Source organism: Methylobacterium fujisawaense (genome assembly GCF_014138435.1).
Classification (GTDB): Bacteria; Pseudomonadota; Alphaproteobacteria; order Rhizobiales; family Beijerinckiaceae; genus Methylobacterium; species Methylobacterium fujisawaense.
Genome location: NZ_JACJIM010000002.1, coordinates 848147 through 905369, shown reverse-complemented (window position 1 = coordinate 905369; position 57223 = coordinate 848147). Strand labels below are relative to the sequence as shown.

Below are 57223 nucleotides of genomic sequence, written 5' to 3'. Positions count from 1 at the left end.
GGCTCGCTGCGCACCGGGCGCGCTACGCCGTCGCTTCTGGATCCGATCCAGGTGGATGCCTACGGATCGATGATGCCGATGGCGCAGGTCGCCACCGTCAGCGTGCCGGAGCCTCGGCTCCTGTCGATCTCGGTCTGGGACCGCAGCATGGTCACCGCCGTCGAGAAGGCGATCCGCGAATCCGATCTCGGACTCAACCCGCAGACCGAGGGGCAGACTATCCGGCTCCGCATCCCCGAGATGAACGAGCAGCGCCGCAAGGAGATGGTCAAGGTCGCCCACAAGTACACCGAGGAGGCCCGCGTCGCCGTGCGCCACGTCCGCCGGGACGGCCTCGACCATCTGAAGAAGCTCTTGAAGGACAGCGCCATCTCGGAGGACGACGAGAAGCGCCAGGCCGCCGACGTGCAGAAGGCGACCGACCAGTTCATCGCCGAGATCGACGGCGTGCTGGCCTCCAAGGAGAAGGAGATCATGCAGGTCTGAGGCGAAGGGACGGGACGCGCGTGACCGCCGCCGCCGCACCGGCCGCGCGTCCCTCGGGACGGCGCGAGCTGTGGCTGCGCGTCGCCTCGGGCCTCGTGCTCGGGGCCGGCGTGCTGGCCGCACTCGTCTATGGGGGCTGGCCCTTCGCGGGGATCTGGCTCGCCGCCGGCATCATCGGATTCGGCGAGTGGATGGTGATGAGCCGCACCGAGCCCCGCGAGGTTCTGATCGCATTGGGCGCTGCGACGCTGGGCGCCCTGCTGCTCTGCCAGCGCGGCGGTGCCCCGACACCGGCCTGCATCGCTGTCCTTGTACTCGGCGCCGCGGCTTGCGCCACGGTGGCGCGGACGCCTGGGGGCCGGTTCCGCGCGTTCGCCGGTGTGCTCGGCGCGGCGGCGATCGCGGCGGTGCCCGTGGCCCTGCGCGACGATCCCGCCATCGGTCTCGTCGGTCCGGCCTGGATGTTTGCGGTGGTCTGGTCCACCGACATTGCTGCCTATTTTGCCGGCCGGAAGATCGGCGGCCCGAAGCTGATGCCCCGGGTCTCGCCCAACAAGACGTGGTCGGGGGCCCTCGGCGGCCTAGTCGGCGCGGTCGCGGCCGGGACGCTGGTCCCGGTGGTCGCCGACCTTGCCGGGATGCCTCTGCCCAGCGCCGCCTCCCTGCCGGTTGTGGCAGGCGTCAGCGCGCTCGCCTCCGTCCTGAGTCAGGCGGGGGACCTGATCGAATCCGGTCTCAAGCGCCATTACGGCGTGAAGGATTCCGGAAAGATCATCCCGGGCCATGGTGGCGTCATGGACCGGCTCGACGGATTCTTCGCGGTCGCCGTGCTGGCGGCCCTCTATCTCGCCCTGCGCGGGGGCGGTCTGATCGCGTGACGATGAGGGAGTTGAACCCGTGACCCAGGTCGTCACCGTCTTCGGCGCCACCGGCTCGATCGGCCGTTCCACCGCCGACCTCCTCGCCCAGCATGCCGACCGGTTCCGGGCCGGCGCCCTGGTGGGGGGCAAGGATCCCGTCGCCCTGGCCAAGGTCGCGCGGGAGCTGAATGCGTCCTTCGCGGCACTGGCCGATGAATCCGCCGGCCCGGCCCTCGCCGAGGCCCTGTCGGGCTCCGGCATCCCGAGCGGGGCGGGGGAGGCCGCCGTCATGGAGGCGGCCGCCCGCGACGCCGACATCGTCGTGGCGGCGGTGAGCGGGGCGGCGGGGCTGAAATCGACCCACGCCGCCCTTCGGCTGGGCCGCAAGGTCGCGCTCGCCAACAAGGAAAGCCTCGTCTGCGCCGGCGACGCCTTCATGCGCGACGCTGCCCGCTACGGCGCCACGATCCTGCCGATGGATTCCGAGCACGACGCCCTGAGCCAGGCGCTGGCCGGCCGGCCGCTCGCCGACGTCCGCACCATGATGATCACGGCCTCGGGCGGCCCGTTCCGGACCTGGACCCGCGAGCGCATCGCCGCCGCCTCCGCGGCCGAGGCGGCCGCTCATCCGACCTGGTCGATGGGCATGAAGATCAACATCGATTCGGCGAGCCTGATGAACAAGGGCCTCGAACTGATCGAGGCGCACCATCTGTTCGGGATCGAGCCCGAGCGCCTGGACGTCGTGGTGCATCCGCAATCGGTGATCCACGGCCTGGTCTACTGGCTCGACGGGGCGGTGACCGCCGAGCTGGCGCTGCCCGACATGCGCGTGCCGATCTCGCACTGCCTCGGGCTCGGGGACCGGCTCACCATCGAGCGCGGTCGGCCCCTCGACCTCGTGACGCTGGGTTCGCTCACCTTCGAGGCGGCGGACGAGGCGCGTTTCCCCTGCCTGCGGATCGCCCGGGCGGCGCTGGCCGCCGGCGGCGCGGCGCCGACCGTGATGAACGCGGCCAACGAGATCGCGGTGGCGGCCTTCATTGCCGGCCGGATCGGCTTCTACGGGATCAGCGATCTGGTCGAGCGCGCCTGCACGCACTTCGCCGGCTCATACCGCACCGCACCGGCCGACGTGGACGAGGCGCTCGCCATCGACGCCCACGTCCGGATCTGGAGCGCCGAGGCCCTGCCGGAGCTGCGCGCCGCCGGCTGAACCCCCGCCTCAGCGCGCCTGGCCGTAGCCGGCCAGGAACACCCGCACCGCCTCGTCGATCTGATGGCGCATCTCGGCCTCGCCGGCGATGCCGCCTGCCGCGAACAGCAGGCGCGTCAGCAGACCGGCCTGGCAGAGGTGCAGGAAGTGTCGGGCCGCGAGTTCGGTGTCGGCGATGGTCAGGCGTCCCGCCTGGACCTGCGCGTCGAGATAGCGGGAGAGGCGGTCGACGCCGCAGGCCGGACCGGCTTGATAGTAGACCTGCCCGAAGCGGGGAAACTTCTCGCTCGCACCGATCACCATGCGGACCAGCGAGACATGTTCCGGCCGACACATCTCGGTCAGGAAGCTTACCCCCAGCCGCGTGAGCACGCCCGGCACGTCGGGATCATCCGCATCGAGTGTGAACAGGGCTTCGGCGAGGCTGGCCTTCTCCTGCGTCGTCAGCGCCTCGAACAGCGCCTCCTTGCTCTCGAAATAGACGTAGAGCGTGCCCTTCGAGACGCCGGCCGCGCGGGCGATCTCGCCCATGCTGGCACCGTCGAATCCCGCCGACAGGAAAACAATCCGCGCACCCTCGAGGATCTGCTGCCGCTTGTCGCCCTCGTGCTGGGCCTGACCCCGCTCCAGAACCGCACCCTGAGCCATCATCCCGCTCCGCGCCCGTGGCGCCGCCACGCTTGACCGAACCGTTCGGTCAACATAATCTGCGGCTTCTGCGGAGGCACGTCAAGCCGTGCCTTGTTATTGACCGAACCGTTCGGTCATTGAGGTCGAGGCGCTGATATGTCCCTTCGCGAGGACGCGGATCGGCTCAATTCCGGTCTCGAGGCCGGAATCGAGGCCAGAGACGAGGAGCGCGCGGAGCATCCTGCGCAGGCCTCAGTCACGGCACCTCTGCCGAAGCCCGTGCCGGACGAGGCGGTCCCGGCGCGCAAGCGCCCCGTCAAACGGCTCCTCCTGCTCGGCCTCCTGACGGCCGCCCTGGGCGGCGGCGCCTATGAAGGGTGGCAGTGGTGGACCGTCGGGCGGTTCTTCGTCTCGACCGACGATGCCTACGTCCAGGCCGACATCTCCGTCCTCGCGGCCAAGATCCCGGGCTACCTCCAGTCGGTCCCGGTGGTGAACGGCCTCGCGGTGAAGAAGGGCGACGTCATCGCCCAGCTCGACGACGGCGACTATCGCCTCGCGCTCCAGGCCGCGCAGGACAAGCTCGCCACGCAGGAGAGCACCATCGCGCGGATCGCCCGGCAAGCCGAGGCGGCCCAGGCGCAGGTCGCCCAGGCCGCCGCGCAGCTCGACGCGAGCCGCGCCGACGCCGTTCGCGCCCAGGCCGATTTCACCCGGTCGATGCAGATGCAGGCGGATTACGTCGCCAAGTCGCGCATCGACCAGACCCGCGCCGACCGCGACCGCACCGAGGCCTCCGTCAAGGCCATGGAGGCCGGCCTCGTCGCGGCCCGCGCCAATGTCGACGTCCTCCACGCGCAGAAGCGCGAGGCGGAGAGCCTCGCGGCTGAACTCCGCACCGCCGTCGACCGGGCCCGCCGCGACCTCGACTTCACGGTGATCCGCGCGCCCTTCGACGGGGTCGTCGGCAACAAGGCCGTCGAGGCCGGCGCCTATGTCGGGCCCGGCACGCGGATCGCCGCGCTCGTCCCGCTCCAGAGCGTCCGGATCGACGCAAACTTCAAGGAGACCCAGGTCGAGCGCATGCGTCCCGGCCAGCCCGTGACCGTCACGGTCGACGCCTATCCGGACCGCGAGATCCACGCCGTGGTGGAATCGTTCTCGCCGGCCTCCGGCTCGGTGTTCAGCCTGCTGCCGCCCGACAACGCCACGGGCAACTTCACCAAGATCGTTCAGCGCCTGCCTGTCCGGGTGCGCGTGCCCGAGGAGGTCGCCCGCGAGGGCCTGCTGCGGCCGGGCCTGTCGGCGGTGGTGCGGGTCGATACCCGCACCGGCGCGGACCGCTCCGTCCTCGACCGCGCCTCCGCGCCGCGGCCGGTCAACACCGCGAGCCGCTGAGACCCGCGATGGCCGCCAGTGCCGCCACCTCCGCGGGCGATGCCGCCGCCCCGACGCGCGGTGCGACGGCCCGCGCCGCCGAGCCGCCCCTCGACCGCCGCCGCATGGTGGCGTTCGTCTGCATGGTCTTCGGGATGTTCATGGCGATCCTGGACATCCAGATCGTCTCGGCCTCCCTGAACGAGATCCAGGCCGGCCTCTCGGCCTCCGGCGACGAGATCCCCTGGGTCCAGACCAGCTACCTGATCGCCGAGGTCATCTCGATCCCGCTCTCCGGCACCCTGTCGCGGGTGCTCTCGACGCGCTGGATGTTCGCCATCTCGGCGGGCGGCTTCACCCTGATGAGCCTGATGTGCGCCACCTCCTCGTCGATCGGCGAGATGATCGTCTGGCGGGCGCTCCAGGGCTTCATCGGCGGCGGCATGATCCCCACCGTGTTCGCGGCGGCCTTCACGATCTTCCCGCCCTCGAAGCGGACCATCGTGTCGCCGATGATCGGGCTCGTGGCGACGCTGGCGCCGACGATCGGCCCGACGGTGGGCGGCTATCTCACCGATCTCATGTCGTGGCACTGGCTGTTCCTGATCAACGTCGTGCCGGGCATCTTCGTGACCGTCTCGACCTGGATCCTGGTCGATTTCGACGAGCCCAATTACGGCCTGATCAAATCGTTCGACTGGGCCGGTCTCGCCTTCATGGCCGGCTTCCTCGGCTGCCTGGAATACGTGCTGGAGGAGGGACCGAACCACGATTGGCTGCAGGACGAGGCGGTGTTCGCCTGCGCGGTCATCTGCGGGACGTCGGCGCTGCTGTTCTTCTGGCGGGTCTTCACGGCGAAGCAGCCGATCGTCGATCTGAGGGCCTTCTCGGACCGGAACTTCGCCAGCGGGTGCGTGGCGAGCTTCGTCCTGGGCATCGGGCTCTACGGGCTGACCTACATCTATCCGGTCTATCTGGCCCGGGTGCGCGGCTACTCGGCGCTGATGATCGGCGAGACGATGTTCGTCTCAGGCCTGTGCATGTTCGCCACCGCCCCCATCGCCGGCCGGCTTTCGGGCAAGGTCGATCCCCGCATCATGATGGGCATCGGCTTCGTCGGCTTCGCCTGCGGCACGTGGATCGTCACCGGCCTCACCAAGGACTGGGACTTCTACGAGCTGCTCCTGCCCCAGATCCTGCGCGGCTGCTCGCTGATGCTGTGCATGATCCCGATCAACAACATCGCGCTCGGAACGCTGCCGCCGGCGCGGATGAAGAACGCGTCGGGGCTGTTCAACCTGACCCGTAACCTCGGTGGCGCGGTCGGCCTCGCGCTGATCAACACGATCCTCAACGACCGGTGGGACCTCCATCTCGCGCGGCTGCACGAGCGCTTCACCTGGGCGAACACGGCCGCCCTGGAGCGCCTCGACACGATGCAGCGCGGCTTCGAGGCCTATGGAAGTGCCGCGTCGGGCATGGCGCTGAAGGCGATGACCAACACCGTGCGGATCCAGGGCCTGGTCATGGCCTTCGAGGATGTATTCCTGGCGCTGACGGTCCTGTTCCTGGCGATGGCCTGCGCCGTTCCCATGATCCGGCGGCCCCAGGCCGGTGCGGGCGGCGGGGCCGGCCACTGACGGGCTGCCCCGATCCCGGGCGGTCGGCGGGTGCGGAATCGGACCGCGCGTGCGACGTTCCGCAGCCGCCCCGCAGGATTGCGTTGGCGGTCGGACCCGCCGATCTGCTAGACAGGGCGGATGGCCGGCCCGAGAAGCCGGCGCCGAGACGGCCAGGATACGGCGTATGGACTTCCTCAACGCGATGGGCGGAACCGCCGGCGGCTTCTTCGGCGCAGTGATTCCGTTCCTATTCGTGCTCACCGTCGTGGTGTTCGTGCACGAGATGGGCCACTTCCTGGTCGGGCGCTGGTGCGGGGTCGGGGTTCACGCCTTCTCGCTCGGCTTCGGCCCCGAGCTGTTCGGCTTCAACGACCGCCGCGGCACCCGCTGGAAGCTCTGCGCCATCCCCCTCGGCGGCTACGTGAAGTTCCACGGCGACGTGAACGGCGCCAGCATGCCCGATCCCGAGGCCGTCGCCCGGATGAGCCCGCAGGAGCGGGCGATCAGCTTCCCGACCCAGCCCGTGTCCAAGCGCGCGGCGATCGTCGCCGCCGGCCCTGTGGCGAACTTCATCCTGGCGATCCTGCTCTTCGCCGGCGCGATCTGGCTGGGCGGCCGCTACGAGCTGCCCGCCCGGGTCTCGTCGGTGGAGCCGAACAGCGTCGCCGCCCAGGCCGGCTTCCAGCCCGGCGACGTGATCACCGCCATCGACGGCGAGAAGATCGGTGACTTCAACGCCATGTACCGCACGGTGACCGGCAGCGCCGGGACGCCGCTGACCTTCACGGTGGAGCGCAACGACCAGCCCATCACGATCCAGGCGACGCCCGCCACCTTCGAGGAGAAGACGCCGTTCGGCCGCCACCGGATCGGCCGGCTCGGCATCCGGTCGCCCGCGGGCTCGGAGGCCCGCCTCGTGACTTACGGGGCGCTCGATTCGCTCAATCTCGGCGTGAAGGAGACCTACTTCGTCGTCGAGCGCACCTTCTCGTATCTCGGCAAGCTCGTCACCGGCCGGGAATCCGCCGACCAGCTCTCGGGTCCGATCGGCATCGCCCGCGTCTCCGGCGAGGTCGCCAAGACCGGCGGCGTCGGCGGTCTGGTCGGGCTCATCGCGCTGCTCTCCGTCTCGATCGGCCTGCTCAACCTGTTCCCCGTGCCGTTGCTCGATGGCGGACACCTGCTGTTCTACGCCTTCGAGGTGGTGCGCGGCCGTCCGCTCAGCGAGCGGGCCCAGGAGATCGGATTCCGTATCGGTCTCGCCCTGGTGCTGATGCTGATGCTGTTCGCCGCCTGGAACGACATCCTCAATCTCGGCGCCTCCTGGCGGAACACCTGATTGGGGGCCGGCGGGATCCTGTGATTCCGCCGGATCTCCACCGGAAAGGCTGCCCCAATCCCGCCGCGGTCTCGCCCGGACGCCGCCCGGATGGCACCGCTCCGACGGGGTGAAACCGGGTTAAGATCGTGTTCACGGGATCGCGATCGGGTCTGAAAACCTCCGACAGTCCAGACATTTACGTGGCGTTCACCACGATCTTCGGTTTGTCTTCATGCTGACCGCACCGTTAAGTGGCGCGAAGGCCACGACCCCCCAAAATCCCCTGACGATGGCCTCCCGCGCGTTTGCTTGGCTGGGGAATCCCGGTAAGAGCTACGCTTGGACCGAAGCCACGCTTGGACCAGGTGACGGGACGGCCGATCAACGGTCGCCTGTGACGGGCTAACCCCCGCGACCAGAACAGAAACGGGCGATTGCATGATGTCGTTGACGGGGAAGCCCCGACGTAAGTCGGTGCGGAAAACCATCGTCCTAGTCACTGCGGGTCTTGGCGTTGTCCTGAGCGGGGCCGCCCAGGCGCAGCAGATCGTCGTCCAGGGCAACCAGCGCGTCGATGCCGACACGATCCGGTCCTACGTGACCGGGACGGCGTCCGGCTCCGCCGAGGAGGCCCGCCGCAACCTGCTCGCGAGCGGGATGTTCTCCGACGTGAAGGTCGCCCAGTCGGGTGGCCGCACGGTGGTGACGGTCCGCGAGAACAACCTGATCAACCGCGTTGTCTTCGAGGGCAACAAGAAGGTCGAGAAGGCGACCCTTGAGGGGATCGTCGAGGCCAAGGCCCGCGGCCCGTACAGCGAGGCGATCATCAACGCCGACCTCGCCCGCATCCGCGACGTCTACAAGCGCTTCGGGCGCGGCACCGCCAAGGTGACCTACCGGACGGTCGACCTGCCCAACGGCCGCGTCGACGTGATCTACCAGATCGACGAGGGCGATAAGACCGGCATCCTCTCGATCAACTTCGTCGGCAACAACGCCTACTCGGAGCGGACGCTGAAGGGGCTGATGAGCTCCTCGGAGATGAACTTCCTGTCGTTCATCAAGACCTCCGACGTCTACGATCCCGACCGCATCACCAACGACCTCGACCAAGTCCGCCGCTACTACCTGAAGAACGGCTACGCCGACTTCCAGGTGGTCAGCGCCGACGCGCGCTACGTCGAGGGCGACAAGTCCGGCTACGTCATCACCATCACGGTGAACGAGGGCGAGCAGTACAAGGTCGGCGCGGTCCAGGTGGATTCGCGCCTGCCGGGCCTCGACACCACGAAGCTCGACACCGACATCGCCACCTCCGTGGGCGACATCTACAACGCCGACGACGTCGAGAAGACGCTCAACAACGTCACCCGCGAGGTCAACCGCGCCGGCTACCCCTTCGCGCAGGTCCGCCCGACCGGGCAGCGCGATCCGGCCAGCCATCAGGTCTCCCTGGGCTTCGTGGTCGAGGACGGCCCGCACGTCTACGTCGAGCGCATCAACATCCGCGGCAACACCCGGACCCGCGACTACGTCATCCGTCGCGAGCTCGATATCGCCGAGGGCGACGCCTACAACCGCGTGCTGACCGACCGCGCCGAGCGGCGCCTGAACGGTCTCGGCTTCTTCAAGAAGGTCCGCTTCTCCAACGAGCCGGGCTCGGCCCCGGACCGCGTGGTCATCAACATCGACGTTGAGGATCAGCCCACGGGTTCGTTCTCGGTGGCGGGCGGCTACTCCACCCAGGACGGCATCATCGGCGAGGTCTCGGTCTCCGAGTCGAACTTCCTCGGCCGCGGCCAGTACGTCCGCTTGGCCGGTACGGGTGGCCAGTACTCGCGCGGCGTCGACTTCTCGTTTACCGAGCCGTACTTCCTCGGCTACCGGCTGGCAGCGGGCTTCGACGCCTTCTACAAGTACTCCGACCTGACCCGGTACTCGCGCTACGAGACCACGGTGTATGGCGGCCAGCTCCGCCTCGGCCTGCCGATCACCGAGGAGTTCGGCATCACGCTGCGCTACTCGCTGTACAATACCGAGCTGAAGGTCCCGAACACCCTCAAGCGGCCGTACAACGACTGCTCGATCCCGATCCCGGGCTACACCGCCACCTACGCGGCGGGCACGATCGACCCGAATACGGGCCGGAACATCGGCGGCCAGGCGATCTACCCGAACTGCGCGTATGACGGCGAAGCCTCGATCGCCATCAAGGGTTCGCAGGGCAACACGCTGACCTCGCTGGCCGGCCTGACGCTCGCCTACTCGACCCTCGACGTGATTGGCGCGCCCCGCAACGGCCTCTACGCCGAGCTGAAGCCCGACGTCGCCGGCCTGGGTGGCGACTCCAAGTTCTTCCGCGTGACGGCCGATGCGCGGTACTACAAGGAGATCTTCGAGGACGTCGTCGGCTTCATCCGCTTCCAGGGCGGCCACATCTCGTCGCTCAACAACGACCCGCTGCGGGTGACCGACCAGTTCTTCCTCGGCCCGTCGCTGGTCCGCGGCTTCGCACCGAACGGCATCGGTCCGCGCGACGTCGGCATCGCCGATGCCCGCTCGAACGCGATCGGCGGTTCGACCTACGTCGGCGGTACCCTCGAAGTTCAATTCCCGCTGCCCCTCATTCCGCGGGATCTGGGCCTGAAGGGCGCGCTCTTCGCCGATGCCGGCACGCTGTTCGGCTATCACGGCCAGCGGAACTTCAACGTGAACGGCGACGCCTTCATCAACGGCATCTCGCCGACGACCGGGAAGTGCAACTTCAACGCCTTCACGATCGGCGTGGAGCCGGAATGCGTGAACGTTCGCGACACGGCGGCGATCCGTTCCTCGATCGGCGCGTCCATCCTGTGGAACTCGCCGCTCGGCCCGATCCGGTTCGACTACGCCTACGCTCTGTCGAAGGATGAGGGTCAGAAGGTGTTCGTCCCGATCCTCGGCAAGTTCGGCCATATCGGCGCGGATCAGGTCCAGGCGTTCCGCTTCTCCGGCGGCTCGCGCTTCTGATAAAAATTGCGCGCGCCGGCCGGATTGTCCCGGCCGGCGCGTTATTGAGCATGTCAGATCCCATCTTCTTCACCGCCGCCGCCGATGGCCTCACCCTGGCCGAGATCGCGGCAGCCGCCGGCGCCAGCCTCCCCGACGGAGCGGATCCGGAACGCCGGTTCAGCGGCGCGGCCTCCCTGGAGAGTGCCGGTCCGGAGCACCTCGCCTACATGGACAATGCCCGCTACGGCGACGCGCTCGCCGCGACGCGGGCGGGGGTGTGTCTGGTCTCCCCCCGGTTCGCGGCACGTTGTCCCGCGACCACCGTCGCCCTCATCAGCCGCGATCCCTACCGCGCCTATGCGGCCCTGCTCGGCCGTCTGCATCCCGATGCCCTGCGTCCCGGCTCCCAGTTCGCCGTCCGCGGCGTCGCGTCCGGCGCCCATGTCCATCCGGAAGCCCGGCTCGAGGACGGCGTCACGGTCGATCCCGGCGCGGTCGTCGGGCCGGGTGCCGAGATCGGCGCAGGAACGGTGATCGGGCCGAATGCCGTGATCGGTCCCGGCGTCCGCATCGGGCGGGACTGTGCGATCGGCGCCGGCACCACGCTCAGCCACGCCCTGCTCGGGAACCGGGTGATCATCCACCCGGGTGCGCGCCTCGGCCAGGACGGATTCGGCTTCGCCATGGGCGCCAGCCACCTCAAGGTTCCGCAAGTCGGGCGGGTGATCGTTCAGGACGATGTCGAGATCGGCGCCAACACCACGATCGACCGGGGCGCCTCGCGCGACACGGTGATCGGGGAGGGGACCAAGATCGATAATCTCGTGCAGATTGCCCACAACGTCGTGATCGGGCGGCACTGCGTCATCGTGTCGGGCGTCGGCATCTCGGGCTCGACCACCCTGGAGGATTACGTCGTCCTCGGCGGGCAGGTCGGCGTCGTCGGCCACCTGCGCATCGGCCGCGGTGCGCAGATCGCCGGCTCGTCCAACGTCAACCGCGACGTGCCGCCGGGCAGCCGCTGGGGCGGAACGCCCGCCAAGCCGGTCCGGGCCTGGTTCCGGGAGTTGACGACGCTGGCCCGCCTCGCCGAGCGCGGCGGCAAGGACCTGAGCGGCGAGGACACCTGACCGGGAAGGCCTTGCGCTTCCGGCGATTTCTTCCGAAGAGGGCGTTCGGCCCGCCAAGAGCGGCCGGATTGCAAGCCGCCCCGGGCGGCAAGTCGAGGTGCGGATTTCGATGAGTGAGGCGGCGCGCGAGACCGGCACCGAGCTGGGCATAGCCGATATCCAGACGTTGCTGGAATTGCTGCCACACCGTTACCCGTTCCTGATGGTGGATCGCATCGTCGAGATCGACCGGGACGAGTCCTGTGTCGGGATCAAGAACGTCACGGCGAACGAGCCGCAGTTCATGGGACACTTCCCGGACATGCCGGTCTTCCCGGGCGTGCTCCTGATCGAGGGCATGGCGCAGACGGCAGGCGCGATCTGCTGCCGCCACATCCGGGCGGACGGACGGAACACCAAGCAGGTGTTCTTCATGACCATCGACAAGTGCAAGTTCCGCAAGCCCGTCACCCCCGGCGACCAGGTGCGCTTCCACATGACGAAGCTGAATCAGCGCCGGACCATGTGGTGGTTCCGCGGCGAGGCCCGGGTCGACGGCAACCTCGTCGCCGAGGCCGAGATCAGCGCCATGCTGGTGACGGAGTGACCGCGCCGTTCATCCATGCGAGCGCCGTGATCGAGTCCGGCGCCCGGATCGGCGACGGGGCCCGGATCGGCCCCTTCTGCCATGTCGGCCCCGAGGTCGTGCTCGGGCCGGATTGCGAACTCATCAGTCACGTCGTCCTGGCGGGCCGCACCACGATCGGCCCCCGCACCCGGATCTTCCCCTTCGCGTCGATCGGCCACCAGCCGCAGGACCTGAAGTACCGGGGCGAGGCCTCGACCCTGACGATCGGCGCCGATTGCCTGATCCGCGAGGGCGTGACGATGAACCCGGGCACCAGCGGCGGCGGCCTGGAGACCGTGGTCGGCGATCACTGCACCTTCCTGGCGAATTCGCATGTCGGCCACGACTGCCGGGTGGGCGCGCATGTGATCTTCTCCAACAACGTGATGCTGGCGGGCCATTGCAGCGTCGGCGACTACGCGATCCTGGGTGGCGGCGCCGCCGTGATCCAGTTCGCGCGCGTCGGTGCGCACGCCTTCGTGGGCGGCCTGTCGGGCCTGGAGAACGACTGCATCCCGTACGGTATGGTGCTCGGCAACCGGGCCTACCTGTCGGGACTCAACATCATCGGGCTGCAGCGCCGCGGCTTCGCCCGCGACGACATCCACGCCCTGCGGCGCGCCTACCGCCTGCTCTTCGCGCCCGAGGGCACGCTGATGGAGCGGGTGGAGGACGTGGCCGCGACCTTCGAATCCCACGCGGCGGTCCGCGAGATCCTCGACTTCATCCGCCTCGGCGGCAAGCGCTCGATCTGCACGCCGCGCGAGATCCCGACGCCCATCAGCGCCGCCTGAGCGGCCGGGCCGTGACCGAGGCCGATCCGCACCCCGAGGGGGCCCTGGTCCTGATCGCCGGGGCCGGCCGGCTGCCGGAACTCGTCGCCGAGTCGCTGCGCCGGGCGCGCCGCCCCTTCCGCGTGATCGCCCTGCGCGGTTTCACGGGGGCGACCCTGCGGGCCAGTGCCGACGCCACGGTCGACCTGCTCGACCTCGCCGCCACCCTGAAGCTTCTGCGGCGCTGGGGGCCGACGGTCGTGGTACCGGCCGGCGGCGTCTCACGGCCGAGCCCGGCCGCGATCCTCAATGCCGGAGCCGCCCTGCGCAACCGGGAGGCCCTGCGGGCGATCGCCGGCGGGGGCGACGACCGCCTCCTGCGCGCCGCCGTCACGCTGGTGGAAGAGGACGGCCACAGGGTCGTGGGCGTCCACGAGGCCGCGCCGGACCTGCTCTGCCCGGAGGGCCCCATCGGGCGCCGGATTCCGGATGCCGAGGCGGCCGCCTCGATCCGCGCCGGGCGCGGGGTCCTCGACGCCCTCTCGCCCTACGATCTGGGACAGGCTGTGGCCCTGGCCGGCGACCGGATCCTGGCCGTGGAGGGGCCGGAGGGCACCGATCGCATGCTGGCCCGGGCGCGGGCCCTGGGGCGCCGTCCGTTCGGGTTCGGGCGGGCGATGCCCGCCACCGTGCTGGTGAAGGCCCCCAAGGTCGGCCAGGACCGCCGCATCGATCTCCCGGCCATCGGACCGCGCACCGTGCGCAACGCGGCCCAGGCAGGCTGCGTCGGCCTGGCGCTGGAGGCCGGCGGGACCCTGGTCATCGACCGGGTGGCCACGGCCGCGGAAGCCGACCGCCTCGGTCTCTTCGTCGTCGGCTACGGAGGGACGCCGTGACCGGCCGGCCCCGGACCATCTGGCTCGTGGCCGGCGAGGATTCCGGCGATCAGCTCGGCGCCAAGCTGATGCGGGCCCTGCGCGAGGCGGCGCCCGACGTGGTCTTCGGCGGCGTCGGCGGCGAGGCCATGGCGGAGGCGGGGTTCGCATCCCTGTTCCCCCTCGATGACGTGGCGGTGATGGGCTATCTGCCGGTCCTCGCCCGGGCCCGGACCCTGCTCCGGCGCATCCGCGAAACCGTCTCGGCGGCGGTCGACGCCCGGCCGGACGTGCTGGTGATCATCGACAGTCCGGGTTTCACCCACGCGGTGGCGCGGCGGGTGCGCAAGGTGGCCCCCGGCATCCCGATCATCGATTACGTGTCGCCGAGCGTCTGGGCGTGGCGGCCCTGGCGGGCGAAGGGGATGCGACCGTTCATCGACCACGTCCTGGCCCTGCTGCCCTTCGAGCCGGACGCGCATCTGCGGCTCTGCGGGCCGCCCTGCACCTATGTCGGACACCCGCTGATCGAGCGCCTTCCGGAACTGCGGCCCACCGCATCCGAGCAGCGGCGGCGCGAGTCCGTTCCCTACAGCCTCGTGCTGCTGCCGGGGTCCCGCCGGTCCGAGATCGAGCGGCTGATGCCGGTCTTCGGTGCGGCGCTGGCGCGGGTGGCGGAAGGCCTCGCGGTCGAGGCGGTGCTGCCCGCCGTGACGCGTCACAGGGCGCTGATCGAGCGGCTTTCCGCGGAGTGGACGGTGCCCGTCCGCATCGTCACCGGCGAGGCGCCGAAATACGCCGCCTTCCGGGAGGCCCGGGCGGCGCTCGCCGCCTCCGGCACGGTCACGCTGGAACTCGCCCTCGCGGGCGTCCCGATGGTCGTCGCCTACAAGGTCTCGCGGGCGGAGGAATTCATCGCCCGCCGGCTGATCCAGGTCCCGAGCATCGTGCTGCCGAACCTGATCCTGGCCGAGAACGCCATGCCGGAATTCGTCCAGGCCGACTGCACGCCGGAGCGCCTGGCAGGCGCCGTGCGGTCGCTCCTGGCAGGCGGTGCGGGCCGCGACGCACAGCTCGCTGCCCTCGCCCGGATCGACGGGCTGATGCGGCTCGCCGCGAATGACACGCCGAGCCGGGCCGCCGCGCGCATCGTCCTGCGCGCCGCAGAGCGCCACGCGTCCGATCCGAGGGCGTGACGGGGCCGCTCAGCCGGCGCGGCGACTGCAGCGGGTGTAGGTCGATGTCCCGCGATTACTCGACCACGTCAGGTGCTCGCCATCCACCAGCAGGCGGACCTGCGACGACCAGCGCCGGCCACGGTCGCTGCACTCGGCGGCGGCGACCCAGGCGCTGCCGACCCGTCGCATGTCGTGGAAGAGGCAGATCGTGCGGCCGGCGCGGGCGCGATCCTGCGTGATCGTGGCCGGGATGTAGCCCCGGCGCCGGGATCGGGTCCCGCAGGCTTCGGGGGTCGGCCCCCAGACGCCGACATACTCGGCCGCCACGGGGGTCGGGGCGGGGGCCGGGGCGGGGTGCGGCGCCGGACGGGCATTCGCCGCGGCGCCCGGCATCGCGGTGGCCGCCTGGGGCGGCGGCGGCGCCGTGGGCGCCGCCATGGCGGTCTGGCCGGGCGGATCTTCCGCAGGGGCACCCGGGTCGGGCGCGTCGAGCATCACGACCCGCCGCGCCGTGGCGCGCGGACCGGCGGCGCCCCCCGCGGAGGGGCTGGCCTCCGGCGCCGTCGGGCGAAACGGCAGGTCCTCGGTCAGGTAGGCCGCGCTGTAGGCGAACAGGCCGACCCAGCCGAGGACGAGGAGCGCCGGCAGGGCGAAGCGACGCCAGGAGCCGGAACGCGCCCCGCCGCCCGGATCCGCCAGCACGACCGCACCCATGGTCCGCCCCCTTCTCGTTCGATCAGCGGCCGAAGATACCCTTCAGGAACTGCGCCGTACGGTTGCGCTTGCGCTTGCGCTCCAATTCCGATGCGTCCCTGAGCCACGCGACCTGCACGACCCGACGCTCGCCCTCGAAGGGCTCGTGGCCGTGCCAGGAATTCTCCGCCCGCAGGAAGGCGAACATCGTGCCCATGGTGGGCGGCACCTCGACCGCGAAGGGCTCGTAGTTGCGCCCGTCGTAGAGCACCCGCAGGCGCCCCGCGGCCGGGGCGTCCCAGGCGTCGTTCATGTAGACGAGCAGCGTCAGCACCTTCGACGGCCCGTCGGTGTGGATCGAGCCGTATTTGAGCTGGCTGCGCCGCATGATCGTGGTCAGACGCGGGCAGGAGACGAGGTCGATGCCGAACTTCTCCCCGAGGATCTTGGAGAAGGCGTCGCTCTCCAGCTCGTCGATCAGCGCCTTGAACCGGCCCTTCAGGGCGACCTCGTCGACCGTGAGGTAGCCGGGCTTGGCGATCTCGGGGAAGTCGCGGCGGATGTCGTCGATCGCGTCGGGCTTCAGGACGTTGCTGCCGAGCGTGTAGGCGTAGGGCTCGTGGGAAACGGGCGCGGCGCGCACGGCGGAGATGTCGAGGATCGAGAGAGCGGACATCGCTGGGTCCCTTGACTCCGGCGCCGGTCGGCCGGCACGCCGGGCGCCGGAGACGCGTGCCGGAGGGCCGGTCGAGCCATCGTGCCCGGGTCGCCGCGCAGGCGTCCACGATCACAAATCTAAAGCGGCTTTCGGCAATCCCGGAATCTCCTAATCCGCCGATTGCGGCGGTCCGACGGCGAAAGCGGCCCGGTGGCGCATTCCGGTGACAGTCTCGGGCGGTCCGCTTGTGCAGGATGGTGCCAGACCCGCGGGCTTTCTTCCCGGGTGCGTACCGGAACCCGTTCCCGATGAGGCCGTGGGCCCTCGCCTTGCTGTTCAGCCACCTCGCCGTCGTTGCGGTCGGGTTGGAGGCCCGTGCGCAGTCGCGGCCGCCCCGCGGCTCGATGACGGCCCGCATGACCTGCTCCGAGGCCATGGCCCTGGTGAGGAACGAGGGTGATGTCATCATCGCCGCCGGGTCGGCCCCGGAGCGTTTCGTGAGCAATCCCGGCCAATGCAGCGCCTCCGAGATCGCCGAGCTGCGCTTCGCTCCCACGCGCGACAACCCGCAATGCCCGATCGGCTATCATTGCCGCGAGCCGGGCTTCGAGGAGTGGAACTGGTAGCCGCGCCGACCGCGTAAATCGCCGCACCGTCGGAACGTGACCAAAGTTTCACGCGACAGCCCGGGGCAAGTGCCACTATCTGGCCATCAGCCGGGGTCAAGGCCGCCGGCGGCGTCCCCAGTGGGCGCGCACGGATGGGGGATCGACGCGTGGCAGCACTCAGGACCGGACTGGGAATCCAGGCCGTGCTCACGGCTCTGGCCGCGCTGATCCTGCTGGCATTTCCCGGTATTCCGAGCCCGCCGCTCTATGTCTCGCTCGCCGGCTTCGCCATGGCGGGCATCCTGATCGCCGCGAACGGCATCTCGGCCTACCTGAAGGTCTTCGTCTCGGTTTACGGCGTCGGCTACCTGCTGCTGGCCGGATCGAAGACGATCGCCGCCATGGGCCTGCTGCCGCCGGTGATCGCGGCGCTTCTGCCGCCCGCCTTCGCCGCCACCGGTGCGGTGGTCTTCGCCGCCATCGTGCTCGGCATCTCGCATCTCGAGCCGATCCGGGCGATCACCAACATCGCCGACCCGTATTTCGCCAACCGCGACAAGCCCACCAAGGAGATCGGCCTGTTCCGGTGGTTCGGCACCACGGAGGGCCGGATCGGCCGCAACCTCGTGGCCCTGTCGATCTTCGTGAACTTCGCCGACGTTGCGCTGACGTTGCGGTTCAACTTCTTCTACCGCGACATCTACAACTCGCTTCAGGAATACGACGCGAACGCCTTCTGGTATCAGCTGCTCTGGGTGTTCGTGCCGCTGGCCACGCTGAACATCGCCATCGGCATGTTCGACCTGTTCGTGGATTCCTCGCTGCTGATCCGCTGGCGCACGTGGCTGACGCACAGCCTGTACGAGCGCTGGCTCGGCAACGGCACCCATTACCGGATCCCGTTCACCGACGAGGAGGCCGACAACCCGGATCAGCGCATCCAGGCCGACGTCAACAGCTTCATCGTGCAGACCACGACGCTGTCGATCCGGTTGCTGAGCCAGGCCGCGCAGCTCGTCTCATTCATCGTGATCCTCTGGACCCTGTCGCGGGACTTCGTGGTGCCGTTCACCGACACGGTGATCCCGGGCTTCCTGGTCTGGCTGGTGATCGCCTACGCGGTGGTCGGCACGTGGCTCACCCACCTCATCGGCCGGCCGCTCATCGGGCTCGACTTCCGGCAGGAGCGGGTCGAGGCCGATTTCCGCTTCGCGCTGGCCCGCAACCGCATCTACTCCGAGCAGATCGCCCTGCTGCGCGGCGAGCGGGCGGAGGCCTCGCGGCTCTCGACGCTGTTCCACAGCGTCATCGACAACTACGTCGGGATCATCTTCCGCCGCATCAAGCTGATCGCCTTCACGTTCAGCTACCGGCAGGCGAGCGTGATCTTCCCGATGGTGCTGGCGGCCCCGTCCTTCTTCGCCAAGAAGATCACGCTGGGTGCCCTCCAGCAGACCTCGCAGGCCTTCAGCCAGGTGCAGAGTTCGCTGTCGTTCTTCGTGGATTCCTACACGACGCTGGCGGCCTACAAGGCCAACACCAACCGTCTCGGATCCTTCCGCCGGGCCATGACCAAGGCCGAGGCCCTCGAGGCCGCAGGCTACGGCTTGATCCAGGGCAACGAGAGCACGGGCGACGTCACCGCGCGCGGACTCGTCCTCGCCCTGCCGGACGGGCGCCCGATCGTGACCGCCGACACGCTGACCCTGCCGCGGGGCGGCGCGACCCTGGTCACGGGTCCCTCCGGCTCGGGCAAGTCGACCCTGTTCCGCGCGATCGCTGGGATCTGGCCGTTCGGCAAGGGCCGGGTCGACGTGCCCGCCGGGCAGTCGGCGCTGGTGCTGCCGCAGCGGCCTTACATCCCCCAGGGGACACTGCGTGGCGCCGTGGTCTACCCGAACACGACCGATCAGTTCTCGGACGCGGCGATCAAGGATGCGCTGACGGCCGCCCAGCTGCCGCACTTGGTCGACCACCTCGACCAGACCGACACCTGGGAGCGGCGGCTGTCGGGGGGCGAGCAGCAGCGGCTGGCCATCGCCCGTGCGCTTCTGTCCAAGCCGGAATGGCTGTTCCTCGACGAGGCGACGGCCTCGCTCGACGAACCCTCCGAGGCGGCCCTCTACCGGATGCTGCGCGAGCGCCTGCCCGGGACGACGATCGTGTCGATCGGCCACCGCTCGACGCTGGACGCGTTCCACGAGCGGCGCATCACGCTGGAGCCGGAGGGCGGTGTGTTCGTGCCGCGGGCGCGGCGGGAGGCGTTGCCGGCGGAGTAGCGGGCGGCGCCGCAGCGCGCCTTCGGCGGCAGAGGGCTGCGAGCCTAAACGTCGCCGCCGGACGCCAGCGTCTCCGGGACACGCACGATCTTCATCCGCCGCACCGGCTGGCGGCGACATCTATCGGGATCGGCAGGAGACGCCGGAGACGCCGCGGCTCTCCCTCCCCCGCGAGGGAGGAGGGTCGCCCTTCGGATGCGGCGATTTAGCGGTGAGCTCCTGTCCGCAGCCCCGCAGCGGCCCGGGCTGCCTGCTCGATCGCCGCCGGATCGGGCGTGCCGGGCTTCACCACCCAGCTGCCGCCGACGCAGAGCACGGACGGGAGCGCCAGCCAGTCGGGGGCGGTCGCCTCGGTGATCCCACCCGTCGGGCAGAACCGCACCGCGCCGAACACCGCCGCGTGCGCCTTCAGCGCCTTGATCCCGCCCGCGGCCTCGGCCGGGAAGAACTTGAACCGGTCGAGCCCGTGATCGAGCCCGCGCATGATGTCGGCCGCCGTGGCGACGCCCGGCAGATAGGGGACGCCGTTGGCCTTGGCGGCGTCGGTCAGCGGGTCGGTGAGCCCCGGCGAGACGATGAACTCCGCCCCCGCCCTCAGGGCGTTCTCCAGGCCGCGGGGGTTGAGCACCGTCCCGGCGCCCACAACCGCGCCCTCGACCCGGGTCATCTCCCGGATGATATCGAGGGCGGCCGGAGTGCGCAGGGTGACCTCCAGGGCGGTCAGGCCGCCCTTCACCAGGGCTTCGGCGATGGGCCGGGCCTGAGCCACGTCGTCGATCACCAGGACCGGAATGACGGGCACGGAGCGCATCAGCGCGTCGATGCTGGTCAGATCATTCATGGTCGGCACCTCCTCTATGAACTCAGAGACCGGCGGCGGCGAGCATCGCCGAGGCGCCCCGCTCCGCCGTATCGGCCCCCTGGCGCATGAACGCGAACAATTCCCGACCGGTGCCCTGCGCCGGCTCCGGAGCCTCGGCCTCCGGCCGGGCGGCCAGCTCTGCCTCGTCGACCAGCACCTCCAGCAGCCCGTCCGCCGCGCTCAGGCGGACGATGTCGCCGTCGCGGATCCGCCCGATCGGACCGCCGCCCAGCGCCTCGGGGCTCAGGTGGATCGCGGCCGGAACCTTGCCCGAAGCCCCCGACATGCGCCCGTCGGTCACCAGCGCGACCTTGTGGCCGCGGTCCTGCAGCACGCCCAGCGGCGGGGTGAGCTTGTGCAGCTCCGGCATGCCGTTGGCCTTCGGGCCCTGGAAGCGGACAACCACCACGACGTCCCGCTCCAGCTCGCCGGCCTTGAAGGCTTTGAGCACATCGTCCTGGTCCGAAAAGACCCGGGCCGGTGCCTCGATCGTCCGACGGTGCTCCTCCACGGCGCTGGTCTTGAAGGTCGCCCGGCCGAGATTGCCCTTCACCAGCCGCATGCCGCCATCCGGCTGGAACGGGTTCGCGGGCCGGCGGAGCATCGCGTCGTCGAGGCTCTCCGGCACGGCGTCCTCGAAGACCAACTCCTCGCCGGCGAGCTTCGGGTCGCGGGCGTGGTCGCGCAGCGACTGGCCCGCCACGGTGAGGATGTCGTCGTGCAGCAGGCCGGCATCCAGCAGCGCGGCCATGACGAAGCTCATGCCGCCGGCCGCGTGGAAGTGGTTCACGTCGCCGGAGCCGTTCGGATAGACGCGGGCGATCAGCGGAACCGCGCTGGAGAGGCGATCGATATCCGCCCAGTCGATCACGATGCCGGCGGCGCGGGCGATGGCCGGCAGATGGATCGCGTGGTTGGTCGAGCCGCCGGTGGCGAGCAGGCCGACCGCGGCGTTCACGATCGCCTTCTCGTCGACGCACAGGCCGAGCGGCCGGTAATCGTTGCCGGCGGCGCCGATCTCGGTGAGCCGGTGGATCGCCGCCCGGGTCACGGCCTGGCGCAGCTTGGTGCCGGGATTGATGAAGGACGCGCCGGGCATGTGCAGGCCCATCATGTCCATCATCATCTGGTTCGAGTTGGCGGTGCCGTAGAACGTGCAGGTTCCGGCGCCGTGGTAGGAGGCCGACTCGGATTCGAGCAGTTCCGCGCGGCCGACCTTGCCCTCGGCGTAGAGCTGGCGGATCCGCTGCTTCTCCTTGTTGGCGAGGCCGGAGGGCATGGGCCCGGCCGGGATCAGGATCGTCGGCAGGTGGCCGAAGCGCAGCGCGCCGATCAGCAGGCCCGGCACGATCTTGTCGCAGATGCCCAGCAGCGCCGCGCCGTCGAACATGCCGTGGCTCAGGGCCACCGCGGTGGACAGGGCGATCGTGTCCCGGGAGAACAGCGACAGCTCCATGCCGGTCTGCCCCTGGGTGACGCCATCGCACATGGCCGGCGTCCCGCCCGCCACCTGCGCGGTGGCCCCGCGCTCCCGGGCGAACAGCTTGATCTGGTCCGGATAGCGCCCGTAGGGCTGATGAGCCGAGAGCATGTCGTTGTAGGCGGTGACGATGCCGATATTCATCACCGTCCGTTCGTCGCGGATCGCAGCCTTGTCCTCGCCGGAGGCCGCGAAGCCGTGGGCGAGGTTGCCGCAGGCGAGCTTGCCGCGCCGGACCCCCGACTCGCGCTCACGGGCGATCAGGTCGAGATAGGCGCGCCGGGTCTCGCGGGAGCGCGCCACGACGCGCTCGGTGACCGCCGCGACCTCGGGATGAAGCTCGGTCATTCTCGTTCCTCCAGGCTCGGTGCCGACGGGCGCGGGGCTGAGGCCGTGATTCGGGCTCGGTCCGGCGGCCGCGTCGGTGGCTGGTATCTAAGGAGTGCACCGCGGGATGTAACCCGGGCGGCGCGCGGGCGCGCCCGGCCATTTCGCGAGCCGGCGTCCGATTCACGGCCTCATCCTGAGGCGCCGGGGCGCTCCAGGCATCGGGCGGCTCGCCGGAGCGCTCCTGCGAGGCGACGTCGCCGCACCTCAGAATGAGGCGCGGCTGATGGGACCGCCCGGGTTGCAGCGGCGCCGGAATCCGCGCCTGCGACCCGGGCGGCACGCGTCCGTCGCCGACCCTCAATACTCCCAGAAGATGCGCTGCAACTCCTTGGTGTCGGTCGTCTTGGTAAGCGCCACGGCCGCCAGGACCTTGGCCTTGGCGGGGTTCAGGTCGTGGGCGACCACCCAGTCGTACTTGTCGTCGGGCTGCTCGGCGTTGCGCAGGACGAATCCGTCCGGCACCCGTGAGGAACGGATCACGAGCGTCCCCTTGGAGCGGATGTCCTTGAGCTTGTCGACGAGGTAGCCGGGGACCGAGCCGTTGCCGGTGCCGGCGTTGATGATCGCCTTGGCGCCCGCCTGGACCTCGGCATCGTAAACGCCCGGGATCATGTTGCCCGAGCCGTAGACGATGCCGACCAGCGGCAGGCTGTCGATCTGGTCGATGTCGAATTCGGAGCTCATGTTGTGCCGCTTCGTGAGCGAGCGGAAGAAGTAGGTCTTGCCCTCGACGACCATGCCGAGCGGGCCCCATTGGCTGTAGAAGGCGCTGGGCACGATGTTGGTCCGCTTGTTCACGTCGCGGCCGGACTGGATGTAGTCGTTCATCGTCACGGTGACGCCCTGGCCGATCGCCTCCTTGCTGGCGGCGACCGTGACGGCGTCGAGCAGGTTGAGGGCACCGTCCGCCGAGATCGCCGTGCCCGGCCGCATCGAGCCGACCACCACGATCGGCTTGTCGCTCTTCACCACGAGATCGAGGAAGAACGCGGTCTCCTCCAGGGTGTCGGTCCCGTGGGTGACGACGACGCCGTCGACGTCATCCTGCTTCAGAAGCTGGGACACGCGCTTGCCGAGCTGGACGAGCTGGGCGTCGGTGAAGCTCTCGGAGGCGATCTGGAAGACCTGCTCGCCGCGGACATTGGCGATGGTGTTCACTTGAGGCACGGCCGCGATCAGCTTGTCGACCGGCACCTTCGCGGCCGTGTACGTGGCGCTGTTGGCGGCATCGGCGCCGGCGCCGGCGATCGTGCCGCCGGTGGCGAGGATCACGACGTTCGGCTTCTTCACCGCTGCGGCGGTGCCGGACTCGGGCATCTCGCGGGCGCCGAGGGGAGCCGCCCCAAATCCGCCGGCCAGGGCCAGGGCGAAGATCGCTCCGCGCAGGGGTAGGGCCGCACCGCTTCGGCAGGAGAACATCGGAAATCCTCGATGGTGGACGGGAGGACGAGTCGGACTCGACGCGGGGATGGTAGCCGCGCCTCGGTCCGAGGCAAGGATCATGCAGGGCCCGGACAGGCAGGGCGCGGCGGATCGTTACGCCCGCTCGGGCGTTAATTGAGGTTGTTGTCCGCTCGGAGGTAAGCCCCATGCTGAATCTCGCCGGCCTGCTCGAGGAACTCGAGCGGAGCGAGCCCGCACGGGCCGCGATGTCGATCCTTGAGGCGTCCCTCGCCCGCCGCTCTGTGGAGGAGCAGGGGGCCTTCTGGCGCGCCGTCGACATCTACTACGTCTCGCGGAAGGCCCCGCCGGAGGCGACCGACTTGGCTCCGGCTACGGCGACGGCTGCGCCGGAGCTGGCCGCGGTGTCGTAAGGCCCGGCCGACAGGAGCGGCGCCGCTTTCGGCTTCGCCTGCGGCGCCACGCATCGGCACGGACGGCAGAAGCCGTCATGGCTTTGGGGTCGAAGCGCCGTGTTCAGGCGCGCGCCGGCACAGCCGGCGTCCTGCCCCCGCCGCTCTCGGGCTCGCTGCCCGCGCGCACCGCGCCACGGGTCTCGGGCATCAGTGCGAAGTACAGGACGAAGCCGAGCGCCGCGATGGCCGCCAGCGCCAGGAAGGCGGTGGAATAGCCGGCGGACACGATGATGACGCCGGCGAGCGTTGCACTCAACGAGGCGCCAATTCCCTGCGCCGTGGCCACGGCGCCCTGGGCCGCGTTGAACCGGCCGCCGCCGCGGGTCAGGTCGGCCACCACGATCGGGAACAGCGCGCCGTAGACGCCGGCGCCGATCCCGTCGAGGAGCTGCACGCCCACCAGCCAGAACGGGTTGTCCGACAGGGTGTAGAGGACGCCGCGCAGCGCCAGGATCCCGAAAGCGGTCAGGAAGATCGGCTTGCGGCCGATCACGTCGGCCTTGGCGCCCACGAAGATCGCCACCGGCACCATCACGCATTGCGCCGCCACGATGCAGACCGCGATTAGCGAGGTCGCGTGGTCCTTGCCCGACAGGTGCGTCAGCAACTGGCCTACGGAGGTCAGCATCGCCGCGTTGGCGAGGTGGAAGATCGCGCAGAGCACCGCGAACAGGAGCAGCGCCCGGTTCTGCAGCAGGGCGGCGAGGCCCGAGGGCTTCTCCTGCGCCTGCTCCTCCTCCTCGGTCATGCCCCGGGCGAGGTCGTTGTCGATGGCGTCGGCCGGCACCATCAGCATGGCGCCGATCGAGAGCGCCGCCAGGATGCCCATCAGCCAGAACACGACCACGGGCCCGAAGAAATAGGCCAGTCCGCCCGCCAGCGCCGCGGAGACCGCGTTGCCGGCATGGTTGAAGCCTTCGTTGCGGCCGATCCGCTTGGCGAACATTTTCGGGCCGACGAGGCCGAGGGTGATCGCGGCGAGCGCCGGAGGGAAGATCGTGCCGGCGACGTGGGCGATCGATTGGGTGGCGGTGACGAGGTAGAAGTTGGTGATGAACGGCAGGACGAGGCAGCTCGCCGTCACCGCGATGGCACCGCCGATCACCACCGCGCGCTTGTGGTTGGTGGCGTCGATCAGCGCCCCGGCCGGCGTCTGCGCTACGAGGCCAAGGATCCCCGCAATGGTCATCACGAGGCCGGTGGTGGCCTCGTTCCAGCCCTGGTCGGGACCGCGCACGGCGATCAGGTAGATGGCGAGGTAGGGGCCGAGGCCGTCACGCACGTCCGCGAGGAAAAAGTTGAGCGCGTCGAGGCCGCGCAAAGCCTTCGCGGAGGTGGTCCGGCTGCCGCGCGCGCCCGCGCCTGTCTCGATCCTGTCCATCCCGCCGCGATCCCCCGATCGACGAATGGCCCGGTCCCGATCCGGGCCGCGCCGTCGCATGCGGGGCTCGACGCCCGCGCGTGCCAACGGTTCCCGGCCGCGGCAGTCCTCACGCCGGATGTGAACGCTTCTCCGGTCCCAGAGGCGTCAGCTCGGGTCGATGTCCCGCGCAGCGTCCGGATTCCCGACAGCTTCTGTCGTCTCTTCCGACAGATCAGCCCCTGGCGCAGCGAGGCCATAGCGCTCGATCTTGGCGTAGAGGAGCTGCCGCTGGATGCCGAGTCGGCGGGCGGCGCGGGCGCGGTTGCCGTCGGCCTCGCGGAGCGCGGCGGCGATCATGGTCCGCTCCAGGCGGGCGACGGCGCCGGGCAGATCCCCGGCCAGCCAGCTGTCCGCCGTATCGCCGCCACGCCGGTCGGTCCGCATCGCCGGCACGTCGATCGCCTCGGCCGCGATGGCGCCACCGCGCACCAGCATGGCCGCCCGCTCCACGACGTTGCGCAACTCCCGGACGTTGCCGGGCCATTCGTAGGCCAGCAGGCGCGAGGCGGCTCCGCCGCTGAGGCGCTTGCCCGAGGGCACGAGGAAATGCTCGGCCAGGGGCACGATGTCGGCGAGGCGCTCACGCAGGGGCGGCAGGGTGATCGGTACGACGTTCAGCCGGTAGAACAGGTCGGCCCGGAACCGACCCTCGGCGACCAGCTGCGGCAGGTCGCGATGCGTCGCCGCCACGAGGCGGACATCGACCCGGGTGGACCGGCCCCCCAGCGGGGTCACGACGCAATCCTGGATCACCCGCAGGATCTTGGCCTGCATCGCCGCCGGCATGTCGCCGATCTCGTCCAGGAACAGGGTGCCGCCCTCAGCCTCGTGGAAGGCGCCGGCGCGGTCCGCGATCGCGCCCGCGAAGGCCCCCCGGACATGGCCGAACAGCGCGCTCTCCAGGGCATCGGCCGGGATCGCCGCGCAGTTCACCGGGATGAACGGCCGCGCGCGGCGCCGCGAGAAGGCGTGCAGGGCCCGGGCGACCTCTTCCTTGCCGGTTCCGGTCTCGCCCTGGATCAGGATCGTCGACGCGCTGTCGGCGACGAGGCCGATGGTCTTCTGGATCTTCCGCATGCCCGCGCTCGATCCGATCAGAACCGGATGCTCCGGCGGCGGGGCGGCGCTGCCCGGATCGAACCGGGCCTCGCGCAGCATCGCGTCGAGCACCGCGGCGAGGTCCGCGCGGCCGATCGGCTTGGTGAGGTGGTCGTGCGCGCCGAGGCGCATCGCCTCGATGGTGTTGGCCGGGCTCGCGAAGGCGGTCAGCACCGTCACGGGTGGGGGCTCCGGCAGGGCACGGATCCGCTCCAGCGTGGCCATGCCGTCGAGGTCGCCGGGCATGCGCAGGTCGAGGAGCACCGCCGCCACCGGCCCCTCGTGCAGCCGCGCCAGCGCCTCCGAGCCGGACGCGACCGGGACCGGTGTATGTCCGAGATCGGTCACCGTCTCGGCGAGCCCGTCGCGCAGGGCTCTATCGTCGTCGACGATCAGGATGGTTGCCATGGCAGATCCAGGACAAAGGTGGTCTCGGGGGCGTCCGCGACCAGCCTGGCCTCGCCGCGATGCGCCAGGGCGATCTCGCGGACGATCGCGAGGCCGAGGCCGGTGCCGTCGGGCCGGCTGGTGACGAAGGGCTCGAACAGGCTGGCGCGAATCGCCGGATCGATGCCGGCGCCGGTATCGGCGACGCTGAGGCGCAGCTGCAAGGCGCCGTCGGCCGTGACGCGTTCGGCCCCGAGGCGGATCCGGCCGCCCGGCGGCGCGTGCTGCAGGGCGTTCAGCAGCAGGTTGTCGAGGGCCCGGGCGATCTGCGCCCGGTCGAGATGCGGATGGTCCGTGGCGGGCAGTCCGTCGGCGGCGATCGCGATCCGAACGGAGCGCGCGTGCGCCAGATCCTCGTGCAGATGCGCGCATTCCGCCAGGAGGGGCGCCACCGGCGTGGGAGTCCGGTTGAGCGCCCGCGCCTGCGTCAGGTTGAGGAGGTCGCGCAGCAAAGTGTCGACCCGGGCGATCTGGCCGAGCACCGTCTCGAGGGCGGAGGCGGCGCGGTGCGGATCGCCGCTGACCAGGGCGTTCTCGGCCTTCAGCCGCATCGCCGCGATGGGATTGCGGATCTCATGGGCGATGCTCGCCGCCAGCCGGCCGACCGCGGCCAAGCGCTCGGTCGCCACGATGCGGGACTGCGCCTCCCGCAGCCGACCGCCTGCGGCGTTGAGGGCGTCCACCAGCCGGTCGAGCTCCCGCTCGCCGGTGCGGTCGAGATGCGGCAGATCCTCGCCGTCCGGGCGCGGCGCTGCGAGTGCCGCTTCCAGGCGGGCGATCCGCCCGGAGAAGCCGTACAGGAACCAGCCCAGGAAAGCCGCCGATCCGAGCACGGTCGCGGCCAGGAAGCCGAGCCCGGCGAGGAAGCGCGTGTAGGTCGGGCCGTCGTTGACATGCGCCCGCGCCATCGCCCACGCCGTGAGGCCGGCCTCCGGCCCGTGAAGAGGGCAGGCCTGAAGCATCAGCACCTGGGTCCGGCTCGGCCGGCGGTCCGAGACCGCGTGGTCGACGCGCAGGGCCTGGGCGTTCAATGCCGCGATGGCGTCGTGCTCGGCCGCCGGAAGGTCGGTCTTCGGTCCGGTCCCCTCGTAGGTCGGATAGGCGTAGGCCACGGACTTGCCCGAGGCGCTCCAGATCCCGCCCTCGATGCCGGGGAAGCGCGCCAGCGCGGCGGACACGGTGCCGACGCGGTCGCCCTCTGTGATTCCGCGGCCGCGGGCGCGGACCAGGGCGGCGTAGCGGTCGATGATCTCGCGGCAGGCGCGCCCGACCGCGAGATCGGCCTGCGCCACCTGGACGCCGGTCGATTGATTGTACACGCCGAACATCAGGTAGGCGGTCGCAGCCGCGGAGGCGAGCAGCAGGACCCAGAGCGCGAGCAGCCGGGCGCGCAGGCTGTAGGCCGTCACGACGAAGTCCGACCGGGCATGGCGCTGGCTCCTGCGGCGGCGCCGTGCGCGCCCGGACCCATCCCTAAGCCAAGGCCCGGCCCGGTGACCACTCGAAGACCGCACGCGGGCCGCGATGCCGAGTGCCCCGCGCGCGAGCCGTCCCGAGCCAGGCCCGGGACCGCCGGGAGAGGAGCACCGCGTCCGGTGTTCCTCTCGGTAGCAAGACAGTCAGTCGTCGACGGGAACGCGACCGCTCACTTGCGGTTCGTGATCAGGCTGTCGACGTTCTTGTTGGCTTCCTTATTCTCCTTCCGCTGCATCGCCACCTCGTGCTTGGTGTCCTTCATCGACATCTCATCACGCTTGCCCTGGGGCATCTCCTTCGGGGCCGCTAGAGCGGGCGTGATGGACCAGACGCAAGCCAGGCAAAGAGCAGCGCGAGCCGTAGTCTTGAACATGATGCCTCCTCCATTCAATAGATAGTGCAGGACGTCTTGGAGATGTCGCTGGTTCCTCATGCGTGGATCACGGACGTGCGATCCGTTGCGGCGTCCGTAGCGGCGTCGACCTGGCGCGTGCAGGCGGGCGTCGCGCGGATGCCGTCGTCTCAGGGCGGACCCGACGGGTTGACCGGCAGCGCGTCGCTTCCGAGCTGCAGGCAGGTCAGCATCGCCACGTAGGATGGGGCGCCGCCGATCTGGCTCTCCGCCGCACAGGTCCGGCGCTCCGCCACGTCGAACGTGGCCCAGCGCCTGATCAGGGTGCGCCGCGCGGCAGCCTCGTCGGACAGGCAACCCCGGTAGCTTGCCCGATCGACGGCGCTGGATCCCGCCCGGTGCTCCGGCGCGCAGATCGCCCGGATATTGAAGTCCGGAACCCCCGACGCCCGCGCGTACGCCGTCAGGGTTCCGCCGAGGAGCAGTTCGAGTCCCAGGACGGCCGAGATCCAGAATCGCCGCACGCGACCCTCCCGTGTTCGTGCCGACCGGGCCGCGCCTGAGATCCATCGGGCGCGGCCGTCCTCAGCGGTCGGTCACTGGCCGGTCTTGGCACCCGCGGTCGTGCCGGTGGCCTGCGGCACGCCCTTGTCGGCCGCGGCGGCGGTCGCCTTCTGGGGCACCGCGACCGCATCGATGACGTCGAAGCGCATGTTGTCCTGGGCTGTCTTCAGAGCCGCATTCGCTTCGTAATACTTGCCCTGTCCGATCAGCGCCGCCGCCTGGTCGACATTTGCGATGGTCGTGTTCAGCGGCAGGACTGCCATCGTGAAATTGACGTCGACATGGGCGAGCTTGAGCTTCTCCAAGGCGCCTTTCTGGTCACCCTGTGCGAGGTTCTTGTTCGCCTCGGTCACCGCCGAGGCCTTGGTGGGCGTGGCCACGAAATCGTCGCCCAAGGTCAGCTGCGCGTCGACAGGCACCCAGGCGACCTGCTCCTTGGAAGCCGGCTTGGCTCCGGCCTTGTCCCCCGGCGCGGTCGCCTTGTGAGCGGCCATGTCGGCCGGCGACTTGAGCTCGGCCTCGGCCTTGGTGAACACCGCGTCGTCGGACTTGGCCTTCGCGAAGGCCGCCTGAGCCTTGGCGATCATGTCCTTGGCTTGGCCGGGATTGGCCTCGAAGATCGCGAGGCGGGTAAGCTGGAGATCCCTGAAGCCCTGCGCGCCGTCCTTCGAGAGCTTGCCGACATCCTTGTCGATCGCGGTCTGGCTCGCGCTGACCTGCGTGCCGTTGTGCTGGGCCGCCTGCTCCGCCGCGTAGGCCGTTCCGCCGACGATTGTGGTGAGCACGAGGGCCGCAACCATGGATTTATGGTAGGACATAATGAAATATCCCTCTATTACCGGAGACAAGGCCTTCATCTGCATTGGCCTTATTCATTCCGTGTTCAGATAATAGACCGGCGATGATTTGGTGGCATGTCCGCAAGATTAAAAAACGGCAATGCGGCTGCCGGCATCGGACATCGGACGGCGATGGCGATCCCTCGGCGGCGTCGCGGGTTCCTCCGCGGCGCGCGCTCAGCGCGGCAGGAAGCGGGCCGCGCGCGCTTCCAGCAGGCGGACCAACGCGGGCGCCATGAACGCGTAGGCGTCGGGGACATCGAGGCAGACGAGGCGGACCCCGCGCAGATGTGCCCCGAAGCGCCGCATCAGCTTGCGCCGGTGCGCGGGCTCCATGACGACGACGATCTCGGCCCAGGCAAGATGGTCGACGTCCACCGGCTCGTCGGCGTCGGGCGACACGCCGGCGCTGGCCGTCTCGATCCCAGGGACGCGCGCGAAGATCTGCTCTGCAGTCGGGCTGCGGGCGCGCGCCCGGCCGCAGACGAACAGGATCCTCACACGCCCTCCGCCAGAACGGATTGCCGCTCGAACGGGGCCCGATACGCCCCGTTCGGGCGACGCTTCAGGGTGGCGTGGGGGCCGTCCTCGACGATGCGGCCGCGGTCGAAGACGAGGATGCGGTCGAGGGCCCGCACCGTCGACAGCCGATGGGCGATGACGATGGCGGTGCGCCCGCGCATCAGTCGGATCATGGCCTCCTGCACCAGCGCCCCGGATTCCGAATCCAAACTCGAGGTCGCCTCGTCGAGGATCAGGATCGGCATATCAGCCAGGAAGGCGCGGGCGAGCGCCACGCGCTGGCGCTCGCCGACCGAGAGCTTGACCCCGCGCTCGCCGACCAGCGTGGCGTAGCCCTTGGGCAGCCGCCCGATGAAGGCGTGCGCGTTCGCGAGATGCGCCGCCCGCTCGATCTCCTGCGCCGAGGCGCCGGCGCGGGCATGGGCGATGTTCTCGGCCAGGGAGCGGTGGAACAGCACCGGTTCCTGGGGCACGATGGCGACCTGAGCCCGCAGGCTCGCTTGGCTCGCCGACGCCACGTCCTGTCCGTCGATCGCCCACATGCCGCGGGAGATCTTCCGGACCGTGGAGCCCGAGAAGGTGTTGGCGTGCCACTCCGGGGAGAAGCGCTGGACCCGGCCGAAGCCGTTGCGGACGATGTCGCTCATGGTGTGCAGCGAGAGCGGCACCACCAGGCTCCACGCGACGTGCCGCAGCACCGCGGTGGCGAGGCCGAGCCCGGTCATCGCCGGGAAGGCGGGCCACGCTGCCTCCAGCGCCGCGCGGCGCTCGCTGCCGGAAAGGGCGTCGACCATGCGGCCCGCGTAGAGCGGCAGCAACACTTCCGCCAGGGTGGCGAGCGTGATCGCGCCGGTGAGACCGGCGACGAGGGGCCAGCGCCTGTGCCAGCTGCGGACGACGAAGGCCAGGACGCGACGGACCGCGTCCGCCTGCCGGGGCGAGGACAGAGACATGCGTGTGCCCGACGCGGGCAGGCGTCGGCTCCGAGCGACGCGGGCGCACCATCGCGAAGGATGCGCGCCGGCGAAATGAGACGGGCGTGTATTCAGGAGCGCCGGGCAGCGGGGCCGGGCGAAAGCGGGAAGCGTTTAGCCGACCCGCACGGGGGCGCGGTCAAGTCCTGCGGGGAGGACGGCAAACAGAGCACTCATGCAGCTCCCTCCCGATGCCAGCGCGACAGTTCCCGAGGCTAGGAGAGCCCGAACTGATTCGCAACGCGCGGCGCACGGTCGTGCCAATGTGGGTTGCGCCGCGCCCGGAGCGCTTCTCAGTCGACTGGGCGGCCGCCTCGCGCCGACCGGCGCGCCGGGACCCGTCCCGATGAGGGCGCCAACCGGTCACGCTTTGTTGAAAAGCTGACGCAGGCCGGTGTAAACATGTCTGTGCAAGTCTGGCCTCTGGCCAACGACCTGGTTGCGCGCTTCTTGATTGCTGCGACGCATCCGCAATTGGAGACGGACGGTGTCGCACTCCCTGGTGGACCGGGACGCGCTCGATGAACTCACGGCCGTCATCGGCGCGGAGAAGCTCGTCGGCCTCCTCGACCGGTTCGTCGTCAGTCTCACCACCGCCTTCGAGGGGCCGGATCGCGCCAATGACGATTACGGCCGCGAGGCGCATACGCTGGTCTCGATGTCGGGCATGCTCGGCTGCGCCGAGCTGTCCCGGGCCTGCCGCGGCCTCGAGGAATCCGCCAAGGCCGGCGACGATCTGACGGGATCGCTGATCGACCTCAGAACCCTGCGCGACCGGACGATCGCGGCCCTCCGGGACCTGCGGGCGCAGACCCGGCTCAGCGCCTAGCGCCGGGCAGCAAAGTCCGGATCAGGCTGCCATCACGGCCTCGAGGGGCGCCTCGAAGGTCAGCACCGCGCCCTCGCGGGGATAGCTCAGGTGAGCGGTCCCGCCGAAGCTGTGGGCGAGGCTGCGGGCGATGAGCCGGGTGCCGAAGCCCGTCCGGGTCGGAGGCGTGACGGGCGGTCCGCCGCTCTCCTCCCACCGGAACCGGAGCGTCTGTCCGCCCGCCGCCTCCGCGACGTTCCAGGTGATGCGGACCCAGCCTGCGGCCACCGACAGCGCGCCGTACTTGGCCGCGTTGGTCCCGAGCTCGTGCAGCATCAGCGCCAGGGTCATGCCGTGCCGCGGGCCGAGCGTCAGATCGGGGCCGGCGATGCGGAAGCGGCCCGCCACGCCGTCCCCGTGGAGGGACACGGCCCCCTCGACCAGGCCCGTCAGTGAAGCCCGGGCGAAGGAGCCCTGCAGCAGGACGTCGTGGGCCTTGGCCAGGGCCAGAAGCCGCGCGGCCAAGGCCTCGCCGGCCGCCTCCAGCGAGGGCGCGTTGCGCATCGTCTGCGTGGCAACGGCCTGGACCATGGCCATCGTGTTCTTCATCCGATGGGCGAGTTCCTGCATCAGCAGCGTCTGGTTCGCCTCGGTCAGCTTCAACTCGGTGATATCGCGTGACACGGCCAGGATGCGCTCGGGCCGGTCCGGTGCCGCACCGATCGGCGTGACGGCCACGTCCCACCACCGGATCGTGCCGCCGGTCTCCGACTGGGCCTGAAACCGGCTCGGGCGTCCGATCCGCGCCCGGTCCAGGGCCGCGGCCACGGCCTCCCGATCCTCGGCGCGCGTCCAGGCCTCGATCCAGGGCCGGCCGATCGCCTCCGCCTCGTCCGCGGCGGCGGACAGGGCCGGGCCGTCCTCGCTGGCGGTGATCAGGCACCCGTCACGGTCCAGCAGTTCCAGGAAATCGTTTGTGGCTTGCTGTGACCCCGACGGGAGCAGCCGGTCGGTGGCGCGTGGTGCCATCGCCGAGCCGAGCCCGGAAGTTCCCCGGAATGTCGGCCTGTGCGGCGTCGCAATCCATTCGGCCGCCAGGCGCCCGGCTTCGACACGGCTCGCCGCTTCGACGATCCGACCGAGTCGCCGGCTCCGCTGCCGTTCCCGGTCCGCCTGCGTTGTGGCCTGGGAGAGCAAGTGGCGCAGGCGGATGTTCTCCGCTTCGAGCGTCTCGACGTGGCACTCAACCCCGTCGATCCGCGGCCGTACGATGTCCGCATCCATCGCCCGCCTTCCCCCCTCGTCGTCGCGACGGGGCGCCCGTGCAAGGCGCACCGCCGGAGGTCTCCCGATCACGCGGCGCGGCGACGCGAAGTCGGAGCCTGAGCGGCACTGGCGGTCTGAACCGCTTCTGGTGCCGTCTGGCCACTCGCAGCCAAGCGAATCGCTGGACGTGTCACGCTAGCATGGCGTGCGGGATAATCAAACGAGTACGGTATTCGGTCGCAGGTGAGACGGTTTTAATCGCCGAGTGCAGGCGCGAAGACGGTTACTTATTTCGCATCAGCAGCACGAGCCAGCCGATCCCCAGGATGAAAATAATTAATCCGATCGAGACGAAGACGGGGGTGCCGAGGTCGATCAGCCGGGGCGCGAGCTGGGTGGCGAAGGCCGCCACCACCAGGGCCACGGCGACCCGCGCGGCGGCGCGCTCGATGCCGCGGGTGACCTTGTCGAGGCCCTTCACCTCGATCTCGACGGTGACGCGCCCCTGCTTGAGGCGCACCAGCATCAGGTGGATCAGGGTCGGCAGCTCCGAGGCGGCACCATACAGACCCACGCCCAGAGCCTCGGCCTTCTGCTTGAGGGCCGAGAGCGAGAACTGCGTCTGCATGCTGGCGCGCACCGTGGGACCGGCGGCGGCGAACAGGTCGAAGTTCGGGTCGAGGTGGCGCATCACGCCGTCGGCGGTCACCAGCCCCTTGAACAGGATGGCGAGGTCGGTGGGCATGGCGAGGTCGTTCTCGCGGGCCATGTTCATGAAGTCGGTGAGCACCAGTCCGAGATTCAGCGGAATCGACGAGTGGCTCTCCACGAAGGATTGGGCCGAGACCTGGAGGCGGGTCAGGTCCGGGTTGCTGGTACCGGTCCAGTCGAGGAGCACGGCCATGAGGCCGTCGGCATCCTGCTTGAGCATGGCGCCGATCAGCACGAGCAGCTGCGAGCGCCGCCGCTGCGACAGCCGGCCGATGATGCCGAAATCGATGAAGCCGATCTTGTTGCCGGGCAGGGCCAGCATATTGCCGGGGTGCGGATCGGCGTGGAACACGCCCTCGATCAGCGCCATTTGCAGGAACGCGTCGGTGCCCTTCTGGGCGAGCAGCTTCTTGTCGATGCCCGCCGCGCGCAGGGCCGCCTCGTCGTTGGGCGGGATGCCGTGGATGAAGTCCTGCACCAGCACGCGCTCGGAGCAGTATTCCCAGTGGATCTTCGGGAAGACGATGTCGTCGCGGTCCTCGAAGATCTGGGCCAGCAGCTCGCAGTTGCGGGCCTCGTTCAAGAGATCGAGCTCGCCGTTCAGCCCGTCGGCCAAATGGCGCATCTGCTCCCGCGGCTGGTAGCGGGCCATGTCGGGCCACTCGTTCTCGACGATGCGGGCGCCGTGCGCCATCAGACGCAGGTCCGCCTCGATGATCTTGCGCAGGTTCGGTCGCAGCACCTTGACGATCACGTCCTCGCCGGAGTGCAGCCGCGCCCGGTAGACCTGGGCGATCGAGGCTGAGGCGATGGGGTTGGTGTCGAACTCGGCGAAGACCTCGAGGGGCGAGCCGCCGAGATCGAGTTCGAGCTGCGGGCCGATCTGCTCCCACGTCACCGGGACGACCTGGCTGTGGAGCTTCTGCAGTTCCTCGGTCCAGGCCGGCGACAGGAGATCCGGCCGGCTGGCCAGGACCTGCCCGAACTTGATGAAGGTCGGCCCGAGCGCCTCGATCGCCCGGCGCAGCCGCTCGGGCTCGGACAGGCGGGTGACGTCGACCCGGGGCTGACGGCGCGGCACCAGCGGCAGGTAGCGCAGGCCGAGCCGGTCCACGACGCGGGTGACGCCGAAGCCGATCAGGATCGTGGCGATCTCGGACAGCCGCTGACGGTCGCGGGCGGCAACGAAGGCTGTCTTCAGCATGAGTGGGGCGATCCGGTCGGACGGGATTGGGCGTCCGGACAGCACGAGCATAAGGACTTTTTTGCGGTCGCGAACCCCGGGAAGCCCGTCGCGGCCGAGAGAGCCGTCGCCGCAGGCGTCAGGCGGGGGCGCGTTCCCGATCCTTCCGCCCGTGCCGGATGCGGACGATCAGGAGAGCCGCGCCGTCCGCGACAGGGTCGATCCCGTGCGCGTGTGAGTGGGGGCGCACGGGCGGCTCGACGTCCCACTGTCCAGGCGCCGTTCGGGGATGGGATGCCGGCATCCGGAACGCGTCGAACAGGCCGTCGCGGTGGCGCCCGCCGCGCAGGCCTCGGCGACGCTGTCCTGATCGCGTCGGACCGGGTCGCGCGCGCACAGTCACTCGCATGCCTTTCGCGGCCCGTATCGGCTGCGCTTCGGTTCCAGGCTCCATGGCCTCGGGATGGCCCCGGGCAGCGAGACGTTCATCCGGCCCCCCCTGCGCTCCGGGGCAGGTTGTGCCGACGACGATCAAGAGCTTGACCGGATCCGGCCGCGTCGTGCGTTTCAGAAGGCGGGCTCCAGCCCGCTCGCCCGGTATGCCGCAGCCGCCGCCGGCGTCGTCAGGCCGGCCAGGAACCGGGCGGCGCCGGCCCGGTCGGTCGCATCGCGCAGGATCGCGGCCGCGAAGGTCGTCACCTCCTGCACCGGCTCGGGGAAGGGGCCGACCACCGCGATCCCCGGCACCACCATCAGCTCGCTGATCTGCTGGACCGCGATGTCCGCCTCACCGGAGACGAGCTTCTCGGCGGTGAACCCCTGCGGGATGATGGTCGCCCGGGCGTTGACCGCGTCGGCGAGGCCGAGCCGCGGCAGCAGGCCGGCGAAGTAGATCCCGCTGGCCCCCGCCCGGGAATAAGCCACGGACCGCGCCTCCACGAGGGTGCGTTTCAGCGCCTCGACGCTCGTGATGTCCGGATGAGGAGCGCCCGCCTTGACGGCGATGCCGTAACGCGAGCGCACGACATCGACCCGGCTCTCGGGCTCCACGCGGCCTTCCGCGATCAGCCGGTCCATGGCGTCCGACAGAACCACCACCGCGTCGGCCGCCTCACCCTCGGCGAGCGCCTTCATGATCACGGTGGTCGGCGCCCAGTGGATCGCCGTCCGGCCACCCGCGGCCTCGCAGGCCGGGATGACATGCGCGTCGAAGGCGCCGCGCACCACAAGGGCGCATTTCAGCCGTGTCACCGTCTGCGCGTCTGCCATGTCGTGTTCCATCGGGTTGCGTGGGCGACTGTCGATCCACCGATCGGATGGCCGCGCCCGGACTTCATCAGGATGCGGCGTCCGGAGGGGCGTGCCGTCGCCCGGAAGCCTGGGCGCCGTCACCGCGGTGGCGCCGCCCGTGAATAATCGATCCCCGCGAACCCGCCGCCCTGGTAGCGCTCGACCACCGGGTCGCCGCTGGTCTTGCCTTCCAGGGCCGCGGCGTAGGAATCCGCGCTGTCTTGCGGGGTCCAGCCGATCACGGCGCGCCCGTCCCGCCGCCACCATGTCATGCGGCTGTTGTTGGATGCGGCCCAGATCACCACCGAGCCGGCCGGTCCGAGGCTCGGCGCCAGGGTGGCGCGGGCGATCAGCCGGGTCAGGTCGGCGTAGGACAGCCAGGTCGCCAGCATCCTGGCGTCGGTGGGCTCCGGGAAGCACGAGCCGATCCGCAGGAAGACGCTCTCCACCCCGTGCTTGTCGCGGTAGAGGCCGCCCATCAGCTCGCCGTAGGCCTTGGACAGGCCGTAGAAGCCGTCCGGCGCCAGGCTGCAATCGTCGTCCAGCACCGCGGAGCGCGGGTGGAACCCGATGGCGTGGTTCGAGGAGGCGAAGATCATCCGCGCGCCCTCGCGGCGGGCCGCCTCGTAGACGTGGTAGAGGCCGCGGATATTGGGGCCGATCACCGTCTCGAACGGATGCTCCACCGAGATCCCCCCAAAGTGGAGGATCGTGCCGCAGCCCTCGGCTAGCCGCAGGATCGCCGGCCCGTCTTCCAGGTCGGCAAGCTGGAAGCGCGCCCCCGCGGGCAGGGGGGCGGGGAAGGGGGCGCGGTCGGTAAGCCGGAGGGCCCACCCCTGTTCGCCGAGGGCGCGGGTCAGTACGCGCCCGAGTGCGCCCGAGGCTCCGGTCAGGAGGACGGGTTTCTGCGGGACGGTCTCGGTGGTCATGGGATGCGGCTCCGGAGAGCGCTCTCGGCCGACGGTGTCCCCGGTGCGGCGTGGGAGAACGCGCGATCGATAGGGATAGACAGCTGCGCGCGGTGGCGGGGCCACGATACACGGCAGTGATCCTGTTCTCACCTCGCGACGCACAGGGCCCCTCTCCCGTGCGGGAAAGGGGATCCGCGCGCCGCTCGGAGCCCGTCCGGTCACGCGGCCCGTTCGGAACGGACCGTGTCCCGGATGTCGGGTTTTGTCCCGCACGCCGTGACGGTCGGCTGCAATCGGGTACGGCGATGCGAGCGGCGAGGGTGGCGGTGAGCCCCGCGGCTGCACGACGCTCATGGCCAACGGCGCCCCTGCCTCAGCCCCGCCGCGGGATGCGGCGGAGGAAATCGGGGTTCAGCTCCGACAGGCGGTTCACGCCGATCAGCGCCATGTCGCGGTTGAGCTCCTCCTTGAGGATCCGCATGGCGAGTTCGACCCCCGCCACCCCGCCCAGCGCGGCGGCGAACATGAAGGGCCGGCCGAGCAGGACGAAGTCGGCGCCGAGCGCGAGCGCCTTCATCACGTCGGTGCCCCGGCGGATGCCGCTGTCGACGATGATCTTCAGCCCGCCCTTGCGGGCGGCGATCTCCGGCAGCACGTCGAGGGGGGCGACGGCGTAGTCGAGCTGGCGGCCGCCATGAGTCGAGAGGATCACGCCGTCGACGCTGCACGACCGGGCGATCTCGACATCCTCCGGCGCCAGGAGCCCCTTCACCAGCAGGTTGCCGGACCAGCGCTTGCGGATCGCCTCCAGGTTCTTCCACGAGAGCTGGTCGCGGGCGATGGTGTTGCGCACCGCCCCCTGCGACATCATCGGCGGTCCGCGCGTCGCCTCGGTGTTCTCGAAATGCGGCGCCCCGTGCTGGAGGAAGGTCCGGGCGACGGTGCCCAGGAGCCAGCGCGGGTGCGTCGCGCTCTGCCACGCCACCTTGGGCGTCACCTTGATCGGCATGGAGAAGCCGCTGCGGGTGTTGTGCTCCCGGTTGCCCAGCGTCGGCGTATCGGCGGTGACCACGAAGGTCCGGTAGCCGGTAGCCTCGACCCGGTCGAGCAGACGGTCGATCCGGTTCTGATCCCCCGGCAGGTAGCCTTGGAACCAAGCCTGCGGGTTCTGGGCGTACACGTCCTCCAGCTTGATCAGCGAGGACGCGCTCAGACACATCGGCAGGTTCATCCGCCGCGCCGCCTCGGCCAGGACGAGGTCGCCCCGGTAGGCGATGAAGGCGGCGCCACCCAGTGGACCGATGCCGAAGGGCGCCGCGTAGGTCTGGCCGAACAGCGTCGTGGCGGTGTCGCGCCCTGAGGTGTCCCGCATCAGCCGGGGCAGAAGGGCGTAATCGGCATAGGCACCGCGGCTCTGCGCCAGGGCCGATCCGGTCTCGACCCCGCCGGCCACGTATTGAAAGATCATCGGCGGCAGGCGTTTGCGTGCGTGCCGCTCGAAATCGTCGAGGGCCAGCAGGTCGCGGAACCGGTAGGGCGTGGCCGCGTCGCTGCGCTTCAGGCTGGTGACGATCGCCTGCGGGGCGGCGATGCCCGCCGCCGTCGCGTCGGCGCCGCCGATGGTTGGCGCCGCGCGCTCGGGCGTTCTCAACTCGGACGCTGGCCGGTCGAGCGTCGCCATCGGATCCTCCTCCGGGCCGCCCCGATACACGGCTGTCTTGAAAGCGCTTTCAGATAGTCAGGAGGCAAGAGGGGTGTCAATATACTGCCGGTTTGCGGGTCCGGCCGCGTCACGCATCGACGCGATGCGGATATGCCGTCGATCCGGGACGATGCGCATCGCGCTGACCGTCGATGCTGGCTGAGGGAAGCAGACGATTTCGACGCGGGAGCTGACCGGGGCTTTGCCTGGAGACATTCTCGACCCGCCATCCCGGGGCCCGGTGGCGCGGGATGTCGCCCGCCGCGCCGGTGTTTCCACCGCCACCGTCTCCCGGGTGCTCAACGGCTTCGCCGGGGTCCGGGCCGACAAGCGGGAGGCCGTGATGCGCGCCGCGCAGGACCTCGGCTTCGTGGCCAACGGGGCGGCCCGGGCGCTCTCGACGCGCCGGTTCATGGCGGTCGGCGCCGTCGTGCCCAACATCGAGAACGAGGCCTTCGTGCGTGTCCTGTCGAGCTTCCAGGACCGCCTGCGCCAGGCAGGCTACACCCTGGTCGCCGCCAATGCCGGCTACGATCTGGAGGACGAGCTGCGGGAGGCGACCTTCCTGCTGGAGCGCGGCGTCGACGGGCTGATGCTGGTCGGCGACATCCACCATCCGGACCTCCATGCCCGGATCGCCCGCGCCGGTATCCCGATGGTGCAGACCTTCAGCCTGTCCCGCGAGCGCCCCTGCGTGGGCTTCGACAACGCCGCCTCGGCGGCCAGGGCGGCCAACTATCTGATGGATCTCGGGCATCGCCGGATCGGTGTGATCTCCGGCCTGCGCAAGGACAACGATCGCGGCGGCGCCCGGGTGACGGGCATCGCGGCGGCGCTCGCGGCCCGCGGCCTCGGTCTCGCACCGGAGCACGACATCGAGATCTCCTACGGGATCGGCGGCGGCCGCGACGGATTCCGCCAGATGCTGGCCGGCGGAGAGCCGCCGACCGCGATCATCTGCGGCACCGACCAGATCGCCTTTGGGGCGATGATCGAGGCCCGGGCGCGGGGGCTCTCCATCCCCGGAGACCTGTCGGTGATCGGCCACAACGATTCCGACTTCGCGCCCTTCCTGGACCCGCCGCTAACGACGATCCGCATCCACTCCGCCGAGATCGGGCACGCCGCCGGCGACCACCTGATCGCTCGGATCCAGGGCAAGCCGGTGGTGCGCCTCACCGAGATCGACGCCGCGTTGATCCTGCGCGCCAGCACCACTCCGCCCGGGCGTCGCGGAACCTGACCTGCGCTATCTTGCTACCCATTTGAAATCGCTTACAACACCACGACCGGCCGCGGGCCGGCGCTTCGACCAGCCCGGGACACGGCATGGCTCCCCGCATCGTCCTCCTGCACGCGACACCGGTCGCCATGGCACCGATCCAGACCGCCTTCGCGGAGAACTGGCCGGAGGCCGAGACGGTCAACCTGCTCGACGATGGTCTCTCGCTGGATCGGGCGAAGGAGCCGGCCGCGATCTCGGAGGCCATGATCGAGCGCTTCGTGCGGTTCGGCCGCTACGGCCACGACATGGGCGCCGACGGCATCCTGATCACCTGCTCGGCTTTCGGGCCGGCCATCGACCGGCTGATCGAGGCCGTGCCGGTGCCGGTGCTCAAGCCGAACGAGGCGATGTTCCGTGCCGCCATCGCCCGGGGCGAGCGCATCGGCATGCTGGCGACCTTCGGCCCCTCGGTCGGCACGATGACGGACGAGTTCGAGGAATTCGTTGCCGAGACCGGACGTCCGGCGAGCCTGCGGACGATCCTGGTGGACGACGCGATGGCGCGTCTGCGCGCCGGTGACGCCGAGACCCACAACCGTCTGGTCGCCGAGCGGGCACCGGAGCTTGCCGATTGCGACGCGCTCATGCTGGCGCATTTCTCCACCTCCCGGGCGGCCGAGGCGGTGCGCAAGGCCGTGGACGTCCCGGTCCTGACCGCGCCCCATGCCGCGGTGGACCGGATGCGGGCGATGGTCGAGACCGGCGGGAGCGCCTGAACCATGAAGCTCGGTGCCTTCCAGGACCGTCTCAGCGGCCATTGCGGCTTCCTGTTCACGGAGCTGCCGCTCTCCGAACGCTTCGCGGCGGCGGCCCGGGCGGGGTTCCGTGCCGTCGAGCATCCCAACCTGTTCGCGACGCCGGCCCGGGAGGTCGCGGGCTGGCTGGAGCGGGCGGGCGTGCCGCTGGTCCAGACCGGCTTCCCGGCAGGGGACGCCGCCAAGGGCGAGAAGGGCTTCGCGGCGCTGCCCGACCGGGTCGCGTACTACCGCTCCACCATCGAGCCGACCCTCGACTACGTCGCGCAGCTCGGCTGCCGGATGGTCCACCCGATGGCGGGCGTCCGGCCCGCCGGGGTTGAGCGGGCGCGGCTCTGGGACACCTACCTCGACAATCTCGCCTTCGCGGCCGACGCCGCCGCGGCGCGCGGCATGACGGTGATCGTCGAGCCGATCGGCCCCGGCTCGATCGCCGACTACGTGATCGACGACCCACTGGTGGCGGTCGAGGCGATCCGGGCGATCGGCCGCGACAACGTCAAGCTGCTGTTCGACGCCTATCACTGCGTCTGCCTCGGCCACGATCCGGCGGCGCTGATCCGGGCGCACGCGCCGCTCATCGCCCATGTCCAGATCGCCGACGATCCCGGACGGCACGAGCCCGGGACCGGCACGATCGCCTTCGACCCGATCTTCGCCGCCCTGGAGGCGGTCGGCTATTCCGGCTTCGTCGGCTGCGAGTACCACCCCGCCGCCGGCACCGAGGCGGGGCTCGGCTGGATGCGGGCGGCGGTCTAGGGTTCGGGCCGGATCCTCAGAACCGGGCGGCGACGCCGCCGATGATCGTGCGGGGCTGCCCCGGCGTCGCGTAGCGGTTCTGGAACGCGCGGTCGTAGAACGTCGCGTCGAACACGTTGTCGATGTTGAGGTAGATCCGTACGCCCGGCGCGATCTGATAGTACGAGATCAGGTTGACCAGCGTGTATTGCGGCAGGTTGAAGGTCGAAAGCGCCGTTCCCGCGGCGCGCCGGCCGACGAAGTCGAGGCCGCCGCCGAGCCCGAGCCCCTTCAGGTCGCCGCTCTGGAACTCGTAGACGGTCTGGAACGCGAGGCTGTTGGCGGGCACGTTGGCGATGCGCGTGCCGACCGGCAGGGTGTTGTCGCGGGCGACGGTGGCGTCGACCCGCGTGTAGGTCCCGATCACGCGCCAGCCCGGGGCCAGGTAGCCGGCGGCGGTCAGGTCGAAGCCGCGGCTGCGGACCGTGCCGGTGGCCACGCTGAAATTCGGGTCGACCGGATCGGTGCTCAGGATGTTGGAGCGCCGGATCTCGAACAGGGCGGCGGTGGCATCGAGACGGCCGTCGAGGAGGCTGACCTTCGCGCCGGCCTCGTAGCCCTCGCCAGCCTCGAACGCGAAGGGCCGGCCGCTGCGATCCGTGCCGATATTGGGCCGGAAGGAGCGCGCGTAGTTGCCGTAGACCGCCACCGTGTCGGTCAGGTCGTAGAGCAGGCCGAAGCGCGGCGTCGCCACCAGGCCCTGCAGGCCGGTGGTGGCCTTGGTCAGGTTGTTCGTCGAGACCAGCCCGAGGTCCTCGACCCTGACGCCCACCAGGGCGTGGAGACGGGGCGTGAGGTCGATCTGGTCCTGCACGAAGCCGGCATAGCTCTCCGTCTTCTGCAGGAAATTCGTGACCCGCGCGGTGATCGGCGGCAGCGGCTGTCCGTAACGGGGCGCGAGCAGATCGAGGAGGAACGGGTTCGTCGCCACATTCGAGCGGTCGAACACCTCGCGATAGCGATAGAGCTCGTATTCCAGCCCGAGCAGGAGCGTGTGGCGGAACGGGCCGGTGTCGAACTTGCCCGCGAGATTCGCCTGCAGGTCGAGGTCGGACCACGTCAGGTCACGCCATTCCAGCGTCCGCCGCTGGGTCCGGCCATCCGGTAGCAGGCCGATGGCGCCGACGCCGTAGCCCGACAGGTTCCCGCCGAGCACCTGGGCGCCGACGTTCAGCACCCAGTCCTGGTCGAACCGGTGCTCGACGCGCAGCTGGCCGAGGGCGTTGTCGACATGGGCCGGGGGCAGGCCCGGCTCGCCGATGAAGCGGCTGCGCGGCAGGGCGCGCAGGTTGCCCCCCAACGGGACGACGCCGCGGTCGAAAGTCTGCGCGGTGCTGATGAAGTCACCCTCCAGGGTGATCGTCGTGTCCGCGTTCGGCTTCCAGGCGATGACGGGGGCGAGGGCGTAGCGGTCGCTGGTGACGAAGTCCCGGAAGCTGCCGTTGTCCTCGACGGCGCCGGTGACGCGCGCCAGAACCTGCCCGCTCTCGTCGAGGGCCCCCGTGGCGTCGAAGGTGCTCCGCTTGGCACCGAAGCTGCCGTACTGCGTGCCGACCGTGAGGGAGCGCGCCGCGAGGGGTTGCTTGGTCACGATGTTGAAGGTGCCGCCGGGATCGCCGCGGCCGTACAGGAAGGCCGACGGTCCTTTCAGCACCTCGATGCGCTCGATGGAGACGATGTCGGGGCTGTTCGGGTAGCCGCGGTTGATCGGGAACCCGTTGCGGTAATACTCTCCGGTGGCCAAACCGCGGATCGTGAATTCGGTCAGGCCGAGGCCGCCGAAATTGTTGCCGCGGCCGACGCCCGCGAGGTCGAGGGCCGTGTCGATCCGCGTGGCCGCCGCGTCCTCCAGCACCTCCTGCGGCACCGCCACGATGGTCTGGGGCACCTCGCGCACGGGCGTGTCGGTCCGCGTGGCGCTCACCGCCCGCGTGGCCCGGTAGCCGTCGATGCGGGACGGCCCGTCGCCGGTCCCGGCCACCGAGAGTTCCTCGAGCTGGACCTCCTGGGAGTTGTCAACGATAGGTTGTGCCCAGCCGGAAGTCGGAAGAAATACTGGAGCGAGGAGGAGAGAGATTCCGGCTGTGCGCCTAGAAACGCCGCGCGATGTCTGCGTGCAAGATCTTGCACAGTTTCGCCGTACCACGATGTCGACCGATCTGTTTCGAATGGCGTCAGATACGGTGCAGAAACATTCACGGTCAAGCTTGATTGCGGAAGGTTTTGCGAGGCTAGATTTCGAATAATTACAATCTGGGCGGGATCGACAGTTCGGCCGGGCTGGCGGAGCGCACGGCGTACGGTTGGGCAGCTCCGTTGTTGCCTCGAACTTCCGGTGCTCGAGTGTGGACGAGCGAGCGGTGGATGTATCGGAGCCATTCGGCCCCATCATCTCGGGCCGCTTCGCCGAGCCCGGGATCCAGACCCACCGAGGCGAGAAGATCTCGCACGGACCCCGGCTTCGGATCGCCGCCTCCCGCATGCCCCTGCGGCGCCGGGATCGCCTTCGACCCGGGATGACGGCGCGACGCCGCGGCTGAGCCGGCGTCCAACATCGACGCGAAGGCGAAGCCCTTCAGCCCCGCACCGGCTCCCGGTCAGGCGCCGCCGAGCAGCCGAGCCCGACGCTCCAGCACGGCGGGCCAGACCTCCGGGTTGACGAGCCGCGGCGGCGTCTCGCCCCGGAGCAGGCCGATGATCTGCTCCGCGCCCCAGGCCGCTACGGTGCGCCGCGCCTCGTGGGTGACGCCGGCGGTGTGGTAGGTCGCCACCACGGTGTCGAGCTGCAGCAGGACCGAATCGAGGGGCGGCGGCTCCGGCGTCCAGACATCGAGGCCCGCCCCCGCGAGGTGTCCGGCGGTGAGCGCTGCGGCGAGCGCCGCCTCGTCATGGATGCCGCCCCGGGCCGTGGTGATGAACAGCGCCCCCGGCTTCATCACCGCGAAGGCCCGGGCGTCGAAGCTACCCCGGGTCGTGTCGTCGAGGGGGCAGTGCAGGGAGACGATGTCGGACTCGGCGAACAGCCGCGCCCGGTCCACCGGCTCTGCGCCGCGGGACCGGATCTCGGCGTCCGGGAGCAGGGGATCGTGGGCGAGGACCCGCATGTCGAAGCCGCGGGCCAGCTTGGCGACCGCCCGGCCGGTATGCCCGATCCCGATCAGGCCCAGGGTCGCGCCGCCGATCTCGTGGCCCATGAGCGATTCGCGGGTGAAGCCGCGCGCGGTCCGGAGCAGGCGGTCCGAGACGCAGATCTTGCGCGAGACGGCGAGCATCAGGCCGATCGCCAGCTCCGCCACCGAGCGGGCATTGCCGCCCACTTGGTTGACCACCGCGACGCCGGCCCGGGTGCAGGCAGCGGCGTCCACCGTGTCGAAGCCCGCCCCGCCCGACGAGACCGCCAGAAGGTTCGGGCATTCGGCCAGCAGGGCGTCGCTCACGTGCCAGCGGAGCGGCAGCTCGTTCCGCGCCGGAGAGACGTGGAAGACGTGGGCCTGCGCCAGAAGCGCCCGGAGGCTGTCCTCCGGGCCCTGCAGGTCGCCCACCTGCAGGTCGATATCGGGCTCGGCCCTCAGGCGTTCGTCGAAGGCCGGATCGATCCAGACGTTGAACCGGCAGACACGCTTGAGGGCCGCCACATGTTCAGCCCTTCACCACCGCGTCGATCGCATCGATGACGTGGTCGATGTTGTGGGTGTTGACCGCGGCCACGCAGATCCGGCCCGTCTCCAGGGCGTAGACCTCGTGCTCCTCGCGCAGGCGGGTGGCCTCCGCGGGGCTGAGACCCGTGTAGGAGAACATACCCTTCTGCGTCTTGATGGCGTCGAAGCCGCGCTCGGGGTGGCGCTGCTGCAGGCTGTCGGCCATCCGCTCACGCATGGCGCGGATCCGGTCCCGCATCTCGCCGAGTTCCCGCTCCCAGTCGGCGCGCAGCTCCGGATCGGTGAGCACGATCTCGACGATCGCGGCGCCGTGGGTGTGCGGGTTCGAGTAGCTCGCCCGGACGAGGCGCTTGGCGAAGGCCTCGACCTTGGCCTTCGCGGCCGGATTCTCCGCCACGATGGTGAGCGCACCGACGCGCTCGCCGTAGAGCGAGAACGACTTCGAGAACGAGGAGGCGACGAGGAACTCCTGGCCCGACTCGGCGAAGAGGCGCACCGGCTCGGCATCGGCATCGAGGCCGTTGCCGAAGCCCTGATAGGCGATGTCGAGGAACGGGATCAGGCCGCGCTCCGCCATGAGGGGCACGAGGTCGCGCCACTCGTCGAGGCTGAGATCGGCGCCGGTCGGGTTGTGGCAGCAGGCGTGCAGCACCACGATCGACCCCTTCGGCAGATCCTGGAGATAGGCCTTCATGGCCGGATAGTCGGCGCCGCCGGTCTCGGCCGAGAAGTAGGGATAGTCGACCACGGTGAAGCCGGCCTGGGTGAACAGGGCCTTGTGGTTCTCCCAGCTCGGGTTGCTCACCGCCACGGTGGCGTTCGGGAAGAGCTTGGCCAGCACGTCCGCGCCGGTCTTCAGGGCGCCGGTGCCGCCGATGCTCTGGAGCGTCGCCGCCCGGTTCTGGGACAGGATCGGCGCGCCCTTCCCGAACAGCAGCTCCTGGACCGCGTCGCGGAACGGCTTGGTGCCCTCGATCGGACGATAGGTCTTCGGCAGGCCCTTCTCGATCCAGCGCTTCTCGGCGGTCTGCACGGCGCGCAGGCGCGGCACCTTGCCGTCCGCATCCGTGTACACGCCGACGACGAGGTTGAGCTTCTTCGGGCTCGGGTCGGCGTTGAAGGCCTCGAACAGGCGCATGATCGGGTCGAGCGGCGCGTCCTGGATGCCGGCGAACAGCGAGGTCATGATCGTCAATCGTCCCAGAGGGTCTCGGCCGGCGACGCTTGGAGGGGCGCCGGCACGCCCGGCGACGGGCCGGGCCGACGCCCTTATTCCGCACATCGCGCCCGCCCGCCAGCGCTTCTGCGCGCATCAGCGTCCCGATCCGTTCAACGATCGGGTGACGCTGCTCTTCCGGATGGGGCTCCGACGGCCCTAGAGTGCCGCCATGATGCGTCGCCTCATCCCGATCCTCGCCGGTCTGCTCGCGGCTAGCCCGGCCGTCGCGCAGGCTCCGGTCCGGATCGGGCTTTCGGCCCCGCTGACCGGGCCGGACGCCGCCTTCGGCCAGGGGCTCCGGCAGGGGGCCGAGCAGGCGGTGGCCGATCTCAATCGCGCCGCCGGCGGGCGCCCGCGCTGGGTCCTGGTCCCCGCCGACGACGGCGGCGAGGCCCGGCAGGCCGCCGCGAACGCCAGGAAGTTCGCCGCCGACGGCGTGCGCCTCGTGGTCGGGCCGCTCGAATCCGGGGCGGTCGCGGCCGCGGCGCCCGTCTACGAGGAGGCCGGGGCCGTCATGGTGGCGCCCGCGGCGGCCTACGGGCCGCTCACCGGCCGGGGCCTGTGGAACCTGTTCCGGCTGGGCCCGAGCGACGCCCAGCAGGGCCGGGCGGCCGGAGCCTACCTGGCGAAGGCCTTCGCGGGGCGCCGGGTCGGGATCCTCAGCGACCGCTCCACCTTCGGCCGGGGCCTCGCCGACGCGGTGGCGGCGCGTCTGAAGGAGGCCGGCACGCCGGAGGTGCTGTTCGACGGCTTCGCCCGGGGCAGCCGCGATCTCTCGGACCTCGTCGCCCGGCTGAGGGCGGCGCGGCTCGATGCGGTGTATTTCGGCGGGCTCGCGCCCGATGCCGCCACCCTGGTCCGCGCTTTGCGCGCGGCCGGCCTCGGCACGACCCTGGTGGCGAGCGATGGCATCCTCGACCCGAGCTTCGCCGCGGCGGCCGGCGCAGACGGGGACGGGACCGTGATGACCCTGGCGCCCGATCCACCGCGCCTGCCCGAACCGCGCGGCGCCCGCCCGGCGCCGCGGAGTCCCGAGGCCGAGAGCGTCTCGGCCGGGGCCTACGCGGCCGTGGAGCTCCTGACCCAGGCGACCGAGCGCGCCCGGGCGGCCGATCCGAAGACCGGCCGCATCGCCGACGGCCGCAAGGTGGCCGAGGCCCTGCGGGCGGGGCCGTCGCGGACGCTGCTCGGATCGGTGGCCTTCGATGCCCGGGGCGACCGCTCCGCAGCGCCGATCGCCCTCCGGATCTGGCGCCGGACCGCGGATGGGCGCCTCGACTATGCCGGCAACGACGCGGAGCCCTGAAAGCCGGCGATGAAAACCGGCGAAACGTGTCGATGACGGAACGGGTTCGGCGTCCGTGACTTGCGGCGGGTTCCCGCGGGGACTACATGCGGGCGGTGCTGCTGAGCTGGCGCGGGCGGTCCACCGGATCGGATCCGCGCCCTGCGGCGTTTCCCGAGCTCGATGACAGCTGAACACGCATTGCCGGAACGCCTGCTGCCGGACGGTCCGACTGGAGAAGGTGCATGGCGAAAGAAGAATTGATGCAGTTCGACGGTCTCGTGATCGAGATCCTGCCGGACGCGCGCTACCGCGTGCAGCTCGACCAGGGCCACGAGATCGTGGCCTACACGGCCGGCAAGATGAAGAAGAACCGCATCAAGACGCTGGCCGGCGACCGGGTCACGGTCGAGATGTCGCCCTACGACCTTGAGAAGGGGCGCCTCGTGTTCCGCCACAAGGACGAGCGCTCGTCCGGCCCCCGTCCGCCCGTGCGGGGCGGCCAGTTCCGCCGCCGGTGAGGATCCGGGGCGCGAGCCGGGCTTCCCCGGCCGCGTCCGCCTACCTGCTGCTGACCGTCACGGCGCTCCTCTGGGCCGGCAACGCCGTCACCAGCCGCTGGGCGCCCGGCCACGTCTCGCCCCAGGTCATCACGACGCTTCGCTGGGCGGTCGCCTGCCTGGTCCTCATGCCCTTGGCCGGCACCCGCCTCCTGGCCGCTTGGCCGGAGCTTCGGCCCCACTGGCTGCGCATCCTGCTGATGGGCGGCCTGGGCTACACGGCCTTCAACTGTCTGTTCTATGCGGCCGGCGTTCATACCGGCGCGATCAACCTCGCCCTGTTCCAGGGGGCGATCCCGGTCCTGGTGATCGTCCTGAACCGGCTCGCCTACCGCGTGCCGGTCACGCCTGGGCAGGTGCTCGGCGTCGTTCTGACGCTGATCGGCGCGGGGCTCGCCGCCACCCATGGCGATTGGTCGGTGCTGACGAACCTCGCCTTCAACCGCGGCGACGTGCTCGTCTTCGCGGCCTGCCTGCTCTACGCGGGCTACACGGTCGTTCTGCCGACGCGCCCGAAGGTGCCGGCGCTCGTGTTCTTCGCCGCGATGGCCATCGCGGCGTTCGTCACATCCCTGCCGCCCCTGGCCGTCGAGTGGGCGACGGGACACGCCGTCTGGCCCAACCGCGCGGGCTGGATCATGGTCGCCTTCGTCGGCCTCGGGCCGTCGCTTCTGGCGCAGCTCTTCTTCATGCGCGGCGTCGAGCAGATCGGCCCGAATCGCGCCGGCCTGTTCGTCAACCTCGTGCCGATCTTCGGCGCGATCCTCGCCGTCCTGCTGGTCGGCGAGCCGTTCGGGGCGACGCAAGCGCTCGCCCTGGCCCTGGTGTTGGCCGGGATCGCCTGCGCCGAGCGCCTGAAACCGGCGCTCGCCGCGGAGGCGACTCCGGAAGCCGCTTATTCGCAGACGCGGACGCGGCGGATGTAGACGTCGCCGTAGGGATCGATGGTCCGGCGGCGCTCGAAGTGGCAGACCGGGCCGTAATCCTCCTCGACGTAGACCGGCGGCGGGGCGCGGTAGACCGGGCGGCCCGGATAGTAGCCGTTGTTGGCCGACGCGATGGCGCCGCCGACCGCCAGGCCGCCGAGCACGCCGAGGGCGGCCGCGCCGCCGGCACCGATCCCGTCGCGGGCCTGGGCGGCCGGTGCGAGGGTGGCGAGGCTCCCGACGACCAGGCTCGTCGCGAGAAGGTACTTCATGACATCCCCCTGAAAGCAGGCGATTCGCGCCGATCGATCGGCACAGTCCTGCTAGCACACCCGAGCTTTGGGGCGTTTGTTCGGCCGCACATGCCGGCTTGACGCGAGGTGCTCCGCCGCACCAAACCCGGGGGGAGAGCGAGAGGGGCGGCGACCGGCATGGTGACACGGGGCTTCGTCGGACGCAGGCAGCCGCCGGAAACGGGCGCGCGCCTGCCGCCGGGTCAGTATCTCACCGAGGATTTCCCGATCCTCCAGATCGGCCCCAACCCGACCGTTGACCTGGCCACCTGGACGTTCACGCTGCGCGCGGGGTCGCGGCCGATCAAGGCGTGGAGCTGGGCGGAATTCGAGGCGCTGCCTCGCACCACCTGGAAGGGCGACATCCACTGCGTCACCAAGTGGTCGAAGTTCGACACGACCTGGGAAGGCGTCAGCTTCGACGACCTGCTGGCGGATGCCGGGATCGAGGCGCCGACGAACTTCCTGCTCGCGGAATCCCACGACGACTACACCACGAACGTGCCGGTGGCCGACCTCGTGGGCGGTCGCGCCCTGGTGGCGACGCGCTACGAGGGCCAGCCGATCCATCCCGATCACGGCGGCCCGGCGCGGCTTTTCGTGCCGCACCTCTACTTCTGGAAGAGTGCCAAATGGGTGAAGGGCCTGCGCTTCACCCAGGTGGACACGGCCGGCTTCTGGGAGCTGCGCGGCTACCACATGTACGGGGATCCCTGGCGTGAGCAGCGCTACATCGGTGATTGAGTCGGTGATCGAGCCCGTCGTCTTCCGCTGGCACGAGGCGGAGATCACCGCGCTCTCGCCGGTCACGCCGCACGTGAGGAGCGTCCGTCTGCGCTGCAGCCTCGCCGAGGCTTACCGGGCCGGGCAGCACGTCGATGTCCGCCTCACCGCCGAGGACGGCTACCAGGCGCAGCGCAGCTACTCCATCGCCTCGGCCCAGGACGGCAGCGGCACACTGGAGCTGATGATCGAGGCCCTGCCGGACGGCGAAGTCTCGGGCTGGTTCTCGCATTTGGCCGAAATCGGCGACCGGGTCGAGCTGCGCGGGCCGATCGGCGGCTCGTTCTCCTGGGACGGCCCCGATGGCGGGCCGCTGCTCCTGGGCGGCGGCGGGTCGGGCGTGGTGCCGCTCCTGGCGATGCTGCGGCGGCGGGCGCAGGGCTGGCGGCAGATCCCGGCGGCGCTGATCTATTCGGCCCGCACCCGGGCGGAGGCCATCGCGGTGGCCGAGCTGGAGCGGCTCGCGGAAGCCGATCCCAACTTCTCCCTGCATCTTGCGACGACGCGCGAGCCCGGCGGCAAGCGGATCGACGCGCCCCTCGTCGCCGAAGCCCTCGCGCGGATCGGGGCGCCCGGGAAGGTCTTCCTCTGCGGCTCCAACCGGTTCGTGGCCGCAGCCTCGGACCTGATCCTGGCGGAGGGCGTCGCGCCGGGCCTGATCCGCACCGAGCGCTTCGGCGCCTGAGCGCCGGGGCCCCGCGCCGGCATGGCGGGGCGAGGGCGGAGTCGATCGGGTCCCCGTCTTCAGGACCTGACGGAGCCCGTCACGGAGTGCGCAGAGGAAAGGCCGTCGGTGACGAACCCGATCCCCGCGAGGATCACGGGCTGAAGATCAGCACGAGGTAGACGAAGAACAGCACGAGATGCACCGCGCCCTCCAGCACGGTGGTGCGCGAACCCGAGAAGGTCTGCGCGCTGAGGATCAGCGTGACGGCGAGGAGGGTCATCTCGGTGGGCTTGAGGCCGAGCACCACGGTCTGGCCGGTGAGCAGCCCGATGGTCAGGATCGCCGGCACGGTGAGGCCCACCGTCGAGGTGGCCGCGCCGAGGCACAGATTGATCGCCCGCTGGAGTTCGTTGCGGGCCACAGCCTTCAACGCCGAGATCCCCTCCGGGGTGAAGACGATGGCGGCGATCAGCACGCCGCCCAGCGCCGAGGGCGCGCCGAGGGCCGCGATGCCGTGGTCGAGGATCACCGCGAGGCTCTTGGCGAGGATCACGATCGGCAGGACGTTGGCGAGCAGCAGCCCGATATGCTTGGCGATGCCGCCCCCCGAGATCGAGTCGGCGCCGTGGGGCGCCTCGGCGCTCTCGCGGGCTTCCGCATCGATGAAGAAGTCGCTGTGGCGGCCGGTCTGGATCAGCAGAAACACGCCGTAGAGCGCGAGGGTGAACACCGAGAACGTCACCGCCTGCAGGATCGTCAGGGTGCCGTCGCTGGTGGAGCTGGTGAAGTTCGGGATGATCAGCGCGATGGTGGTGAGCGGGATGATCACCGACAGGAAGGCCGAGGCGCCCTGAAGGTTGTAGCGCTGCTGGTGATGGCGCAGGCCGCCGACCAGGAGGCCCAGCCCGACCACGCCGTTCAGCACGATCATCAGGACCGCGAACATCGTATCGCGCCCCAGCGTCGGCGCGTCCTTGGCTGACAGCATCACGGCGGAGATCAGCGCCACCTCGATGATGACGATTGAGAGGGTCAGCACCAGGGTGCCCAGGGGCTCGCCCAGACGGTGGGCCAGTTCCTCGGCCTCGTGCACCACCCCGAAGGCCGCCCAGACGATCACCGCGAGCAGCCACGCGAACAGGCCGCCGGCGAAGAGCGGCCGCGACAGGTTTCCGAGCCAGTCCTTGCCGAACCACGCGAAGGCCAGAACCGTCGCCCAGGCTACCGCCACCCGCAGGGCTGCCATCATGATGAACGTATACTCCGGTCGGGGCGCGTCGCGGCTGCGACAGGCGAAACTTGACCGTGCCTTAGCAGGTCGCCGCACCAGAGTCGGCCCTTCGTCCCGGCCTCGTCACGGCTTCGCACCGCTCGCAAGGACGCGGTCCACGGCAAGTCGTCCGGTGGCAGGTTCGAGCACCCCGCAACCGTCGCGTCCCGGATTGAGCGCCTGCAACCGCCCCATGCTGCGGCGGGAGTGGTCAGGCGGCTCGCGACGCGTTACCGTCTCGGCACCCGAATAAAGTCCGGCGCCTGATTCCCCCGCCGCGCGATGGCGCGCTGCCGGGCGCGGCACGGCCGTTGAGAGTTTCCGAAGCTTGCCTTTCCCGACCCTGCCCGCCCCCCTCGCGCGGGCCCTGAGCGACCGCGGCTATGCCGATCCGACCCCGGTCCAGGCCGCCGTGCTTGAGGCCGCCGCCGGCTCCCGCGACCTCCTCGTCTCGGCCCAGACCGGCTCCGGCAAGACCGTGGCCTACGGCCTCGCCATGGCCAGTATCCTGATCGGGGAGGCCGACCAGTTGCCGCCCCCGGCGGCGCCCCTGGCCCTCGTGATCGCCCCGACCCGGGAACTCGCCCTGCAGGTGCAGCGCGAGCTGTCCTGGCTGTACGGGCCCGCCGGTGGCCGCGTCGCGGCCTGCGTCGGCGGCATGGACCCGCGCCGGGAAAGCCGGATGCTGGCGGAGGGCACCCACATCGTGGTGGGCACGCCGGGGCGCCTGCGCGATCACCTCGAGCGCCGCAACCTCGACCCGACGGCCCTGCGGGCCGTGGTCCTCGACGAGGCCGACGAGATGCTCGATCTCGGCTTCCGGGAGGATATCGAGTTCATCCTCTCGGCGACGCCGCCGGAGCGGGCCACCTACCTGTTCTCCGCGACCCTGCCGAAGGCGATCGAGACGCTGGCCGAACGCTACCAGCACGGCGCGCTCCGTCTGGCGATCAAGGGCGAAACCAAGGGACATGCCGACATCGCCTACCGGGCGGTGCGGATCATGCCGCGGGAGACCGAGCACGTCGTGCTCAACCTCCTGCGCGAGGCCGATGCCGCGACCGCGATCGTCTTCTGCAACACCCGCAACGCCGTCCGCCATCTCCAGGCCAGCCTGACCGAGCGGGGTTTCTCCGTGGTGGCGCTGTCGGGCGAACTCGGCCAGGGCGAGCGCAATGCCGCGCTCCAGGCCCTGCGCGACGGCCGCGCCCGGGTCTGCGTCGCCACCGACGTGGCCGCCCGCGGCATCGACCTGCCGTCCCTGAGCCTCGTCATCCACGCGGACCTGCCGCACGATGCCGAGGTGCTCCAGCACCGCAGCGGCCGTACCGGTCGCGCCGGCCGCAAAGGCACCTCGGTGCTGCTCATCCCCAATTCCCGGCGACGCCGCGCCGAGCAGATGTTCGCCATTGCCAAGGTGAGCCCCGAATGGTCGGGGCCGCCCTCGGCCGACGAGATCCGGCGCCTCGACGGCGAGCGCATGCTCTCGGATCCGCTCTTCGCCGAGCCGCCCGCCGAGGAGGATGTCGCGCTCGCCGAGACGCTGCTCGCCGGCAAGAGCCCGGAGGAACTGGCTGCCCTGCTGGCCCGCGTCTACCGCACCCGCCTGCCGGCTCCCGAGGAGGTCAGCGATCCCGGAGAGGGCCGCGCCCCCCGGGGCGAGCGTCCGCCCTACGACCCGATGGATCCGGAGCGGATCGCCGCCATGGGGCCGGCGGTCTGGTTCCGCCTCAACCTCGGCCGCCGCGACAACGCCGACCCGCGCCGTCTGCTGCCGATGCTGACCCGGCGGGGCGGCATTGGGCGCCAGGAGATCGGCGCGATCCGGATCTTCGACCGCGAGACCAAGTTCGAGGTGCGGGGCAACGCGGCGGCACGCTTTGCCGAAGCGTTCGCCCGCAACGGCTCGCCGGATATTCAGGTCGAGGCGCTGGTGGGCGATGCGGGGCCGGATGAGCGCAGGGACCGACCGGGTGGTCCGAAGGGTTTTGCGAGCCCGCGCGCCGGGAAGCACCAGCGCAAGGTGGATCGCACCGGGCCGAAGAGCGATAAGGCCGGGCGCCATTCCGGACGGGCCTGAGCGCCGGATCGGAAGACTTGTCCGGCCCCCATGCGCGGGGCCGGAGCCGCGGGTCAGAACACGTTCTTCACGGCGTTGCCGAGAGCGTCGACGCTTTCCTTCAGCTTCCGACCGGCCGGTGCGAGGGACGGGAGCTTGATCCCGAGCACCTCGGTGTCCTCCGCCTCGGCGGGTTCTGCCTGAGCCACGGTCGCGGGCGCTGTGCCGGTGGCCTTCTCGGCCGCCCGCGCCGGCGCAGGCGCCTTGCGGGTCGCCACCGCCTTAGAGGCGGGCTTCTCGGGGCGCTCGATCTTCTGGGCGCGCTCGACCTTCTCGGCGCGCTCGACCGGCGCCGGGCGCTCGGTCCGCTCGGTCGCGGGAGCCGGATTCGGCACGGCCGGTTCAACGAGTTCGCGGGCCCGGACCGTCTCGGACGCGCGGGGCGTCTGGAGCGATGCCGTGCGGGTCGACGCCAGCGGCGCGACCTCCCGCGTGGCCGCCACCGGCATGACGGGCGTCGGGACCGGGATGCGCTGCGTCGGCGGGACCGGTGCCGCGGCGACCTTGGCGGGCTGTGAGGCGGCCGAGGGCGGGGCGGCGGGGGCCTTCGCGGGCGTCACGATGGGCGAGAAGGCCTCGGGCAGCGCGACCATCCGCAGGGCCGGCGCCTCGGGCTTGGCGGGCACCGCCGCCGCCGGCGCTGCCTGGACGGAGCCCTTGATCACGGGCAGCCCGTCCTTCAGTTCCGGCCAATCGGCGGCCTGCTTGGACGCGACGATCCGCACCGGCGTCGGCGCCGCGAGGCCGGCCATCACCGTCGAGGCGGCGACGCCGAAGCCCACCAGCGCGCCCGCGCCGGCTACGCCGAACAGCGCGACCTTGAGGTTCAGCGACGGCCCGGGCTTGGCCGACGGCCTCCGGTCGGGCCGGGTCTCGGACGGGTCGAGGTTGAGATCGATCATGGTCCGGGGTCTCTGACTCGATACACGCCGCGCGCGACCGGGCTCCCCATGACCGGTCGCCACTCTTCGAGGATTCGAAGCTGGTTCGACTCTGTTGGCGATAGAGAAGCTGCAATACGGCGCAATGATGTCGGCCCGAATTGCCAGCCCAGCCAGTCGTGATCCGGCTATCCACAACATAACGCGCCGCCGCTTAAGAATCGGTATTCGGACCGCCCGTGCCGATGCGCGCGTCGGGGTCCGCGCGGCCATGGCCCGGCCGGCCGCGGGGCGCGGCATGGACTTCGCCGGCACGGTCGCTATGCGTCACGGCGTGGATACGAGCCCGACCCTGACCCCGAGAGCCGCGGCGCCCGCCGCGCCGATCAGACCCCGCCCCGGCCTTTGGCCCTGGTCTGGCTGGTCGACGCGCGCGCGGCTCGTCGCGGTGGTGCTTCTCATCGATGCCTTCGCGGCTTTGATCTCCTGCGCGGTCATCGTGCTGAACGCCCGGTCGGCGGTGCGCGTCGAGACCCGCGCCTCCCTCGCCACCGTCGAGTCGCTGGTGGCCGACACGATCCGCCTGTCCGACACGGCCTCCCCCGACACGCTGCTCCAGACGCTCGACCTCCGCTTCAAGGTCCTTCGGCATGTCCGGGTCGCGGTGCTCGATGCGGATGGCGACCAGATCGGCCGGCCGTTGCCGCCGACCCGCGCGGACCGGGAGGCACCCCACTGGTTCGCCGACCTGATCATGCCGCCGATCGAGCGCCACGCCCTGCCGATCGTCGTCGACGGGCGTCGGCTCGGGACGGCGCAGATCACCACGCAGCCGATGGACGAGATCGACGAGATCTGGGGCTATGCCCGTGCGCTCTCGCTGACCACCCTGGCGATCAATGCCGCGATGCTGATCGCCCTCTACATCGCCCTGGGCCGGATCCTCGCGCCGCTGCGGCGGCTCGGCGCCGGCCTGACCCAGCTGGAGCATCACGACTACACGGCCCGCCTGGAGCCGCCCGGTGCCCGGGAGCTGGCGGTGATCGCCGAGCGGTTCAACAAGGTCGCCGAGGCCCTGGGCGAGGTCCGGGCCGCCAACGGCCGCCTCAACCGCCAGCTTCTGACCGCCCAGGACGACGAGCGCCGCCGGACAGCCCTGGAGCTGCACGACGAGTTCGGCCCCTGCCTGTTCGCCCTGGAGGCCAACGCCGCCTCGATCGGCCGTATCGCCTCCGGCTCCGCCGAGCCCAGCCGCGAGAAGCTCG

The 57223-nt window shown here is 70.5% G+C and carries 50 protein-coding genes (2 of these 50 cut by a window edge); 26 read left to right on the top strand and 24 right to left on the bottom strand.

Annotation, left to right across the window (positions count from 1 at the left end):
- The 3 genes in view from frr to dxr are tightly spaced (at most 20 nt apart) and all read left to right on the top strand, a layout consistent with a single transcriptional unit that may run on beyond the window.
- Positions 1 to 486 carry the 3' portion of a ribosome recycling factor gene (gene frr, locus GGQ91_RS09030; protein ID WP_043351205.1) on the top strand. The gene continues 78 nt to the left of window position 1, outside the view, so the window shows 486 of its 564 coding nt (coding positions 79-564); the start codon falls outside the window, past its left edge; it ends in the stop codon at positions 484 to 486.
- 20 nt (positions 487 to 506) lie between these two features.
- Complete coding sequence (locus GGQ91_RS09025; RefSeq protein WP_043758800.1) at positions 507 to 1364, top strand: phosphatidate cytidylyltransferase; 858 nt, start codon at positions 507 to 509, stop codon at positions 1362 to 1364.
- A 19-nt stretch (positions 1365 to 1383) separates the two neighbouring features.
- Complete coding sequence (dxr, locus tag GGQ91_RS09020) at positions 1384 to 2562, top strand: 1-deoxy-D-xylulose-5-phosphate reductoisomerase (RefSeq protein WP_043351207.1); 1179 nt, start codon at positions 1384 to 1386, stop codon at positions 2560 to 2562.
- 9 nt (positions 2563 to 2571) lie between these two features.
- On the opposite strand, the gene GGQ91_RS09015 is transcribed toward dxr, so the two are convergent.
- On the bottom strand, positions 2572 to 3210 hold the full coding sequence (locus tag GGQ91_RS09015) for a TetR/AcrR family transcriptional regulator (protein WP_179697041.1): 639 nt from the start codon (positions 3208 to 3210) through the stop codon (positions 2572 to 2574).
- 138 nt (positions 3211 to 3348) lie between these two features.
- On the opposite strand from GGQ91_RS09015, the gene GGQ91_RS09010 reads away from it, so the two are divergent.
- From GGQ91_RS09010 to lpxB, 9 genes are all read left to right on the top strand, one after another.
- A complete protein-coding gene (locus GGQ91_RS09010) occupies positions 3349 to 4590 on the top strand; it encodes an HlyD family secretion protein (protein ID WP_182591803.1) in 1242 nt (413 codons plus the stop codon).
- 8 nt (positions 4591 to 4598) lie between these two features.
- The gene (locus GGQ91_RS09005; protein ID WP_182591802.1) at positions 4599 to 6209 is read left to right on the top strand and encodes a DHA2 family efflux MFS transporter permease subunit; all 1611 of its coding nucleotides are present in this window, start codon (positions 4599 to 4601) and stop codon (positions 6207 to 6209) included.
- Positions 6210 to 6375: 166 nt separating this feature from the next.
- A complete protein-coding gene (locus GGQ91_RS09000; RefSeq protein WP_043351211.1) occupies positions 6376 to 7530 on the top strand; it encodes a M50 family metallopeptidase in 1155 nt (384 codons plus the stop codon).
- Between the two features lie 420 nt (positions 7531 to 7950).
- A complete protein-coding gene (gene bamA, locus GGQ91_RS08995) occupies positions 7951 to 10521 on the top strand; it encodes an outer membrane protein assembly factor BamA (RefSeq protein ID WP_043351213.1) in 2571 nt (856 codons plus the stop codon).
- 50 nt (positions 10522 to 10571) lie between these two features.
- Positions 10572 to 11633 carry a UDP-3-O-(3-hydroxymyristoyl)glucosamine N-acyltransferase gene (lpxD, locus tag GGQ91_RS08990; RefSeq protein WP_182591801.1) on the top strand — a complete coding sequence of 354 codons (1062 nt, stop codon included), beginning with the start codon at positions 10572 to 10574 and terminating at the stop codon, positions 11631 to 11633.
- Positions 11634 to 11742: 109 nt separating this feature from the next.
- On the top strand, positions 11743 to 12219 hold the full coding sequence (gene fabZ / locus GGQ91_RS08985) for a 3-hydroxyacyl-ACP dehydratase FabZ (RefSeq protein ID WP_043351216.1): 477 nt from the start codon (positions 11743 to 11745) through the stop codon (positions 12217 to 12219).
- The gene (gene lpxA / locus GGQ91_RS08980; RefSeq protein WP_043351218.1) at positions 12216 to 13034 is read left to right on the top strand and encodes an acyl-ACP--UDP-N-acetylglucosamine O-acyltransferase; all 819 of its coding nucleotides are present in this window, start codon (positions 12216 to 12218) and stop codon (positions 13032 to 13034) included. Before fabZ ends, lpxA begins: the two co-directional genes overlap by 4 nt.
- 11 nt (positions 13035 to 13045) lie before the next feature.
- Positions 13046 to 13909, top strand: a complete 864-nt coding sequence (locus GGQ91_RS08975) for a UDP-2,3-diacylglucosamine diphosphatase LpxI domain-containing protein (RefSeq protein ID WP_043351220.1) — start codon at positions 13046 to 13048, stop codon at positions 13907 to 13909.
- Positions 13906 to 15084, top strand: a complete 1179-nt coding sequence (lpxB, locus tag GGQ91_RS08970) for a lipid-A-disaccharide synthase (protein ID WP_043351222.1) — start codon at positions 13906 to 13908, stop codon at positions 15082 to 15084. The genes GGQ91_RS08975 and lpxB overlap by 4 nt, the downstream gene beginning before the upstream one ends.
- A gap of 9 nt (positions 15085 to 15093) precedes the next feature.
- On the opposite strand, the gene GGQ91_RS08965 is transcribed toward lpxB, so the two are convergent.
- Entirely contained in the window at positions 15094 to 15780 is a 687-nt protein-coding gene (locus GGQ91_RS08965; RefSeq protein WP_075380715.1) for a peptidase inhibitor family I36 protein, read from the bottom strand.
- 22 nt (positions 15781 to 15802) lie between these two features.
- Positions 15803 to 16435, bottom strand: a complete 633-nt coding sequence (locus GGQ91_RS08960; RefSeq protein ID WP_043382815.1) for a 2OG-Fe(II) oxygenase — start codon at positions 16433 to 16435, stop codon at positions 15803 to 15805.
- 290 nt (positions 16436 to 16725) lie between these two features.
- Between GGQ91_RS08960 and GGQ91_RS08955 the strand changes: the two genes are divergently transcribed.
- Positions 16726 to 17043: a hypothetical protein gene (locus GGQ91_RS08955; RefSeq protein WP_043758785.1), complete on the top strand. Its 318-nt coding sequence runs from the start codon at positions 16726 to 16728 to the stop codon at positions 17041 to 17043.
- A 149-nt stretch (positions 17044 to 17192) separates the two neighbouring features.
- A complete protein-coding gene (locus GGQ91_RS08950) occupies positions 17193 to 19304 on the top strand; it encodes an ABC transporter ATP-binding protein/permease (protein ID WP_043382818.1) in 2112 nt (703 codons plus the stop codon).
- A 205-nt stretch (positions 19305 to 19509) separates the two neighbouring features.
- Here GGQ91_RS08950 and eda read toward each other — a convergent pair whose 3' ends face one another.
- From eda to GGQ91_RS08935, 3 genes are all read right to left on the bottom strand, one after another.
- Positions 19510 to 20145, bottom strand: coding sequence for a bifunctional 4-hydroxy-2-oxoglutarate aldolase/2-dehydro-3-deoxy-phosphogluconate aldolase (gene eda, locus GGQ91_RS08945; RefSeq protein WP_182591800.1), 636 nt, complete (start codon positions 20143 to 20145; stop codon positions 19510 to 19512).
- 22 nt (positions 20146 to 20167) lie between these two features.
- The gene (gene edd / locus GGQ91_RS08940; protein WP_043350955.1) at positions 20168 to 21994 is read right to left on the bottom strand and encodes a phosphogluconate dehydratase; all 1827 of its coding nucleotides are present in this window, start codon (positions 21992 to 21994) and stop codon (positions 20168 to 20170) included.
- A gap of 339 nt (positions 21995 to 22333) precedes the next feature.
- Positions 22334 to 23455 (bottom strand): type II asparaginase, encoded by a 1122-nt coding sequence (locus GGQ91_RS08935; protein ID WP_182591799.1) that lies wholly within the window; start codon positions 23453 to 23455, stop codon positions 22334 to 22336.
- 170 nt (positions 23456 to 23625) lie between these two features.
- Here GGQ91_RS08935 and GGQ91_RS08930 point away from each other — a divergent pair, with 170 nt between their 5' ends.
- Positions 23626 to 23850 (top strand): hypothetical protein, encoded by a 225-nt coding sequence (locus tag GGQ91_RS08930; RefSeq protein ID WP_182591798.1) that lies wholly within the window; start codon positions 23626 to 23628, stop codon positions 23848 to 23850.
- Positions 23851 to 23953: 103 nt separating this feature from the next.
- Here the strand turns inward: GGQ91_RS08930 and GGQ91_RS08925 are convergent, their stop codons facing one another.
- From GGQ91_RS08925 to GGQ91_RS08890, 7 genes are all read right to left on the bottom strand, one after another.
- Positions 23954 to 25273 carry an MFS transporter gene (locus GGQ91_RS08925; protein WP_182591797.1) on the bottom strand — a complete coding sequence of 440 codons (1320 nt, stop codon included), beginning with the start codon at positions 25271 to 25273 and terminating at the stop codon, positions 23954 to 23956.
- A gap of 147 nt (positions 25274 to 25420) precedes the next feature.
- On the bottom strand, positions 25421 to 26821 hold the full coding sequence (locus tag GGQ91_RS08920; RefSeq protein WP_182591796.1) for a sigma-54-dependent transcriptional regulator: 1401 nt from the start codon (positions 26819 to 26821) through the stop codon (positions 25421 to 25423).
- A complete protein-coding gene (locus tag GGQ91_RS08915) occupies positions 26806 to 28269 on the bottom strand; it encodes an ATP-binding protein (protein ID WP_182591795.1) in 1464 nt (487 codons plus the stop codon). Before GGQ91_RS08915 ends, GGQ91_RS08920 begins: the two co-directional genes overlap by 16 nt.
- A 589-nt stretch (positions 28270 to 28858) precedes the next feature.
- On the bottom strand, positions 28859 to 29212 hold the full coding sequence (locus tag GGQ91_RS08905; protein WP_182591794.1) for a hypothetical protein: 354 nt from the start codon (positions 29210 to 29212) through the stop codon (positions 28859 to 28861).
- Positions 29213 to 29284: 72 nt separating this feature from the next.
- A complete protein-coding gene (locus GGQ91_RS08900) occupies positions 29285 to 30070 on the bottom strand; it encodes a YfdX family protein (RefSeq protein ID WP_182591793.1) in 786 nt (261 codons plus the stop codon).
- 198 nt (positions 30071 to 30268) lie between these two features.
- Entirely contained in the window at positions 30269 to 30592 is a 324-nt protein-coding gene (locus GGQ91_RS08895) for a low molecular weight protein tyrosine phosphatase family protein (protein WP_179697030.1), read from the bottom strand.
- Positions 30589 to 31566, bottom strand: a complete 978-nt coding sequence (locus tag GGQ91_RS08890) for an ATP-binding cassette domain-containing protein (protein WP_182591792.1) — start codon at positions 31564 to 31566, stop codon at positions 30589 to 30591. Before GGQ91_RS08890 ends, GGQ91_RS08895 begins: the two co-directional genes overlap by 4 nt.
- A gap of 508 nt (positions 31567 to 32074) precedes the next feature.
- On the opposite strand from GGQ91_RS08890, the gene GGQ91_RS08885 reads away from it, so the two are divergent.
- Positions 32075 to 32416, top strand: a complete 342-nt coding sequence (locus GGQ91_RS08885; protein WP_043354763.1) for an Hpt domain-containing protein — start codon at positions 32075 to 32077, stop codon at positions 32414 to 32416.
- A gap of 21 nt (positions 32417 to 32437) precedes the next feature.
- On the opposite strand, the gene GGQ91_RS08880 is transcribed toward GGQ91_RS08885, so the two are convergent.
- From GGQ91_RS08880 to GGQ91_RS08860, 5 genes are all read right to left on the bottom strand, one after another.
- A complete protein-coding gene (locus GGQ91_RS08880; protein WP_182591791.1) occupies positions 32438 to 33679 on the bottom strand; it encodes a sensor histidine kinase in 1242 nt (413 codons plus the stop codon).
- Between the two features lie 265 nt (positions 33680 to 33944).
- Positions 33945 to 35576, bottom strand: coding sequence for an ABC1 kinase family protein (locus GGQ91_RS08875; RefSeq protein WP_043354767.1), 1632 nt, complete (start codon positions 35574 to 35576; stop codon positions 33945 to 33947).
- Positions 35577 to 36122: 546 nt separating this feature from the next.
- Positions 36123 to 36824, bottom strand: coding sequence for a substrate-binding domain-containing protein (locus GGQ91_RS08870; protein ID WP_043354784.1), 702 nt, complete (start codon positions 36822 to 36824; stop codon positions 36123 to 36125).
- 119 nt (positions 36825 to 36943) lie between these two features.
- Positions 36944 to 37774, bottom strand: coding sequence for an NAD-dependent epimerase/dehydratase family protein (locus GGQ91_RS08865; RefSeq protein WP_182591790.1), 831 nt, complete (start codon positions 37772 to 37774; stop codon positions 36944 to 36946).
- Positions 37775 to 38129: 355 nt separating this feature from the next.
- Entirely contained in the window at positions 38130 to 39437 is a 1308-nt protein-coding gene (locus GGQ91_RS08860; protein ID WP_182591789.1) for an alpha-hydroxy acid oxidase, read from the bottom strand.
- A gap of 223 nt (positions 39438 to 39660) precedes the next feature.
- Here GGQ91_RS08860 and GGQ91_RS08855 point away from each other — a divergent pair, with 223 nt between their 5' ends.
- From GGQ91_RS08855 to GGQ91_RS08845, 3 genes are all read left to right on the top strand, one after another.
- Positions 39661 to 40701: a LacI family DNA-binding transcriptional regulator gene (locus GGQ91_RS08855; protein ID WP_246410605.1), complete on the top strand. Its 1041-nt coding sequence runs from the start codon at positions 39661 to 39663 to the stop codon at positions 40699 to 40701.
- 86 nt (positions 40702 to 40787) lie between these two features.
- Positions 40788 to 41459: an aspartate/glutamate racemase family protein gene (locus tag GGQ91_RS08850; protein ID WP_182591788.1), complete on the top strand. Its 672-nt coding sequence runs from the start codon at positions 40788 to 40790 to the stop codon at positions 41457 to 41459.
- 3 nt (positions 41460 to 41462) lie between these two features.
- Positions 41463 to 42257: a hydroxypyruvate isomerase family protein gene (locus tag GGQ91_RS08845; RefSeq protein ID WP_182591787.1), complete on the top strand. Its 795-nt coding sequence runs from the start codon at positions 41463 to 41465 to the stop codon at positions 42255 to 42257.
- 16 nt (positions 42258 to 42273) lie between these two features.
- On the opposite strand, the gene GGQ91_RS08840 is transcribed toward GGQ91_RS08845, so the two are convergent.
- The 3 genes from GGQ91_RS08840 to GGQ91_RS08830 form a co-directional block, all read right to left on the bottom strand.
- Positions 42274 to 44277 carry a TonB-dependent siderophore receptor gene (locus GGQ91_RS08840; RefSeq protein WP_182591786.1) on the bottom strand — a complete coding sequence of 668 codons (2004 nt, stop codon included), beginning with the start codon at positions 44275 to 44277 and terminating at the stop codon, positions 42274 to 42276.
- Between the two features lie 616 nt (positions 44278 to 44893).
- Positions 44894 to 45931, bottom strand: coding sequence for an NAD(P)-dependent oxidoreductase (locus GGQ91_RS08835; RefSeq protein WP_182591785.1), 1038 nt, complete (start codon positions 45929 to 45931; stop codon positions 44894 to 44896).
- Positions 45932 to 45935: 4 nt separating this feature from the next.
- The gene (locus GGQ91_RS08830) at positions 45936 to 47141 is read right to left on the bottom strand and encodes an amino acid aminotransferase (protein ID WP_179697022.1); all 1206 of its coding nucleotides are present in this window, start codon (positions 47139 to 47141) and stop codon (positions 45936 to 45938) included.
- Positions 47142 to 47343: 202 nt separating this feature from the next.
- Between GGQ91_RS08830 and GGQ91_RS08825 the strand changes: the two genes are divergently transcribed.
- The 3 genes from GGQ91_RS08825 (at position 47344) to GGQ91_RS08815 (ending at position 49945) form a co-directional block, all read left to right on the top strand.
- The gene (locus GGQ91_RS08825; protein WP_182591784.1) at positions 47344 to 48480 is read left to right on the top strand and encodes a branched-chain amino acid ABC transporter substrate-binding protein; all 1137 of its coding nucleotides are present in this window, start codon (positions 47344 to 47346) and stop codon (positions 48478 to 48480) included.
- Positions 48481 to 48704: 224 nt separating this feature from the next.
- Positions 48705 to 48980 carry a translation initiation factor IF-1 gene (infA, locus tag GGQ91_RS08820; protein ID WP_012320343.1) on the top strand — a complete coding sequence of 92 codons (276 nt, stop codon included), beginning with the start codon at positions 48705 to 48707 and terminating at the stop codon, positions 48978 to 48980.
- Positions 48977 to 49945: a DMT family transporter gene (locus GGQ91_RS08815; protein ID WP_051976076.1), complete on the top strand. Its 969-nt coding sequence runs from the start codon at positions 48977 to 48979 to the stop codon at positions 49943 to 49945. Before infA ends, GGQ91_RS08815 begins: the two co-directional genes overlap by 4 nt.
- On the opposite strand, the gene GGQ91_RS08810 is transcribed toward GGQ91_RS08815, so the two are convergent.
- The gene (locus tag GGQ91_RS08810; protein WP_043382873.1) at positions 49915 to 50217 is read right to left on the bottom strand and encodes a hypothetical protein; all 303 of its coding nucleotides are present in this window, start codon (positions 50215 to 50217) and stop codon (positions 49915 to 49917) included. The two genes, GGQ91_RS08815 and GGQ91_RS08810, sit on opposite strands and share 31 nt — an antisense overlap.
- 159 nt (positions 50218 to 50376) lie before the next feature.
- Here GGQ91_RS08810 and GGQ91_RS08805 point away from each other — a divergent pair, with 159 nt between their 5' ends.
- Positions 50377 to 50982, top strand: coding sequence for a sulfite oxidase-like oxidoreductase (locus GGQ91_RS08805; protein ID WP_043758763.1), 606 nt, complete (start codon positions 50377 to 50379; stop codon positions 50980 to 50982).
- On the top strand, positions 50957 to 51706 hold the full coding sequence (locus GGQ91_RS08800) for an FAD-binding oxidoreductase (RefSeq protein WP_343066773.1): 750 nt from the start codon (positions 50957 to 50959) through the stop codon (positions 51704 to 51706). The genes GGQ91_RS08805 and GGQ91_RS08800 overlap by 26 nt, the downstream gene beginning before the upstream one ends.
- A 133-nt stretch (positions 51707 to 51839) precedes the next feature.
- Here GGQ91_RS08800 and GGQ91_RS08795 read toward each other — a convergent pair whose 3' ends face one another.
- Positions 51840 to 52937: a calcium:cation antiporter gene (locus tag GGQ91_RS08795; protein WP_182591783.1), complete on the bottom strand. Its 1098-nt coding sequence runs from the start codon at positions 52935 to 52937 to the stop codon at positions 51840 to 51842.
- 349 nt (positions 52938 to 53286) lie between these two features.
- Between GGQ91_RS08795 and GGQ91_RS08790 the strand changes: the two genes are divergently transcribed.
- Positions 53287 to 55038 carry a DEAD/DEAH box helicase gene (locus GGQ91_RS08790; protein ID WP_043382876.1) on the top strand — a complete coding sequence of 584 codons (1752 nt, stop codon included), beginning with the start codon at positions 53287 to 53289 and terminating at the stop codon, positions 55036 to 55038.
- 53 nt (positions 55039 to 55091) lie between these two features.
- Here GGQ91_RS08790 and GGQ91_RS08785 read toward each other — a convergent pair whose 3' ends face one another.
- Positions 55092 to 55979 carry a hypothetical protein gene (locus GGQ91_RS08785; protein WP_182591782.1) on the bottom strand — a complete coding sequence of 296 codons (888 nt, stop codon included), beginning with the start codon at positions 55977 to 55979 and terminating at the stop codon, positions 55092 to 55094.
- A gap of 277 nt (positions 55980 to 56256) precedes the next feature.
- On the opposite strand from GGQ91_RS08785, the gene GGQ91_RS08780 reads away from it, so the two are divergent.
- On the top strand, positions 56257 to 57223 hold the 5' portion of the coding sequence (locus tag GGQ91_RS08780) for an ATP-binding protein (RefSeq protein ID WP_182591835.1). Its footprint extends 515 nt past the window's final position; the window shows 967 of its 1482 coding nt (coding positions 1-967); its start codon is at positions 56257 to 56259; its stop codon lies off the right edge, out of view.

Coding starts and splice junctions, on each gene's coding strand:
- GGQ91_RS08845 (WP_182591787.1), top strand. CDS start 41,463: ATGAAGCTCGGTGCCTTCCAGGACCGTCTCAGCGGCCATTGCGGCTTC.
- GGQ91_RS08925 (WP_182591797.1), bottom strand. CDS start 25,273: ATGGACAGGATCGAGACAGGCGCGGGCGCGCGCGGCAGCCGGACCACC.
- GGQ91_RS08795 (WP_182591783.1), bottom strand. CDS start 52,937: ATGATGGCAGCCCTGCGGGTGGCGGTAGCCTGGGCGACGGTTCTGGCC.
- GGQ91_RS08960 (WP_043382815.1), bottom strand. CDS start 16,435: ATGTCCGCTCTCTCGATCCTCGACATCTCCGCCGTGCGCGCCGCGCCC.
- GGQ91_RS09005 (WP_182591802.1), top strand. CDS start 4,599: ATGGCCGCCAGTGCCGCCACCTCCGCGGGCGATGCCGCCGCCCCGACG.
- GGQ91_RS08920 (WP_182591796.1), bottom strand. CDS start 26,821: ATGGCAACCATCCTGATCGTCGACGACGATAGAGCCCTGCGCGACGGG.
- GGQ91_RS08930 (WP_182591798.1), top strand. CDS start 23,626: ATGCTGAATCTCGCCGGCCTGCTCGAGGAACTCGAGCGGAGCGAGCCC.
- GGQ91_RS08830 (WP_179697022.1), bottom strand. CDS start 47,141: ATGACCTCGCTGTTCGCCGGCATCCAGGACGCGCCGCTCGACCCGATC.
- edd (WP_043350955.1), bottom strand. CDS start 21,994: ATGACCGAGCTTCATCCCGAGGTCGCGGCGGTCACCGAGCGCGTCGTG.
- GGQ91_RS08935 (WP_182591799.1), bottom strand. CDS start 23,455: ATGTTCTCCTGCCGAAGCGGTGCGGCCCTACCCCTGCGCGGAGCGATC.
- GGQ91_RS09000 (WP_043351211.1), top strand. CDS start 6,376: ATGGACTTCCTCAACGCGATGGGCGGAACCGCCGGCGGCTTCTTCGGC.
- GGQ91_RS08955 (WP_043758785.1), top strand. CDS start 16,726: ATGAGGCCGTGGGCCCTCGCCTTGCTGTTCAGCCACCTCGCCGTCGTT.
- lpxD (WP_182591801.1), top strand. CDS start 10,572: ATGTCAGATCCCATCTTCTTCACCGCCGCCGCCGATGGCCTCACCCTG.
- GGQ91_RS09010 (WP_182591803.1), top strand. CDS start 3,349: ATGTCCCTTCGCGAGGACGCGGATCGGCTCAATTCCGGTCTCGAGGCC.
- GGQ91_RS09015 (WP_179697041.1), bottom strand. CDS start 3,210: ATGGCTCAGGGTGCGGTTCTGGAGCGGGGTCAGGCCCAGCACGAGGGC.
- eda (WP_182591800.1), bottom strand. CDS start 20,145: ATGAATGATCTGACCAGCATCGACGCGCTGATGCGCTCCGTGCCCGTC.
- GGQ91_RS08900 (WP_182591793.1), bottom strand. CDS start 30,070: ATGTCCTACCATAAATCCATGGTTGCGGCCCTCGTGCTCACCACAATC.
- GGQ91_RS08965 (WP_075380715.1), bottom strand. CDS start 15,780: ATGGGTGCGGTCGTGCTGGCGGATCCGGGCGGCGGGGCGCGTTCCGGC.
- GGQ91_RS08875 (WP_043354767.1), bottom strand. CDS start 35,576: ATGCTGAAGACAGCCTTCGTTGCCGCCCGCGACCGTCAGCGGCTGTCC.
- bamA (WP_043351213.1), top strand. CDS start 7,951: ATGATGTCGTTGACGGGGAAGCCCCGACGTAAGTCGGTGCGGAAAACC.
- GGQ91_RS08865 (WP_182591790.1), bottom strand. CDS start 37,774: ATGACCACCGAGACCGTCCCGCAGAAACCCGTCCTCCTGACCGGAGCC.
- GGQ91_RS08890 (WP_182591792.1), bottom strand. CDS start 31,566: ATGTCTCTGTCCTCGCCCCGGCAGGCGGACGCGGTCCGTCGCGTCCTG.
- GGQ91_RS08810 (WP_043382873.1), bottom strand. CDS start 50,217: ATGAAGTACCTTCTCGCGACGAGCCTGGTCGTCGGGAGCCTCGCCACC.
- infA (WP_012320343.1), top strand. CDS start 48,705: ATGGCGAAAGAAGAATTGATGCAGTTCGACGGTCTCGTGATCGAGATC.
- GGQ91_RS08785 (WP_182591782.1), bottom strand. CDS start 55,979: ATGATCGATCTCAACCTCGACCCGTCCGAGACCCGGCCCGACCGGAGG.
- GGQ91_RS08825 (WP_182591784.1), top strand. CDS start 47,344: ATGATGCGTCGCCTCATCCCGATCCTCGCCGGTCTGCTCGCGGCTAGC.
- GGQ91_RS08870 (WP_043354784.1), bottom strand. CDS start 36,824: ATGGCAGACGCGCAGACGGTGACACGGCTGAAATGCGCCCTTGTGGTG.
- GGQ91_RS08805 (WP_043758763.1), top strand. CDS start 50,377: ATGGTGACACGGGGCTTCGTCGGACGCAGGCAGCCGCCGGAAACGGGC.
- GGQ91_RS08850 (WP_182591788.1), top strand. CDS start 40,788: ATGGCTCCCCGCATCGTCCTCCTGCACGCGACACCGGTCGCCATGGCA.
- GGQ91_RS08860 (WP_182591789.1), bottom strand. CDS start 39,437: ATGGCGACGCTCGACCGGCCAGCGTCCGAGTTGAGAACGCCCGAGCGC.
- GGQ91_RS08880 (WP_182591791.1), bottom strand. CDS start 33,679: ATGGATGCGGACATCGTACGGCCGCGGATCGACGGGGTTGAGTGCCAC.
- fabZ (WP_043351216.1), top strand. CDS start 11,743: ATGAGTGAGGCGGCGCGCGAGACCGGCACCGAGCTGGGCATAGCCGAT.